This is a genomic window from Stenotrophomonas sp. Marseille-Q4652, assembly GCF_916618915.1.
Classification (GTDB): domain Bacteria; phylum Pseudomonadota; class Gammaproteobacteria; order Xanthomonadales; family Xanthomonadaceae; genus Stenotrophomonas.
Map to the genome: position 1 here is coordinate 2382361 of NZ_CAKAKE010000001.1, position 56592 is coordinate 2438952.

A 56592-nucleotide genomic window follows, 5' to 3' on the forward strand; every position below is an offset into this window, starting at 1 on the left:
CGCGATGCGCAGCTGCGCCGCGGTATTGCCGTGGATGCGCCGCTGGACAGCATGCAGGGCCCGCGCCCGGTGGTGCGGCAGTCGCGCATGATCAGCCGCGAGGCGCGGCGCACCCATCCGGGCCAGTACGTGCTGGAGCTGTATGCGAAGCAGCAGCCGTCGCGGCCGTTCTGGGTCGAGGCGGTGTCGTCCAAGCGCAAGGTGGTGGTCGCACAGCAGTGGGTGCAACCCGATGCCGATGGCCGCATCCGCATGCCGCTCGGGCTTGACCACGAGGTCGACGATCTCGAGATCCGCGCCTGGCTCAACCACGCCGAGAAGCTGGCGGTGGACGACTACGCGCTGCTGCCCTCGGACGCGGTGCCCGACCGCTCCTGATACCGCGGACGCCGGCGGTCAGCCGGCGCCGGTCCCCTGCTGCTCCAGCGCACGACCGGCGTCGGCCGGATCACGCACCAGGTGGATGTCGGTCGGAGCCACCAGCGCGATGCCGGCCTCGGCCAGGCGCTGCAGGATCACGAACAGCAGGTCGCTGCGCACCGAATACGCACTGCGCGGGCTGGAGACGTAGGCGAAGCTGTTGATCGCCACCTGGCCACCGGCAATCGAATCAATGAACACCGATGGCGCCGGGTCTTCCAGCACGCCCGGGTGTTCGGCATAGGCACGCAGCAGCTCGTCACGCAGCCGCGCCACGTCGGTGTTGAGCGGCACCGAGAACTGGATCTGCAGACGGCCCTGCGGATTGGCCATGGTCATGTTGCGGATGGTCTTGGTGATCAGCTCCGAGTTGGGAACGATCAACGTCGACTTGTCGCCGACCTGGATTTCGGTGGAGCGCACGCTGATGCGGCGGATATCGCCTTCCTGGTCACCGATCTTGACCCAGTCGCCGATCTTGACCGGCCGCTCGGCCAGCAGGATCAGGCCGGACACGAAGTTCTGCGTGATCGCCTGCAGGCCGAAGCCGATACCGACCGACAGCGCGCTGAGCACCAGCGCCAGCTTTTCCAGGCCAACATCCAGCGCGGCCAGCGTGGCCATGACCGCCAGGATGATGCCGACGTAGCGGGCGATGGTGCTGATCGAATTGCGTGCGCCCAGGTCCAGCTCGGTGCGCGGCAGGTAGGTGTCGACCAGCCAGCGCTGCACGGCCTGCATCACCGCCAGGCCAATGGCCAGCACCAGCAGCGCGCGCAGCACCGCGCCCGGGGTCAGCGAGAAGCCGCCGATACTGACGCCGCGCGCGGCGGTCTCGAACCAGCCGATCACCGAGCCGGAGCTGCCGTAGGGCATCAGCAGCGCGCCCACGGCCAGCACCACCAGCCCCAGCTGCAGCAGTGCGGCCAGCAGCACGCCGGCCTGTTCCACCCGCGCCCTGCTCAGGCCGGTGGCCATGTGGATCGCGCGGCCAAAACCCTCCTCGGGCCGGAACAGCCAGGCCATCAGGTCGCCGGTGAACTTCACCAGCAGCGCCAGGGCCGCCAGCACCACCACGCCCCAGATCAGCTGCTGGGTCACGAACATCGCGAAGTTCAGGTAGCCGGCCAGTCCGGCGATCAGCGCCGCGGCAACGGCCATATGGCCGATCACGCTGGCCAGGACGATCCAGCCGGTGTTGCGGCGCCGGGTCGCCGGCACGGCGTCCAGCTCGGCGGCATCGAGGGCTTCGAGCGCACGCCGCCCTCGCAGGCGCGAAAGCGTGACCAGGATGGCGATGATCAGCGCCATGTTGGCCAGCGCGATCACGCCGTCCACCGTCACCGTCAGCACCTCGCCGGTGCGCGCGGCGCGGTTGATCGACAGCAGCATCATGCTGGCCCAGGTCAGCGCCGCGGTGGTCCAGGTGTACTTGCGCAGGCGGACCGCGGCGGTGTCGTCGATCGACAGCAGCCGCCACGAGCCCTGGTGCGGCATCAGCAGCGCGCTGCTGAGCGCGGCGATGCAGGCGGCGATGAAGGTGGCCTCGACGAAGCGACCGGCCACCTGCTCCAGCCGCGGCGGGATCGCGTCGATGTACTGCATCGCCTCGACCAGCATCCATGCTGCCAGCCCCGGCATCAGCGTGCCGACCAGCAGCAGCCACATCGCCAGCCCGGAACGGCGCAGGCGGCTGGCCGGTGCCTCGGGCCGCATCGCGCGGCGGCGGCCGGCGCGGCGCAGCCAGATGCGCAACGGGAACACCATCACCGCCGCCAGCGCCAGGGCGGCCAGCGGCACCCACGGGCCGTCGCGCTTGATCGCCTTGGCCAGCGCGCGCTCGCCCTGCCGGTACAGCGCGAACAGGCGGTCGCGGTCCTTCTCCTGGTCGGTGATGAACTGCTTCCACAGCGTCGGCGACAGCGGCGAGGCCATGCGCCGCGACAGCTGCGCGCCAAGCTGGTTGACCCGCATCCGCTCGATGGATTCGGCCAGTTGCTGCGCCTTCAGCGCCAGCAGGTTGGCGTTCTTGATCGCGGCATCGACCTCGCTGCGCTCGGCGTTGATCTGCCGGCGCTGACGGGCGATGGCCGCATCCTCGGCGCTGCCCTCCTGCACCTCGCCCAGCTGCGCCAGGCGCGCGTCGAGCTGCTCGCGTTCCGGTTCCAGCGCACTGGCCGCGGCACTGGCGGTGCGCTGCACGTCCTTGGCCCGTTCGCTGAGCGTGGCCAGGGTGTGCGGGGTATCGGCACTGGCCAGCGCGCGCTCCACGTCGGCCAGGTCGGTGGTCGACTGGACGATGCGGGCCTGGGGCGTGGCTTCCTGCGCGGCCAGCGGCGCGGCGACGAGCAGGCACAGCCACAGCAGGAGGCAGGACAGGACGGAAGCGGGGCGTCGTTGCAGCAAGGGGAGAACCACCGTGGGGGCGCGGGCTCGCGCGGTGCGCAGACTATAAGCCAGCCACCGCACGCGCCCGGTGTGCACGGCTCAGGTGCTGTCGCGGCGCAGGCACTGCAGCAGGTCCTGCATTTCCCCGGACAGCGCGGCCGGCAGTTGTCCGCCCGGCACCGGCGGATAGCCGTCACGCAGTGCGCGCGTGGCGCTGTCCAGCGCACCGTGCAGCCGGGCCACGCCATCGCTGCCGAACATCGAGCGCGCGGCCTCGACCGCGGCTTCGCCCTCGATGCGCTCCAGCGCCCAGGCCAGCGACAGCACGCGGTAGGCCAGCCGCTGCGCGGCGGCGATCGCCGGCCACTGGCGCTCTGCCGCCTGGCGTGGCACACGGCCGGCAACCATCGCCGCGTCGTAGGCCTTGGACAGCGCGAAGCTGCGGTGCATCAGGTCACGCCGCGCCTGCCGCGCCGCACTGCTGGCCGGGGTGCCGGCCGCCAGGTGCGGCAACACCGCCGCCACCGCCGCGAACAGCCGCTGAAGTTGCCCGGGAATCAGCGCCGCTGCCGCGCGCGGGGCCATCAGCTGGTACACGACCAGCGCCACCGCACAGCCCACTACCGTATCCACGCCGCGGGCCAGCACGTAGCTGCCGAGATCGGCCGGGGGATGCCCGCCCGAGGCCAGGGTCAGCGCCGCGGCGGTGATGAACAGCACGGCGATGGCGTAGTTGCGCACCACCAGCATTTCGACGCAGAACTGCAGCGCCATCACCACCAGCGCCAGCTGCCAGCCATTGGGTCCGCTGGCCAGCACCGCGGCGGCCAGCAACAGGCCGAACCAGGTGCCGAGCAGGCGCTCGAAACTGCGCTGGAGCATGTTCGTCCAGTCCAGCCCCTGGTACAGCATCAGCACCGCGGCAGCGATCGCCCAGTAGGCGCGCTCCAGCTCCAGCCACGCGCCAATGCCGCCGGCCACCAGCGCGGCCACGCCCACCCGCGCCACCACCAGGCGCGTGGTCGAGCGCGGGCGCATGGCCTCGGCCAGCGCCTCGCGCACGCCGGGGTGGCCCAGCGGGGTGGCATCGTGCGGCCGCGCCGGCGGCGGATTGGCGGCCTGCACGGTAAGCGCGTGCGCGCGGTCACGCAGGTCATCGGGAATCGTCTGGCCGCGGCCACGCAGTTCCATCGCCTCGGCAAACAGCAGGTGCAGTTCGCGGTTGAGTCCACGCAGGCGCGCCAGCCGGCTATCCGGGCGCAACGCGGTGGGCTGGAAGCGCACCAGTGCCTGCCAGGCATCGTGCAGGGCCATCGCCGCCTGCTGCCGCGCCTTGGCCTCGATGCCGCTGTCCTGGGCCTGGATATAGCCCAGCACAGCGCGGCCGGCCGCCGTCACGGCCGCGGTTTCCGGCCCGCGCGGCGCCCACAGCGCACCGGCCATGTGCACCAGCCACGCGAAGCTGCCCGCAGCCAGTACCAGCGCACCGGCCTGCAGCGGGCCGAACAGCGGCGGCATCGCGCTGCCGGCCGCGCAAGCCAGCAGGAACAGGTAGGCCCCGGGCGGTGACACCCGCAGCGCGGTGCACAGCCAGGTCGCGACCATCGCGATGGCCGCCACGGTCGGCACGATCGCCCACGGCACCGCGGCCACCGCAATGCCGATGCCCACGGCCAGCGCGAAGCCCAGCGCCACCACGGCCAGGTGCACCGCGCGGCTGGCGTACGGGCGACCGCTGCCGTACAGCGAAGTGAAGCCACCGATGGCGGCCACCATCCCGGCTGCGACGTCCGTGGCCAGCCAGCCGACGAAGATTGGCAGGCCCATGCAGATGCCGGCGCGCAGCGCAAAGCCCAGCCGGCGTGGCGGCAGCGGCCGCAGCACGGTCAGGTTGCGCAACAGGGTCGCGGGCAGCGACGGCGGGGATGACGGGGACGCCACCGGCAAAGGATACGCCTGCCCCCTGTGGCGCCATGTCGGCACGGAGCTTTCCACCGGCATCGCAAGGCGGCCACGGTCGTTTCACCACCAGGTCCGTATACCTGTCGGCACGGACGCCGCAGCGAACCCCCACGTAGAGGAGACCACACATGAGCCAGCATCCGCCGTTGAACACGGTCGCTTCGTTGAACCTGCAGCGTTACCTCGGCACCTGGTACGAGATCGCACGCCTGCCGATGCGCCACGAGCCGGAAACCTGCACCGACGTCACCGCCACGTACTCGCTCAACGACGAGGGCAGGATCGAGGTCCGCAACCGCTGCATCGACAAGGGCAAGGTGGAGGAATCGGTGGGCGAGGCCAGCCCGATCGATGAAACCAACGCAAGGCTCGAGGTCACCTTCCTGCCCGAGGGTCTGCGCTGGATCCCGTTCACCAAGGGCGACTACTGGGTGATCCAGGTCGATCCGGCCTACACCGTGGCCCTGGTCGGCAGCCCGGACCGCAAGTTCCTGTGGCTGCTGGCACGCGAGCCGCAGCTGGACCCGATGGTGAAGCAGCACTACCTCACCCTCGCCAGCCAGCAGGGCTTCGAGCTGGGCCCGCTGATCCACACCCCGCACACCGGCAGGGCCGCGGCCTGAGCCATGTCCGGCGGCCGCGCCACGCGGTCGCCGGCTATCCACGATGAACCGTAACGCCGCCCCACGCGCCCGCGGTTGGCCAAACCGCGGCGGCGGCAGGCATGATGCAGGACTCATGCGTTGTCTGGAGTTGCCGATGATCCGTTCCCTGCTGCTGGCCTGCCTGCTGCCCGGCATCGCCATCGCGGCCGAACCGGCAACCCCGGACAAGGCGCTGGACCTGAGCGTGCCGCAGGCGCCGATCCGCTACCTGGCCGACCCTTCCGTGCAGCGCGACCCGCCGGGCACCTTCTACGGCGACCACAGCGGTCGCGGACTGGCCCGCGGCAAGCCCGCCGAAGCCAACGTCAGCGACGACGGGCTGCAGGTCAATGGCGCGGTGACGGTGGGCGTGGGCTATTCCGAGCGTTACGGCAACAGCAACTTCCAGGCGCTGGACCTGAACCTCGGCAAGGACTACACCAACGACGAAGGCCGCACCCGCCGTCTCGACCTGCACATCCACGTCAGCCAGGGCGAGGGCCCGGGTCCGTACGGCCCGCCGGGGATGCTGCCGCACCCGGGCTGGTAAGCGCGCGCCGGCCAGGCCCCGTGGGGCGGTAGAATGCGGGCCGGCCCGGACCCCACCCGGCCGCTTCCGGAGTGGCAATGATCAACAACGACGTACTGCGCAGCATCCGCTACAGCCTCGACCTGAGCGATGCCATGGTGGTGGACACCATCCTGCTGGCCGATCCGGCCTTCGAGGTCGACCAGGCCGAGGTCCATGACTACCTGCGCAGGGACGAGGAACCGCTGTTCGTGCAGTGCCCGGATGCGGTGCTGGCGCACTTCCTCGACGGCTTGATCGTGCACTTCCGTGGCCGCGATGAATCGGCGCCGCCGCGCCCGGTGGAAAAGCGCATCACCAACAACCTGGTGCTGAAGAAGCTGCGCGTGGCCTTCGAGCTGAAGGACGTGGACATGCATGCGATCTTCGAGAGCGCTGGCTTCCCGCTGTCCAAGCCGGAACTGTCGGCGCTGTTCCGCCAGCCGGGCCACAAGAACTACCGCGCCTGCGGCGACCAGCTGCTGCGTGCCTTCCTCAAGGGCCTGGCCCAGCGCCTGCGTCCCACCGCCTGAGCCACTACCGGCGGGCGCTATCATGGCGCCCTCGTTTTCCAAGGTAAGCGCAACGTGCAGACGATCCTGACCCCCGTCTCCATCGGCGAGCTGGTCGACAAGATCACCATCCTCGAGATCAAGGCCGAGCGGATCACCGATCCGGACAAGCTGGCCAACGTGCGCACCGAGCTCGACGGCCTGCTGCCGCTGTGGGAGCAGCAGTTCCAGCTGCGTCCGGCGCTTGGCCCGCTCAAGGACCAGCTCAAGGAAATCAACACCCGCATGTGGGACATCCAGGACGGCCTGCGCGCGCGCGAAGCGGCGCAGACCTTCGATGACCAGTTCATCGCCCTGGCCCGTGGCGTGTACGGCACCAACGGCGAGCGCGTGGCGGTGAAGAACGAGATCAACCGCCTGGCCGGCTCGTCGCTGGTCGAGGAAAAGCAGTACCAGGGCGAATAAGCGCCCCATCACGGCCGGCTTACATTGCCGGTCGCACCCTGCGCCGGTCCCGACCCGGGACGTCGGACAGGAGGACGCCGTGTCCTACGTCGATGGTTTCGTGCTGGCGGTGCCGCGCGCCAACCGGCAGGCCTTCATCAAGCATGCGCGCTCGCTCGACCCGATCTTCCTCGAGCTGGGCGCGCTGCGTGTGTGCGAGTGCTGGAGCGATGACGTGCCGCACGGCAAGCAGACCGATTTCTACCGCGCGGTGCAGGCCGGCGAGGACGAGGCCGTGGTGTTCTCGTGGGTCGAATGGCCGGACAAGGCCACCCGCGATACCGCGATGCAGAAGATGATGGAGGACCCGCGCATGGATCCGGCCAACATGCAGGTGCCGTTCGACGGCAAGCGCATGATCTTCGGCGGCTTCGAAGCGCTGGTCGACCTGCGCCCCTGAGCGGCCGGCGACGCAAAACAAAAAGGCCAGGCATCTGCCTGGCCCGTCGTCTGCGTTGTTTCCGTGCTCAGCCGGCGAGATTGCCGGTGGTGTGTTCGCCTGCCTGCAGCGGTACGGTCCTGATCGAAAGGCACTCCGGGCAAACCCGCTCCAGCACCTTGATGACCGGTTCATATACCGCCTTGCAGCGCATGCACTGGACCTGTCCAGTCGCGTTGGCTTCCATAAGCCATTCCTCTCCCTTTTCAATCAAGCACCGAATATCGGGGAGTGCGGGGGTGTTTTCAACCCCAAGCCTATGAAAGTCGTGGGTTTTTCCGGGAATTGCCTATTCAGGGCGGTCGGCCCCCGTCTACTTTATTCCGCTGCCGCTTCGCTGGCCGGGGCCTTGGCCGCACTTGAAGCGCCTTCGCGCAGCAGTGGCCACGGATTGAAGGCACCCGCGTCGCCGTAGATGCCGTAGTGCAGGTGCGTGGGCGTGCCACGCGCATTGCCGCTGTCGCCGACAAAGCCAAGCACGTCACCGGGGCGCACCACGTCGCCTTCGGACAGCCCCGGTGCCCAGCCTTCCAGATGCGCGTAGTAGTGGCGCTGCCGGGCCGGGCCGATCACCCACACCTGGCGTCCGCCCAGCCCGCCCTCGCGGATCGAGCTGACGATGCCCAGGGTGGTGGCCCGCACCGGCGTGCCACGCGGGGCGAAGATGTCCACGCCCTCGTGGCGGCGGTCAGTGCCGCGCGGACCGCCCCAGGTATCGGCAATCGTCGTTGCACGCACACCCTCCACCGGCACCGGCAGCGCTGTGGGTGCCGGCATCCGCACCAGCTCCCAGCCCACGCGGAAGCGCTCCGTGAAAGGCTGCTGCCACGACCACCACGCCACGCCACCGAGCAGCAGCACGGTGAACAGCCAGCCCAGCAGCGTGCGCAGCAACGGGGCGTAGTCGCGCGGCGGGGCCTTCAATGTGTCGGGGGAGACCATGGCCGCAGCTTAGGCAGCGGTCCGTCGGCAGCGCGTGGTCGGGGGTCAGTCGCGCGGGGGCTCACCATCGGCGGCGTGTGCACCCACCGCCATGCCGGCCCCCATGCCCATGCCGCCGCCCATCGCGCCCATGCCACCACCGCCAACCTTGCCGCCCTTTGCGTCGTCCTTCCCGCCCTTGCCAGCGCCGCCCGCAGGCCGCGTGGGGCCCTGCTGCGGAATGGCCAGGTCGGACGGGATCGGCGCCAGGTCCAGCGCGTGGCGGATGAAGTCACGCAGCGACACCACCAGCTCATGGGTATGCACCGGGCGGCCCTGGGCCAGCTCGATGGCGGCCCGGGCGGCCAGCCGCACCTGCTCGTCGGTGCCCAGCAGCAGGATGTCCGAAAGTGCGGCCTCCACTGCGTCGCGGATGCGGCGGGCACGATCGGAACTTTCGCTAGGGGCGTCACTGCCCTCCTGCAGCGCGCGCAGCTGGCGCAGGTGGGTGGGATTGACGTCGAGGTCGCCGGTGAACGAGCCACCCAGCGTCTTGTAGGCGGCGATCAGCGTGCGCAGGCGCTCGTTGATCTGGCGGTTCTCGCGCTCGCGGCGCTGCTGCATGGTCTGCATCACCAGCAGGCGGATGCCCACGCCCACCAGGGTGATGACGATGAGACCGGCCATGGTCGTCAGCACCGCCTGCCACGAACTGAAATCCAGACCCCGCATGCATCACCGTCGCGCTCCAAGCCGGCGCCCAATCTGGCGCGGCGACGGCAGCAGCGCAAGCGCGGGCGCGTGAACCCCGCGCCGCGGATGAATACGTCCGCAGGAACAGCGGCGTTATCGTGCGCCGCGACGGCCCGGAACCAGGAGCGCATGATGATCGCCAGGAACACCATCTGCCTGTGGTACGACAACGCGGCGCTGGAAGCGGCGGAGTTCTACGCCAGCATCTTTCCCGACAGCCACGTCGATGCGGTGATGCGCGCGCCGGCGGATTTTCCGTCCGGCAGGAAAGGCGACGTGCTGACCGTGCAGTTCACCGTGCTGGGCATTCCCTGCATCGGCCTCAATGGCGGGCCGGCGTTCCCGCAGACCGAGGCGTTCTCCTTCCAGGTGGCCACCGAGGACCAGGCCGAGACCGACCGCTTCTGGGAGGCGATCGTCGGCAATGGCGGGCGCGAGAGCGCCTGCGGCTGGTGCAAGGACCGCTGGGGTGTGAACTGGCAGATCACCCCGCGTGTGCTCAGCGAGGCTCTCGCCGTTGCCGACCCGGACGTGGCGCGGCGTGCGTTCGAGGCGATGATGACGATGACGAAGATCGACGTCGCCGCGATCGAGGCCGCGCGGCGCGGCTGACGGAAACAACGATGCCGGGCATGTGCCCGGCATCAGTCTTGCTGCACCGATGGCTCAGCGCAGGTCGACGTTGGCCTGGTGGCCGGCGTAATCCTTCTTCGGATCCACGCCCAGCATCAGCTTGATGCCGGCCAGCAGGTTGTTCTCGTTCTCCCAGATCTCGGCGTGGTCGGCGTCCATGCGCAGCAGCACAAGCTTGGGATCGTCCTTGCCGTCGAACCACGCGGCGATGAAGGGGTTCCACAGGCGGTCGATCACCTCGCGGCGGTTGTCCACGTGCAGCTGGCCGGAAATGCTGGCGAACAGGTCATGGCCCTTGGAAGAGAACGAGGCGATCACCGGGCGGCCGCTGTCGGCCATGTCCACCAGCGCGTTCGGCTTGCCGGCGAAGAACCACAGCGGGCCGTGGCCATCCTCGACAATTGCGGTCATCGGCCGGGTGTAGCCGCCTTCGGCGCCGTCGATGCCGAGCATCACGGTGCGATCCGACTCCAGTGCTTTCCAAAGTTTGGCTTCAAGTTCCTTGGGCGTGGGCATTGCGGGCTCCGCTTGGAAAAGAGGACATCCACCCTGCCGTCGCATGCGTTCAACAGCGGTGACAAACCCGCGTGATCCGCTCACCCGGCCACCACGATCCCGGCTGATTCCTCAACCGCCCAAGCGCGGCCTGGCCGCATGGCCCGTGTTCGCGCAGCCACGACAGTACGCCCGCCTCCATGCCCTTGAACTTGGGCGCATCGGCCAGGGGCGCGACCAGCAGGCGCGTGGGTTGGTACTGGCGCTTGAGCGCGTGGTACAGGCGCGAGTGGTTGCGCGTGGTGGTGCACAGGGAGGCACCCTCGCCCAGCCGCACCATGTCCTGTTCGGCCCGCTGCGACAGGTCCGCGTCTGGCTCCAGCATCACCACGTAGAGCGTTTCGTCAGCCATGGGCCCAGCTTGTCATCGGCCCGTGCCGGTCCGCGTGAATCGCCGCTCCGCGGCTCCCGGCCGGCGGCTTCGTCACGGCGTCTTGCCGGCGCGGCATTACCGTTGCCGTTGGCGCCAGCCGGCCGCCGCCCCTCCCGCGAATACCCACGAGAACCGCCATGGGCCAACTCATCATCGAGCAGATCATCAGTGTCGATGGCTATGCCGCGGACGAGCACGGCGGCATCGATTTCTTCGCCGACGCCAGCTGCCTGACCGAAGCCGATGAAGACCAGCTCGGCCAGCTGCGCGACGTGGCGGCGATCGTGCTTGGCCGCGTCACCTTCGGCATGTTCGCCGGCTACTGGCCCGACGCCGATCCGGCCATCGAACCAATAGCGCCGGTGCTCAACTCCCTTCCCAAGTACATGGTTTCCAACACGCTGGAGAGCGCACCGTGGGGCGGTGACGGGACGCAGACCGGGATCCTGCGCGGCGATGGCGTGGACGCCGTGCGGGCGCTGCGCAGCACGGTGGAAGGCGATGTCATCGTCTGGGGCAGCCTCACCCTGACCGACGCCCTGCTGCGCGCCGGCGAAGTGGACGTGCTGCGCCTGCGCATCGTGCCGGTGCTGATTGGCCGCGGGCGCCGCTTCGCCCCGGCCGATATCGCCACCACCCCATTGCAGCTGTTCTCGGCGCAGACCTACACCGGGGGCCTGGTGGTGCTGGAGTACGACTGCGGCACGGTCTAGCTGTGATCTCTCAGTAGGTTGTTCATCCGGGGTGATCCCGGAAGACTGGAGGTGCGAATCAGCCACCCCTCCAGGAGCCCCGGATGAACCTGCATAAACATGCCCGTCTTACGCCTCGCGGTCGAGCCTTGCTTGTGGAGCGAGTGATCAACCATGGTCTGCGGGTCGAGGAGGCAGCGCATGCCGCGGGCGTGAGCGTCAGAACCGCTTACAAGTGGCTGCGCCGCTTTCGCGAGGAAGGCTGGGCAGGCCTGGATGACCGGTCATCGCGCCCGCACCGCTGTCCGCATGCCACCCCACCATCGGTGGCCGCCGAGGTGACCGCGCTGCGCCGTCAACGCCAGACCTACCGCCAGATCGCATTGGCCCTGCCGGTCGGCCTGAGCACCATTGCCCGACTGATGCGCCGTGCCGGGCTGCACCGGTTGGCCGAGCTGGATCCTGCGCCCCCGGACAATCGCTACGAGTATCACCAGGCCGGGGACCTGCTGCATCTTGATATCAAGATGCTGGGTCGCTTCTGGCGCCCTGGCCATCGGGTCACGGGCGATCGCCAGGGCGCCTCCGATGGCGCAGGCTGGGAGTTCGTCCACCTCGCCATCGACGATCACTCACGAGTCGCCTTCGGCACCATCGAAGGTGATGAGCGCGGATCCAGCGCCTGCCGCGCACTGCTTCAAGCCCTGCGCTACTACCGCGGCCTGGGCGTCACCTTCACCCGGGTGATGACCGACAACGGTGCCTGCTACAAGTCCCGGCGCTTCCGCCGGCTCCTGCGCCGCTTGGGCCTGCGCCATCTGCGCACGCGACCCTACACCCCGCGTACCAACGGCAAGGCCGAACGCCTGGTCCAGACCGCTTTGCGCGAATGGGCCTATGCCCGCTCCTACGACAGCTCGGAGCAGCGTCGGCACGCTCTTCCTCGCTGGCTGCACCAGTACAACTGGCACCGGCCGCACGCCAGCCTTGGCTACCAACCCCCGATCAGCCGCATCCAGCTTCCACTGAACAACGTCCTGGGTTTACACATCTAGCCGGCGACCAGCCAGTGGGTTGCTGGGTCAGCAGCCCATCGGCGGCTGGAACGCCTGCGTACTCACCTCGACCCAGCGGCCCTGACGCAATACCTCGATCCGCACACGCACCGTGCTGATGCCGACCACCAGTGGCGAACTGCCACCTTCGCCCGGATCGCGCCGGATGACCTGCAGCCAGCGCGCGGCGTCCAGGGACGACTGCGCGCGTACCGCGGCTTCCAGCTCCTGCCGGGTGTAGGGCGGGAAGCAGTCGTGGTCCCCGGCATCCGGGGTCGGCAGTTCGAAGGCATGCGGGCCCAGCGCCACGGCGGTCTTCCACTCCGAGGTGCAGTGCTTCCAGTCGACCAGGTCCAGGTGCGCGCCGTCATCGCTGATGGCCAGGCTGGTTTCGTACTGCACGCGCACCCGCCAGCCCCCGTCCACCTGCGTGGGCTTCAGCTGCAACGTCACGCCCCAGGGCTCGTCGCCCAGTTCCAACGGCACCTCAAGCGTGCGCGGGACCGGGCCTTCGCTGCTCCAGCCGGAGAAGCGTGATTCGGCCGGCAACAGGCGCACTTCCAGCAGTTCCTGGGCCGATGCCGCGGCCACCCCTGCATACAGCAGGAAGGCGAGAAGGCACTGCCATGCGCGTGCGGCCGGACCTGCCGTCGTGTTGCTGGCAGCCATCCCCTGCCCCGCTCCCCGTGGAGTGCCAATGCTAACCGCGGCGTGATCCAGCGTTGCCCACCGCTTGCGTACCCTTGGGCCGCCCGGTTGCCGCACCCCCGCACCGGTCCACTTCACCTACAGACGAGACGCCACCATGACGCCGCTGGACAAGGAACTGCGCCGCGAACTGGTCATCGGCCAGGACACCTACACCCTCACCATCAGCCCCGACGGGCTCAAGCTGGTGCCCAAGGGCAAACGCAAGGGGCTGGAACTGGCGTGGACCGACCTAGTCAGCGGCAATGCCGCGCTGGCCACCGCGCTGCAGGCCTCGCTGGAGCGCTGAGCGGAACCACTGCGCCTCAGCGCTCGACGCAGGCATGCAGGCTCTGTCCGATCACCTGCCCATCCTCCAGCAGGTAGAACGCGGGCGTATCGCGTCGGCGGACCGCATCAGAACCCGCACCGGTCACCGAAGGCCAGGGCCAGCGCTGCGTCATCGCCGGCCAGTGCACCGCGCATCCGCATCGCGTCCAGTGGCCGCACCAGCCAGCGCACGTCCCAGGCCAGCAGACGCCGGTCGTTGTGGGCCACGGCCAGGAAGAACCGCCCGTCCGGCGCCTTGCAGTACCAGAACGATTCGGCCTCGCGGGCACCGCCCAGCAGCCACCACGGATGCCTGCGAGGGCTGCGCTGCACCACGGTGACCTGCGCCCCGGTCAGCGGCTGCCCGGCCAGCGGCCCCTCGACAGCTACCGGGAACGGCAGCGCGGCGAAGCTGCGTTCCTGCACCGTGCCCAGGTCCCACGATGGATTCACCACACCCAGTGCAGCCAGCAGCCGTGCCAGCAGCACAGCGATGGCCACCGCACCGACCGTCCACGCAACCCACGCCATCAACACGTCCCACATTCCCTGATCCCCCGTGATCCCGCACCCATCCCGGTGCACCGCCTAGAATCACCGCAGCCACCGATCTCGGGATGCAAGTCGATGGGGATGTTCTCCTGGACCGAACGGTCCTCCAGTGCGTTGCGCGATGGCGGGGTGATCGGGCCGGATGAGCGCCTGCCCTGGGGCCAGACCGGGCTGATGGGCGTGCAGCACGTCATCGCCATGTTCGGCTCCACCGTGCTGGCCCCGATCCTGATGGGCTTCGATCCCAACCTGGCAGTGCTGATGAGCGGCATCGGCACGCTGATCTTCTTCCTGATCACCGGCGGCAAGGTGCCCAGCTACCTCGGCTCTTCGTTCGCCTTCATCGGCGTGGTCAACGTTGCCACCGGCTACGTGGCCAGCCAGGGCGCCAACGCCAACATCGGCCTTGCGCTGGGTGGGATCATCGCCTGCGGCCTGGTCTACGCACTGGTCGGCGTGCTGGTGCATGTCATCGGCACCGGCTGGATCGAGCGGCTGATGCCGCCGGTGGTGACCGGTGCGGTGGTCGCGGTGATCGGCCTCAACCTGGCCTCCATTCCGATCAGGAACATGGCCGCCAGCAACTTCGACGCGTGGATGCAGGCGGTCACCTTCCTCTCGGTGGCGCTGGTGGCAGTGTTCACCCGCGGCATGCTGCAGCGGCTGCTGATCCTGGTCGGGCTGATCCTGGCCAGCCTCATCTACGTGGTGCTGACCAACGGGCTGGGACTGGGCACGCCGGTGGACGTCAGCGGAATGGCAGCCGCGCCGTGGTTCGGCCTGCCCACGCTGCACGCGCCGATGTTCAACAGCCGTGCGATGCTGCTGATCGTGCCGGTGGTGATCATCCTGGTGGCCGAGAACCTGGGCCACATCAAGGCGGTGACGGCGATGACCGGCCGCAACCTGGACCGCTACATGGGCCGTGCCTTCATCGGCGACGGCGTGGCGACGATGGTCTCCGGCGCGGCCGGCGGCACCGGCGTGACCACCTATGCCGAGAACATCGGCGTCATGGCCGCCACCCGCATCTTCTCCACTGCGGTGTTCGTCTGCGCGGCAGTGATCGCGGTGCTGCTGGGCTTCTCGCCCAAGTTCGGCGCGCTGATCCAGGCCATCCCGCTGCCGGTGATGGGCGGCGTGTCGATCGTGGTCTTCGGCCTGATCGCCATTGCCGGCGCCAAGATCTGGGTCGACAACCGCGTGGACTTCTCCGACATCCGCAACCTGATCGTCGCGGCCATCACCCTGATCCTGGGCACCGGCGAGTTCACCCTGAAGGTCGGCGAGTTCGCACTCGGCGGCATTGGCACCGCGACCTTCGGTGCCATCGGCCTGTACGCGTTGCTGTCGCGGGGCAAAAGGACCTGACAGCAGCCGCACGGTTGCGGAAAACCCGGACCCGGCACACAACGTGCCGGCCACTGGCCGCTAAGGTAGGGCCGTTCCCGACGAGGACACGTCCATGCGGTCTTTCCGGATTCTTGCTGCCGCGCTTTCCCTGTTCGCGCTTGTACCTGCACTCGCTGCCGAGCCCGTGGCCTCCAGCCGCGAGCAGGCCGTCGGCGTGATCCGCGAGCTTCGCCGCATCGTCGCGCCCGAAGGCGTGGAGCGTTACGAGTACGTGCCGGTGGGCGGCATCCAGCAGTTCGTCAGCATCCGCGGCCAGGACCGCGCCAACCCGGTGCTGCTGGTCGTGCACGGCGGACCGGGTTTCCCGACCTCCGGCATTGCCTGGTGGGCCACGCGCGGGCTGGAGGAATATTTCACCGTCGTGCACTGGGACCAGCGCGCCGCCGGCAAGACCCATCTGGCCAACGATCCGGCCAAGGTCGCCGCGACCATGAAGCCGGAGCGCTTCGTCGACGACACCGAGGAACTGGTGGCCTGGCTGCGCCGCGAGTTCGCCCAGGACAAGGTATTCCTGCTGGGCACGTCGTGGGGCAGCTACGTGGGACTGAAGTTCGCGCAGCGCCGGCCCGAATGGCTGCATGCCTACATCGGCATGGGCCAGGCCATCGACAGCCCGGAGAGCGAGCGCCGCGGCTATGCCTACGCACTCGAGCACGCACGTCGCACCGGCAACCGCGAGGCCATCGCCGAACTGGAGTCCATCGCCCCGTATGCGCAGGACGGCGAGCCGATCCCGCTGGAGAAGATCGCGCTGGAGCGCAAATGGTCCGACCGCTTCGGTGGCGTGATGGCCTATCGCCAAGGCCAGGTCGACGGCATCGCCGTGCGACTGTCGCCCGAATACAGCGACGACGAAGCCAGGCGAGCCTACGACGGCAACGGCTGGTCACAGGACTTCCTGCTCAGCGACGTGCTCGGCGTGCAGATGGCCGGGGAAACACGCCTGGGCTGCCCGCTGATCGTGCTTGCCGGCCGCCACGACCGCAGCGTCAATTCGCAGGTCGCACGCGAATGGTTCGACCGCGTGCAGGCACCGTCCAAGCACTTCGAATGGTTCGAGAACTCCGCGCACGAGATCCTCGCTGAGGAACCGGGCAAGCTGCTGCTGACCCTGGTGCAGCACGCGCGGCCGTTGGCGGTGGGCAAGTAGCCCGCGGCAAGCAGCCGGAGGACCGATGAACGCACCACATTCGCGCCTGCATCGGGAACTGGGCCTTGCCGGCGCAGTGCTGCTGGGGCTCGGGGCGATGGTCGGCACCGGCGTGTTCGTCAGCATCGGCATCGCCGCCGGCCACGCGGGCGCGTCGGTCGTCTTCGCCATCGTCCTCGCCGCCGCCCTGGCCGCCTGCAACGCACTCTCCAGCGCCCAGCTGGCCGCCAGCCATCCGGTGAGCGGAGGCACCTACGAATACGGCTACCGTTACCTGAGCCCGTGGATGGGCTTCACCGCCGGCTGGATGTTCCTGTGCGCAAAGAGCGCATCGGCCGCCGCTGCCGCCCTCGGCTTTGCGGGCTACCTGCTGGCCTTCATCGGCGATGGCGTGCATTCGCCGACGCCACTGGCGTTATTCGCCATCGTGCTGCTGACCGTGTTCGTGCTTGGTGGCCTGCGCCACACCAGCCGGATCAACGCGGCCATCGTCTCGACCAGCGTGCTGGCGCTGGCCGTCTTCGTCGTCGTTGGCCTGTCGACGCTGGGCTCGCGTGGCGCCAATCCGCAGGGTTTGGCTCTTGCGGGTACGCAGGGCACCGAGGCGCGTGGTTTCCTTTACGCCACCGCGCTGATGTTCGTCGCGTTCACCGGATACGGACGCATCGCCACGCTGGGTGAGGAAGTCCGCGACCCCAGACGGACCATTCCGCGCGCCATCATTGCCACGGTCGCGATCGCGACCCTGTTGTACGTGCTGGTCGCGGTGGTGATCGTTGGTGCCGGCGGCAATGACATGTCCGCCAACGGCAGGGACATCACGCCCCTCGATTCGGTTGCCGTGCGACTGGGTGCTCCGTGGCTGCCGGCGGTGGTATCCATCGGTGCGATCAGCGCCATGCTCGGGGTACTGCTCAACCTGGTACTTGGGCTGTCACGCGTCGTCCTGGCGATGGGACGACGCGGCGACCTGCCCCCTGCATTCGCCCGACTGCATGGCCGCGCCCGCGTCCCCGTCGCCGCGGTGATCGGCGTTGCCTTGGCAATCGCCGCGCTGGCGCTCACCGGCAGCGTGGAAACCACCTGGGCATTCAGTGCCTTCACCGTGCTCGTCTACTACGTGATCACCAACCTGGCGGCGTTGCGCTTGCCCGTGGCGGACCGACTCTATCCACGCGTGTTCGCGGTGGCCGGCCTGCTGGCCTGCGTGTTCCTCGCGTTCCAGCTGCCGGTCGCGATCTGGACCAGTGGCCTGGCCCTGATCGGCATTGGACTGGCGTGGCATTGGATAGCGATGCGGCGGGTGGCGCAATAGTTGCCGCTGCGCAGTCACGGCCTGCCACTCTCCAATGGTCGTCCCCCCCCGTCTCTGCACAACCCACTACCAACTGCGCAGTGGGAAAGCCAACCGAAGGGGAAAAAAAGGGACCAGAGCATGCTCCGGTCCCTTCTTCCTTTTCCCGGCGTCAACCATTCGGGATATCCCGGTGGCTACCCGCTCAAATCACCCGACCAACCGGATCGGTTTCGAGCTTTGGCTGCTCCGGACAGGCGTCGGGCAGGCTGTCGCGGGTGATCACCTGCTTCGGCAGCGGGGCGCGCTCGACCTGGAAGGTCACCGGGTGCACGAACACGCAATCGACCTGTTGGCCATCCACCCACATCCGCGTCAACGGCACATTGAAGCTGGCGCGGGTCGGCTCTTCGAACATCTTTGTCCATTTCTCTGCCAGCCGCTGAGGGCTGTTCGGCACCAGGTTGGCCTCCACCCTCTGGACATCAGTGGGATACCCGTCCGGCCCGCGGCGGAAGGTGTAGACAAGGCGCGCACTGACTCCGGCCAGAAAGGCCTCGCGTGGGTAGCGCGGGACACCCCAGCCCGTGGGCGGTACGAGCTCGACCTTCTTGATGCGGAACACCACCCCGCCTTCCGGCAGGTTTTCCATGGCCAGGGCGACGCGGTGGCGTACATCGTAGGCCGCCGGCTTTCCCTGGAAGCTGACCGGCGTGTGCCGCCAGGTGGCCGCCTGCCTGCGCATCGCCGCCCGCAGCCAGTCCGGCAACCCCGCGTCCAGCTCGATGTCACCGGTACTTCCATCCGGCAGCACCTGCATCGACACGACCAACTGCAGATCGCTGGCAGGTGCTTCCTTGCAATGGCCCACGGCAGATACCGCCAGCAGGCCCGCCATCACGCGCGACTCGACAAAACGACGCATCCCTTCTCACCGGTTGTCCCTGATCATCCATGCGATGCGCATGGAGCATGCCCCCATTCCCGCTACCGGCCAGCCGGCAGCAGGAACGCCGACTTTACCCGACGCTCAATCCCCGGTGGGCCAGGACGGCAACGACACGCCGCGCGCCTGCATCACCCCGTCGCGGACGATGCGGTACGCATCGGCGATGCGCACGCCGCGCAGGCAGTACACCTTTCCGCGGGAAACGCGGTACGTGTCCGGTGCGTCCCGGGCCGCGTCGCGCATCAGCTCGCGCTCGAACTCGGGCAGATCGCGCAGCCGCGCCCACGGCTCGGGGAATGTCATCGGCTCGGCCGCGGCGAGCAGGGTCCCGCTTTGCGCTTCGTACTTCTGGTCGCCGCAGGCTGCCCACTCGCCGGACGCAGTGCGCTGCACCGGGATGGCCTGGTACTTGTGCAGCCAGTTGCCGTTCCGCGTGTCAGTGCCGACAAAGAGCAGCGCGTGGCGGAAGCGGGCAAAGCGCGGGAAGCCGTAATGGTCAGCCACCGTGAATTGGACCTCTTCGTCGGCGACGCCGCCGATGACCGACTGCACGACACGGTAGGTGGCGCGGAACAACGAATCAAGGCTGATGCAGGAAAGCTCGCCCGTGCGCTTTGCCTCCGCCGCACAGTGATCGGGAATCGGCTCGACGAAGATCCGCTCGGCCACGAACACGCGGGTCGTCGGCTCAGCTTCGGCCGCCACGGCTGGCTCGGCTGGATTTGCAAACGCCGAGGCGAACATCAAGCCGGCCATCGCGGATGAAGCAAGGCAACGGTTCATTCGCACCTACTCCTTCCGTTGAATGGATCAGAGCGGCACTCCGCCCCGACCGGTCACGAGTGCGTTTGTCAGCCCTTCAACCGGGCGGCAATTTCTTCTGCATGCTTCTGATGCAGACCGCCCGTCGTACCCCACGCAGTGCTGTTCGTCGATTCCACCTCAAAAGCGGTCAATGAAGCGCCGGAGGCCTCGAGAACACGTACGTGGCTCACGATCTTGTCCCTGCCGGCCATGATGCCGACGAGTGCCCGGGCCGCACCATGACGCATGTAGTAGTGGGTCAGCGTGATCTCGATCCTGCCCGATGCCGCGCCGTTATTGACCCAGCCTTCGGTCTGCAACTTGTTCTGGATCACGCGCTTCAACTCGGCAATGCCTTCTGCGTTATCGCCGCCGCGGTTGGTGAACTGGTATTCGAACGACCGGCCATGCAGGCCAGAGTGGGACTGCTGCACGCGACTCGTCGTTGAGCAGGCGGAAAGAAAGACAAGCACCAACAACAGCGCAATACGTGTGATCACGGCCATTCCCCCTTGGTTGGAGCACCGATTATGCCCGCTGTTGCCGCTACACCATCAACTGGTCGATCTTCACGTCGCCGAAGGCAAGCCGCGGTGCTTCGGTCGCCTATCGAGGCATCGCGCATACACTCGAGGAGGAACCGGTGCTCGGCGCCACCGCGCCCAAGGTGTGTTCCGCTTACCCGGGCTGCGTGGCGGCTTCGAAGACGGCGCGTTGCGCAGCGAAGGCGCGCTGGTAGGCGGGCGCGCTTCGCCGCGGGCCATGTAGCCGAGCAGGTTGGGATGGGCATCGAGCAGGCCGGACCCACGCAGGCGACGTCCTCCCATCTTTGAGTAGCAGGTCGATTTGGAGTCCAAACCCCAACGAGACGGAGATTGGACGTGAAGAAGCGCTTTTCCGAAGAGCAGATCATCGGCTTCCTGCGTGAAGCCGAAGCTGGCCTACCGGTCAAGGAGCTGTGCCGCAGGCACGGCTTTAGCGAGGCCTCCTACTACCTGTGGCGCAGCAAGTTTGGCGGCATGAGCGTGCCAGAGGCCAAGCGGCTCAAGGAGCTGGAGTCCGAGAACACGCGGTTGAAGAAGCTGCTGGCCGAGCAGCTGTTCGAGAACGACGTCATCAAGGACGCCCTGCGAAAAAAGTGGTGACCGCACCGGTGCGCAGGACGCTGGTGCGGCATCTGGTGGATCGGGGACTGAGTGAGCGACGGGCGCTGGCCATGGTACGGATGAGCGCCAGCGCGCTGCGCTACGTCCCGCGTCCGGATGGCAACGTCGAGCTGCGCGAGCGGATCCTGGCGCTGGCGCAGCGACACAAGCGCTATGGCGTCGGGATGATCTATCTGAAGCTGCGGCAGGAGCAGTGGCCGGTGAACTACAAGCGGGTGGAACGGCTGTATCAGGAGGCCAGGTTGCAAGTGCGCCGGCGCAAGCGGAAGAAGGTGCTGCTGGGCGAGCGCCAACCGTTGCTGCGGCCGGAAGCCGCCAACCAGGTCTGGTCGATGGACTTCGTGTTCGACCGCACCGCCGAGGGGCGTGTGCTCAAGGCGTTGACCATCGTCGACGATGCCACGCACGAGGCGGTGGCGATCGAGGTGGAGCGGGCCATCTCCGGCCACGGCGTGGCCCGGGTGCTGGATCGGCTGGCGCTGACCCGCGGCCTGCCGCAGGTGATCCGCACCGACAACGGCAAGGAGTTCTGCGGCAAGACTATGGTGACGTGGGCCCACGAGCGCGGTGTGCAGTTGCGCCTGATCCAGCCAGGCAAGCCGAACCAGAACGCCTACATCGAGAGCTTCAACGGCCGCCTACGGGACGAATGCCTCAACGAGCACTGGTTCCCGACGCTGCTGCACGCCCGCACCGAGATCGAAACCTGGCGCCGGGAGTACAACGAGGAACGACCGAAGAAGACCTTGGGCGGTCTGACGCCGGCCGCTTATGCCGAACAGTTGGCGGCCAAAGCCGCTACGATGAAACCCGGACTCTAAAGAGCCCCGCTACTGAAAGCGGGGGGACGTCGCCTCGGTGCCAACCCTGATCTGCTCCCTGTTTGATGTCTTGACAGGGTTTTCCAGAGGCGAAATGGGGTTCCAGCCCATTTCGCCTCTTTTGTTTTAGCCGGAAGTAGTCGCAACAGCCGCGACTACTCCGGCCGAGACATCATCTCAACCGCATTTCTTACGTGTGGCCATAAAGTGGATACATTGACGTAGAACCGGCAAATTCATTGACTCAGGCGCATGATCAGCTACTCGTATTGGATACATAAAGCCCATAACCAAGTGGATACTTTGCCATGCTTTCGACCAGTCATAGGAACTCGGCTGCTAACCGACGACAACAACTTGCCCACGCTCGCCACCGGAACTGACCAGCCTTGCCACTCGAATTGACAGACTCGGTGGCCGAACGGCCGACGCGGATCGGCCAAAAGCGGTCCTTACCGAGCTGGCGGTTAAAGGGACTGAGTGCGGCATGCAGTCCGCGATTGAGGACATGGGTGGAGCACCGGCAGGTAAGCCGCCTATGGACATGTCCCGAAAGTCTTGTCTGGCGCGGTTTCAAAGCCGGAACAAGACCGTTTCTATGTCCATGGTCGATATTAGTGCTCCGTGCGAAACCGACCCGCATCCCCCACTCTGGACAGGACTATTCCAAGTGCTCGGCGTGTTCTTCCGCCAACTCGGTGCGCAGAATTTCGACCAAATCGATGTAGTCCTGGTCCGGTGCCAAGCCGCGCAAGGTCAGTAGCTGTCCATGGAGGATGCTCATCCTAATCCTGCTTAGAGACATTGCCTCCAGCTCAGTCGGTTGCGGCAAGGTCGTCCAGAATGCCCGATCGAGGCGGGCCACGCTGTCATTCCGAATGATCCCACCGGTACGAGGCAGAAACACGAGCTGCGGGTAAACCAAGCACTCTGCACGGGCTGCGATTGTCGGTGTCACCGATCTGGGTTCGTTTGGTGTGCCAACAGAGAAGAGCGGCGCTACCAGATACGACGGTCGCATGAAGGCCTGCCTGGCGATGTTTCGCTGGGGCTGTGGAAGTCGCAGGTCGGGAATGTCATCTGCCGTTGCAAGCACGATGCAAGGACGTAGCTTCGAATTCAGCGCGAGGAGTTCGGTGGACTCGCCAACACCGAGCCGGAATATTGGGAGCCGATTCGGTTTAGGCCTCCAATCATGCTGAGGATTAGCCCCCCTGATCGTACCTGACGCCGAGTTGTGTGAAGTCTGGTCTGATCGAGTTGCATCGAAGACCTTCCATGCCATACCCAATTCGGGAACGACGGTGCGAACGATCTGGCCGATCTTCGGTTGTCCGCATGTAGGCGGCACGTCTTGATCGTAAGGCGGCAGCGCCTCGCTTACCAGTGTTCCATTACCGAACGCCATCCTCGATTTCCTTTAGGACAAGAGTGCGGTGAATTGGATGTCAGGTTCATTCTGCAACTCTGCGTCCATTGCAGTCATTCCATCGCTGTAGGCTCGGTCATAGATCGGACGATGTGCAGCCATCGCCCTGGCGTTGCCTTCCAAGTCAGCGTACTTACGCTCCAGATTCGCGCCAAGCTGCAGAATTCTCATCAGTCTTGTCTGATCCGTGATTCCAACCTGATGATGTGGCTTTACCTCGCCAACTCCCCTCAACACCGAGAAGTCGATGTTCTGGCCAGGAGTTGCTAACTGCATCGGTAGCGTCTTGAAGTAAGTGTGGTCGAGAAGCCCGCTTAGATCTTGACGGAACTTTCGAATCAAGGATCCGAAGCGCGCAGCTTGTGCTGGAGCCAATCCCACATCGCTCAGCGTAGGGCCGAGCGGGAACTCGCCGAGCCAATACTGCGTGTACTCCTGATCCCCATACTCCGCGCTGTAGTCGTGGATTATTCCACGACTCGCCATTTCGCTAACCGCACCGACCAAGTCTGTTGCGAACGGTCCGTAGGAATAGAAATACCAAGCAGAACCGCTGGCAGTTTCCCCTTCATGGGTTTCGGCATGCAGACAATCAAGCAGGTAGATCAGCTTGATAAGCGTCGTTCGATTGATTCGACCCAAGCCGGCTTCGCGCACAACGCGAAGCACGGCCAGGATGACATCCTGCATTGGCGCGGGGACTGGTGGCATGGGTAACGTCAGGTGAATCGCAGAATTATAGCCGCAACGCTGCGAACCGAACTCGAACAGGCCGCCTATGGCGCTTAATTGACGCCTGGCAGTGACTGTACGACAGCAGCCTTCCCTATATCCTGCACTGGCATTTCAATGCTCCATGGATGCTCGACCGCTCGTCCCTTCTGATATTGGTAAACGAGAATCCGAGGCAAATTCCGCTTGTCGTAAACGCGCCCAAGCCGGAACACCACGCTGTTCTGTGCCGCCAGAAATAGGTGGATCGTAGCCACACCGGAATCTGCGATTCGGATCATTGTTTCAAGAAACTGTTTTGCCAGCCTTTGCTGCTTGGTCTCTGACCAGTGATTGTCTGGGAATCGCCGCGGAAGCTTCAATTCAACGATCGGAGATGATGGACGTGACTTCGAGATTGCCCCCGGATCCACGAGATACGACACCGAGACCGCAACGACCACTTCCGTTGTTCCTAGAGGAATTTGTTCGATTCCAGTCACCTCAAAGGAATCTCCATCGTCATCGGCATTCAGCTGGCGCCAAGCCTCAGATGTCCTGTCCCAATCAAGGGCGACGATCTGACTTTCGTCATCGAGTAGCACACCCGCCAGAAAGGTAAATGGCACTGGAGATAGGCCACCATAAGCGACAACCATGTCGGACGAGCCTTTCCCGTTCCTATACGGCTCAATCATCCGCGGCAATGCAGATACGCGATCCAGTGCAGTCTCCGGATCTGTGACCACGCCATCCTTGATGCGATCGCGAATATCGACGGTGAGGGCCTGCCTCCTCCCCTTGACGGATCGCGGAACTGCTCCGACGAGTGGCGTGTCAGTTGTATCCCTTAGACCCCGTTGCTCAATGACTAGGACAGCTTTGCTGTCATGATCAGCACGGTCGTGGAAATAGCGCCTGACTCCGATCAGAATCCCCGCCAAAATTGCGGTTGAACCCACGACCACAAGGATCCAGCTCAGAATTTCAGGCATTTGCGGAAATGGACTGAACTTCACGTGGCGACCAAGGATCGTCGTTTCCACCGTCCATCCGGAGCCCGCTCCAGCTGTTGCCAGGCAAAGAAATCCAGCTCCCAAGAGCTTCCTTTCAATCGGCCTCTCCCGAGTTATCCACTCGGAAACACGATCCACGACGCGCATCAATCCATTCTTCATTTCGCCTTAGCCTTTTTCCGATTGCGCTTCTGATTCGTTTCGGGGCGCTCTGGCAGCGGATGTTCTCCTCCCCCATTCCATTCACCGGTTGCGAGCCATATCTCAAAGTAAAACAACCAGTCGATCGACCATGGAACGATCGTCTGCGCCAAAGACATCTCCGGCCCCCACTCGCGAGCACGCGGAAGGTATAGACACAACCTTACGGGATGGCTGTGTTCGTATAGATGCGGAACCCGCCCATGCCCTGCCGCCAACTCCGGAATGTTCGGTGCAAGCACCCGCACCTCAGGCCGATCACCACGCCCATACGTTAACCGCAATGAGTATTCCCGACTGATCGAGGTTGGTTGTGCGATGTACTCGAAAGTCAGCAATCCTGCTCGCAACTGCCCATGTGCGCCGGGAAGCTTCATGGCGCGTAAGTGCAGAAGCTGCGTGCCAAGATCTAGCTTGTGGATTCTCGTATAGCCGATGCTAGTCACCGAAGAACGTATGTCGGGTTACGGGCATCCCGGCGACCGCACTGGAGACCGTGAGTCCCCCGGCAGCGGGAGCAAAACGAAGAGCGCCACTGTCGCGTGCAGTCCGCACTCGCTGGGAATACGAGTTGATCGCCTTGGCCGCCATCGACGCACCGAAGGCGCTGTCGAGCACCGGCCGTGCGCCATCAAGTCCCGTGACGGACACGAGTTCGTGCACACTCGCAAGCGCCACTGTGTGCCACTCCCTGAAGGCTATGGCCCAACGCTGATCCTGGTTCCAGCGGTTGGCGAAATTCTCGGCAGCCACCGGGCTCTGGATCCACCATTCGACCCGACCGGCGATGATCCGCTGTTCGATGAATGCCGGCATGCCGGCGATGACTCGCTGAATCAGGTTATAGGGATTGGAAAATTGGCGCCCGGAACGAAATTCCCGCTCGAACGACATTGCTGCCAAGGTCGTGATGATGATCGAGATCGGAGCAAATTCCGCCTGCCAGCCGCCCACACGAAAACCCCATGTGCCGCGGTGTCGCTTCAACAACTGGACAATCCGGCGGAGCCAACCCTTGTATGCATTTTCTTCCGGAAATGGAGCCACTTCCGCTTTCAGGACGGCAGAGTCCAGCAACAGGCGGGTACGGGCTTGGTCAGCACGCTCGTTGAACCATTTCGTGTACTCTTCGGGATGCGTGAGAATCCACATCGCCAGATCCTTGTCGGGGATGGCGTCCGAGGTAGTGGCATGGACCAGAGGGCAAATGTCGAGGTGGAACTCGCCGGCATAGTTCACGCGCCAGCAGCGCGTTTTTTCTTCGATCTTGTCCGCGTAGCGTCCGTCTGCCTTCAGGGGAGCGCCAACCAGAGCTTTCGCCATTGTCGGAGCAAGTGAGGTATTTGCCGCCAGTCGGCACGCCAAGTCGACGTCGAATTCGCTCTCAGCGTCGTTAAGCGGGCGGACAACCGTTCCGATAGCGAACGATCCCTGGGGGAAAACCTTCGCTGTCGCCAACCGAGGGTCGGCACTCGAAGTGACGACGTCGCTGATGGTCTCGTAGGCCAGCTTGGCACGCTGGAACTGGGTGGGCGTGATGTCGAGTGAATCGGCAACCCGGCCTAGCAGTTGGGCCGTCAGGGCTTCGCGGAGAACCCGATTGTCGGAAGGGGCAAAGCTATCCACTTTGAAATATCTCCTCGTTCTTGGAATCCGCCCAACTACAGGCGAGCTCAACTTCTTATGGATCAGGTCCGGTAGTGCCGCTCGTTTACGTTCCGGCCGCACGCGAGGCATCGTCGATACAAGCCGTAGCGCCCATCGATCTCGTGCCCCAACAATCCGCCGCAGTCGCAAAGCAGGCCTTCGCCGCGTTGCCACCGCCACAGGCGATACATGGCGTGTGCGGTAAGTAACAAGCCGACGCCAAACACTGCTGCTGGGACCCACCTAAGGGTGTCCCACAATCCCGCTGTGTACGGGCTGCCTTGGAGGCCGGAAAGCAGCCAGATAGCCGCCAGCGATGCCAGCATGCAAAGCGCGCCGGGCATGATGGCCTTAACTCCCATCCACTCGAACCTGTCCATCCTTTACCCCTTAAGTTCTCAAGACTTCTGACTACGCCCCTCCCGTCTCATTGCGTGCGACTGGTCGACGGCTTAGACAGCACAGCCTGCTTCGGACAAATCCTGAGGCCGTGGCTTAGGTGGGTGAGAGGAGGTGAGGCGGAGTGCCGCGCTGGCAGCAAGCTCCAAGCGGTTACCGAATAGGGGATCCTAGGGATCTCCTGCTACCGATTTGGACCAATTCCAGGCAACACATGCCAAGCTGCCATGTGTTGCGAGCGGCAATGGCGCCCGCGATAGCTGAAGCAGCCAGCGGCACGGCCCTCCCCGCAGATCGCCCGAGCAAGCGGACAGCTCCGGCATCTGCGGCCCGTTCAAGCCCTAGTACGGCCAGCTTTCGAGTCATCTGAGCAGCAACTCGTCGCTGCGGGGAACTCGAACCCTGTCTTTCCAGCTTTCTCCTGATCCAGGTCTTATCGACCCCCGGCATGATCGCAAAGGGCGTTGACTAAGCGCTTCTGTATCGGGTTGACCAGATCGAGTCCGATCATGTCCGGCTGCGCCGAGCGGGAGCGGAATTACCACAAAGGCAGCAGCCGCAGTGCTCGCCTGAAGGGCATAGCGCCGAATAAGCCGGCGACATTCAATGACGTCGTACTGAATGGGCAAGGAAGCTGCTCTTCAAGGTCGGTTGGCCAGCTTGAAGAATTCATCCATTTAGACGGGAGGAATTGAGGCGGACACGCACTACCTATCGCATCGCTTGAAACTTGTCCAGGAAGCGTGGAATCACCAGATCTCCAGACGCTCATTCATCTGCAAGTCGTCCAGCCACTTCCCATAGAACTCAGTAGATTCCCACGTCTTAAGGCTTGCGTTGTGCTTCTTGGTCACAATCGCGGCGTCGAAGACCTCCAACACATGCCCAATTTCCCACACGTACGTTTCACCGAACATGATGAAGCGTTCACGAGGGAATTGTTCTGCGTTATTTCCCAAGACCACGGAAAGCTTTGAAACCAATTCGAGATCATTGCCGACTCTCATTGCCCTCAGGGACTCGATAATCAATTCACGGGGAACACGCCGATTTTCCCTATAGGGCCACTTGGCATAAACCGTTACGTTCTTGCGGGATTGAGCCGTTTCCGACAAAAGTGAAAGAAATCGAACCAATCCTTCCTTGCCTTCGGCGATATATCGCTCGACGGAATAAGGATCAGAAACATAAATATTCTTAAGCTTGTCCGTGCGAGCCGCGGCCAGAGGCGCGAAACGCTCCAACCATACACTCCTCACCGACTCGCCTTGATCTATGCCAGTTCCGGCCTTCTGCTCGCCGACTGCAAAGCCGCGGCATCCCCCTGCTCCCGCAATGGTAAGGAGCTCAAGATCGACCGCACGAGCCGCATCCTCAAACTGATCAATGACAGCGTCCTTCGTGAAGCAGACTCGAGCCACCTCGGCGAGGCCAGGAATCCCAACTTCATTCATCGTGCCGGGCCACTTGTCGCCGCCAGGAACCGAAGGTGCGCGCTCGACAAACCCACGCCACAATCCATGCATCACGCTTCCTTCGAGGGAGGCGTCAATGACCTGCTTGAGAGCTGAGTTGCTTAAATGTTGCCCATCAAACACGAAGAGGCCAATTCGTTTCCATGCACGCAATAAAGCCTCATGATGTCCACGCAGCTCGCGGGCGGTCCAACGTTCCTCGCCCGCCAAAGCATCAGTTTCGATGACGAATGGCACCAGCATGAATCAGCGCCCCGCCTCGCGCTCACGGAAGGACTCCTCGAAGAAGCCGCCAGGCCACCGGTCAATAAAGTCACCATCCTCATCGACACGAATCTCAAGAACTTTGCTTTCAGTTCCTGTCGGCTGCACGTACAGAACAGCAATTTTCTCTGGCGAGAGCGCGCCTTCGCGAACTCGCCGCAGCAGGCGAAGGATCAGATGCTCGCTGTGGGTTTCCAAGATAAAGGTGTTTTCGTTCTCACTTAGTGCCGATTCGATGAAGACATCACCAAGCTCTGCCTGCAACGCGGGGTGCAAGTGAATCTCGGGCTGTTCAATGGCAACCAGTTGCCGTTTAGAGCCATAGGCCAAGGCCAATACCGGAAGCACTTGGGAAATGCCAACACCCACGTCACGCAGCGAGACTGGTGTGCGCTTGTTTACGTCCATCAATCGCAGTTCGGAAATGGCGATGTCTCCCTCCTGTTCCAGCGATTTCACGAACTCCCAAGATTTCCCCAATGCCTCCTCGTACGCATCGACGGCCCGGTCTGCCTGAGCCTCCTGGTAGTTGATCTCCTGCTGATACGACACTTCCCGCAATGCTTCGGTGATGACTGCCTCGCGCTCTTCATTGGATCGCGCAGCTTCAATCTTGTCGCGCCACGGCCGCAGCTTGGTCAACTCCTCCTCTGCCTGGGCCTGGTCAAGCTCGTACTGGTACTGAAGCAAATGCTCGACCTCAGACAGTTCCCCGGTAAGCAATTCCCGTCGCTGCTCCAAAGTCAGCGGCGTCTTCATGAAGGCACGGACCAGAGGATCTTTCAGATCTCCAGCACTATAGAAACGAGCGATCTCGAGTCGGTAAGGCGTCTTCATCCACGTCTTGGCCGGAGCTTCCTTCTCCATGGCGTCAAGCGCGGTATTCCAATTGGACCTTCCAGGATGTCCAGCTAACCATTGGTTCACCTTTTCACGCAGCGCCTCGTCCTTGCGCAACAGCTCCCAGGCAAACTTGCCGCCGGACACCCAGTTTTCATCCTGATGCTGCTGGAAGGCCACGTGGCGTGGCGGCACATCACGGAGCGGACCAAGGTACTTAAAGCCATGGAGCTCGCCGGCCAGAACTTCGGCAATGCCCTTGACCAGATCGTTCAAACTACGTGGCATCTGGAAGCGGATCGCCTGTGCAATGTCTTCAGCACGATTCCCCTTGCTGACGGGAAAAAACATCTGCGCCGCAGGCGAATCTGCAGTCTCGACCTGCGGCAAATCCACGCCCGTTGGAAGGAATGCTCCCATGCGCACTACCAGTTCCGGCAAAAGACCAGAGATGGCTTCATCGGCCGGAGAAAAATCCTCGTCACGCATTTCCGTCGTGGTGGTATACCCCTCGACGATGGCCCTAATCAACTGCCGAAACACCGGATTTTTTCCAGCGAACCGGAGAATTCGCAGTGTGCCGCCGGCTTCGTCACGACGAGCCATGTACAGGAGGTCTTCGTCATTAGCTCGAAACTCGATCGAATCCACGCGAGGCACGGACTCGCTGGTCGGCCTATCGAACTTGTTCAGCTTGATGCCGAGATGGATGAAGACCTGCAGGGTGTCCACTGGCGAGAGCAGGCCGGCCAGATGACGTAAGTTCGGGTCGTCCTTTAATCCCGCAGTCTTGATCTCAGCGCCCCACACCACACTGTTGCGGAGCTGACCGCGATGTACGAACTGGCGATAGCCACCCAGGTCTATGGCGCTGCCACCGACCTCGGTGTGGTGCACATCTAACCGCGCACGACCTTGCTTGTCGCGACCAAACTGAGCTTCATGCGCCAGGGCAAGACTATGGATGAAGCTAGACTTTCCAGAGCTGTTCGGACCGAACACTAGGGTTATGGGTTTGAGCGGTATGCGCTGGGTATCGGCGAAGGCCTTGAAGTTGCCCACGTGCAGGGCGTGCAGGCGGCGGCTCATGCTTCCGGCTCCTCGTCGATGTTTTCCAGCTCGCGCTCGATTTCCTCGATGCTGGGCAGATCGGTTTTCAGCTTTTCCGGCAACTGCCGGACCAGTTCGTACTCGGCCACGCCGATGGGCTTCTCGATGCCGGACAACGCGTATTCGGCCACCACATGATTCTTGCTCTTGCACAACAACAGGCCAATGGTTGGCTGGTCGTCGACATGCTTGACCTGCCTGTCCACAGCGGTCATGTAGAAACTCAACTGCCCGGCATCTTCCGGCTCGAATTTTCCGGATTTCAGCTCTACCACGACGTAGCAGCGCAACTTCAGGTGATAGAACAGCAAGTCGATGTAGAAGTCATCACCAGCGACTTCCACATGCACTTGTCGTCCCACATAGGCAAAGCCTGCGCCAAGCTCGACCAGGAAGCGGGCGACGTGCTGCACCAACGCAGATTCGATGGCACGCTCTTCGGCCTCCTTGCCCAGCCCGAGGAAGTCCAGCTTGTACGGATCCTTCAGTGATTCGCGGGCAAGGTCGGATTGCGGTTTGGGCAACTGCACTTCAAAGTTGGTTATGGCATTGCCACTTCGCTCGCGCAGGCCGGATTCGATCTGCATGGCCAGCACGTTACGCGACCAGCCGTGCTCAGCCGCCTTGAGGGCATACCACTGGCGTTCTTCGGCCGTTTTCAGCTTGTCTAGCAGAGCGAGCTGGTGATACCACGGCAATTGTGCAAGCACTGCTTGCACAAATCCGGCATCCGGCCAGGCCTCGGCGAAGGCGCGCATGTATTTGAGGTTTCGCGGGGAGAATCCGTGCATGTCCGGAAAGGCGTTGCGCAGGTCGCGCGCCAGCCGGTCAATGACCTTGCTGCCCCAGCCTTGTTCGGCTTGCCGTTGCAGAATGTCACGGCCAATTTGCCAATACAGCAGCACCAGTTCGCGGTTTACCGCTTGCGCGGCGCGTTGTTGTGCGGCGTGGATGCGGGTTTTCAGTTCGCCCAGCCAATCGACATAGCCGCTGGGCAGCGCGCCGGCTGCCTTCACCGCCGTTTTCTGCGAAGTTGGCTTCTTGGTGCTCATGCCACGCTACCCGGCAGGGGCAGGTTCAGGGCTTGCGCTTGTTGCTGCATCTCCTGCAACAACTCGGCCATGTGCGCCTGTCGCCACTTGGCGGTAAGTTCGCCCGCGAAGGCTTTTTGCAGCAGCAACGCAAAAGTCCTTTCGACTTGCTCACCGGCAGAAACCGTTTTCCCCAACATTTGCTTGATGGTTCTCGCTTGTTCGGAAAATTCTTCCACAAGTGGAAACGGTGGAACAAACACGTTCACCTTCTGAAGATTCTGACGCGTTATCTGCGGTTGTGCAGCACCTGTGATCGCGTCATCCAAACCACGCACGTTAAGATACGTTTCGAGAAATTCGATGGTCGTTTTATTGGGATCAGGGTCGTCCAGCGCCATCGCGTTGCCGGTGACGTAGCTCTTCGGTTCGCAGACGTTGATCGTTCCGCAAGTCGCGCCACGACAAGTAATCAGCACTGTTGGATGTTCATGGTTGTAGCTCGAATAGAAGCCAATTTTTCCATTCGCGCCGTAAACCGGAAACCCCGATTCGGTCAGTTCCTTCCCGGATATCGTCGGCCATTGGCGCGGGCTGGAAATTTCATTCAGCGGTTCAACAGCCCACCCCTTCGGATTCGCCGCCGGGTCACCGAACATCCTTAAGAACAGCGCGGGCAGGATGCGTGCAGCTTTGGCGTCGGCGGCGCGGCGCAGACGGCGCAAGGCGTCAGCTTGACCGAGCAGTTCGACGATGCGGTGCTGTTCGCTCAACGGGGGCAGTGGCGCCTCGTGTTCCCAAAACCAATCCATCACCACCCGTGGCATTTTTGCGCCCGCCACATGATGCGAGGCCTGATTCACGAAAGCGGGCGAACGCAGGTAATATGCCAAGAACTTTGCATCCAGCGCTTCTGCAATGGGTCGAAGTGGAATCAACTCCGTCGTGGCAATGCCTGGCTCATCAGGCAGCGTGACCTTGTTGAGATACGGGCGCAGCTTGGAATAAAGCACATTGCCCGTATCGAAATTGAACGTGGACGAGCCCGCCTCATCGGCTTGAGTGAATCGCTTTTCGACAATCTCGCCCGTATCGCTCTCAATCTGATCTAGCGAAAGATTCCAGACTTTCTGATCCGGCTTGAATGTTATTCGTGCTGAAGATGGCGGGGCAATCCGGCGCAAGCTCGCAGTCAGCCAAGTCATTTCGCCAACTCCGCCAACAATTTCTCGAGTCCGGAAACCACGTCGCGGTAATCGCCCAACACATCAGCAATCAAATCGCGTGGATCTTCGTCGGATACCGCTTCGGCACGGCGCGGCTTCCATTGTCCCGCGCCCAGGTTGTAATCGATTTCGGCCAAACGCGCGCGCGTTGTGAACCAACACGTCGGCTCGTCAGTATCGTGCGGCAACAGCGCATTGGCCTCCAAACCAGGCGGCTGGGCATAGCCGCTGGCCTTGTATGCCTTCCATTGCGCTAGCAAATCCGGGATGTCGTTCTTCTCCGGCGTTTCCACCCGACCACCACCGGACACCTTATCCGGATCGTAACCATCGTTGCGAATCTCGTAGAACCATACTTTGTCCAGCCGTTTCGCCGTGTCCGATGCCGGCTTGCGGAATACCAGCACTGACGTCTTAACACCCGCATAAGGCTTGAATACACCAGCAGGCAGGCTCACGACCGCAAGCAGATCGAACTCGCTCACCAATTTCTTTCGCAATTCCACGTGTGCGCCCGTGGAACCGAACAACAAACCCTCCGGCACGACGACCGCGCAGCGACCACCGGGAGCCAGGTGCTGCATCATCAGGCTGAGGAACAGTAGTTCGCTCTTTTTGCTGTTGGTCGGTAAATCCGCGCGAATGGAATCCTTAGGCAACTGTCCGGCAAACGGTGGATTGGCGAGGATGACCTTGTACTTGCGGCGCAGGTCATCCTCGTTCAAGCCACCCATATCGCTGAGCGAGTTGGCACGCTTGAGCCTCGCATGACGAATACCGTGCAGCACCAGGTTCATCATGGCGATGCGCACCATCTGCCTCGACACATCTATGCCGTAGACGCTGGCCTCCAATACATCCCAGTCTGGAATCTTTTCGCCCGCACCTTTGCGATAGGTCTGAAGGCGGGGTATTTCGGTTTTCAGCTCCGCCAGCGACTTACCTTTCCTTTCCAGCCATTCTTCGCCGTAGATCGGGTATTCGCTGACGTGGTCGGAATACTTAACCAGCAAGTGATCTACCGCATCGATCAGGAAACCCGCGGTGCCGCAGGCCGGGTCGAACAAGGTGTCGCCGATGTCCGGGTCGACCATTTCGACCATGAAGGAACGAATCTGACGTGGCGTTCGAAACTGACCGTTGAGCGAACTGCTACCCAGGTGTACCAGCAGGTATTCGAAGATGTCGCCCTTCACGTCCGGGCCAAGCTTGGTGAACTCGAATCCGTCCAGTTCGTCCACCACTTGCTTCAACACGCTGGGGTCAACGATCTCAAGCACTGCGTCGCGGAAGTAGTCGGCCACCTCCGGCTCGTCCTTGGCCAGCGACGCCATGTATGGAAACACCTCGTCCCGGATGTAGTCGCGCAGCTCATTTCCGCTCTTGAAGCGCCACTTCTGCCAGCGATAACGCTCGGACTGTGCGGGGAAAAGCAATTTGGCGTTGCCGCCAGTCGCACCAAGGCGGGCACGCTGCTCGCGCAGTGTTTCTTCCTCGTCCAGCAGCTTGAGGAAGATCAGATAGGAAATTTGCTCGATATACGTCACTGGATTGGTGACGCCACCGGCCCAGAGTACGTCGGTAATCTTGTCGAGCTTGCGGCGCAGTTCGTTGTTCATTGCTTCTCTTGGATGTTGTGGCGTACGGCGCTCAGGCGGCCAGCACGGTCTGGTTGATTTCTTCCAATACGGCGTTCAGTCCCTTTTCGCCGAACATCTCGATGCCGATGCCGGCGGCATTGAGCAGGGACAACGGCGGACTAAACAAGTCGTCGATGCTGACCTTGCCCTTCACCAAACCACGGTTCTTGAGGAGGGAAAGGTATTGGGCTTGTTCCGGAGTGAAGCTCTTACTGACCAACCAGGCCCGGAAGTTTTCTTCGACAATTTCCGGCCGGCTTTTGGTCTTGATCAAACCCAAGGCTTCGCGGATGAAATCCACGAGGTTGCCACCAGGCTTACGGTACGCGCGGCGCAGGTTGTCTTCGTTAAAGTACTTCTGTGGCTGGTTGAGGCGATGGGCCAGCTCGGTCTCTTCCTGTTCGCTCAGCTCTGCACCCGCTTTGACCTTGGCGATCACCGGGTCGTTGTCCGCACCTTGCTGCACGGCCTTTTCCCACTCGGTGACGTATTCCCGCTTGTCCACGCGCTCGCCATCCGGCCCGACTTCGATGTAGCTGACCGCATGCAGCCATTCATCATCCAGCCCCAGTTCGACCAGCTCGCGCCCCCCCGGACCGGGCGGACGCGGACGGCCGCCGCTGCCACCTCCACCAGCGCCGGTGAACGCGTCAGTGTCAGAGTCATTGAAGTACTCATGGTTGCCGAAGAAGTCGTAGATCACGAACTTCTGCTTGTCGATGTGCGGTGCGGTACGGGTACCACGTCCACGCATCTGCTGGTAAAGAATGGGGCTACGCACACGGCGGCACATGACCAGGTGCAGCACTTCGCGGCAGTCGAAGCCGGTGTCCAACATGCCTACGCTCACCGCCACCATCGGCAGCTTGTCCTGCTTGAAGCGGCGGATTGCGTCATCGGCATCTGCGATGTCCGAGGTTATAACTTCGGCGTACTTGCCCTTGAATTCTGGGTGAAGTTCATTGAGGTACTGCGCCAGTCGTGCAGCATGGTGCTTGGTGATAGCGAACACCACGGCCTTGCCGGGCCCATCCTTTTGGCCGGGCGCAAGCTCCTTGTAGTTCGCCCAGGCGAGCTTGTCGAACTCGACCATCATCAGCTTATTGCTGGCCTCGTTTGTCCACTTGCGCTCGAACTCTGCCGGGTCGTACTCGACGCCCTCGACCTCCGCACCTTCGCTCATCAGCGTGGTTATGCCGGTAGCGAATCTGTAAGGCGTCAGATGGCCGTTCTTGAACGCCTCCTGGATCGAATACGAGTAATCGGGCGCGTTGTCCTTACACTGGTAGAAGCTGAAGGTATTGCGCTCGATGTACATGGCCGGCGTCGCAGTCAGGCCAATGTGCAAGGCATCGAAGTGCGACAGCGCGGTTTGCCACGAACCGTAGATGGAGCGATGGCATTCGTCCATCACCAGCAAATCGAAATAGCCGCTGGAAAATTCCTCATGGCGGCCAATCATGGTTTGCAGCAGACAGACCGTGATCTGCTTTTCCTGTCGCGCGACGCCCGGCTTGAGCCAGTAGCTGGAATAGTTGGGCAGCAAGTCCTGGATGGCCTCGATCGCCTGCTTGGCCAACTGGTCGCGGTCAACCAAAAACAGGATGCGCTCAGCATGGCCGGCCTGGATCAGGCGCTTCAGGTACAGGCCGATCAGGTCGGTCTTGCCGCAGCCCGTAGGCAGCTCGATCAGGAAACGCCGCTTGCCCAGCTCGACGGCGTGGTCGAGGGCCTTCATCGCCTCCTGCTGGTAGGGACGCAGGCTGCGGGTTTCGCCGGTACGGACATAGGTGTCCGGGATGGCAACCTCGGCCAGTGGCTTACGCTCGGTGCGCAGATGGACAAGGCGCTCCAGATCGCGGCGCGAGTAAAACGAGGCGACCGGGCGGGCGTCGTCGTTCAGGTAGTCCCAAAAATAGGTCAGCTCGCCATTAGTAAGGAAAATGAAGGGAGCACCGATCTTCTTGGCGTAGGGCAGCGCCTGTTGCTTGGCGGTGTAGGGGTTGATTGCCTGCTTCTTGGCCTCGACAACTGCCAAGGGGCGGCCACGCTGGTCGAGCAGGACGTAGTCCGCGAAACCCAGCGAGCCGACATCGACTGTGCGGATCGCACCACCACCCGTAGCGGTCTCGGCGACATGGAAGGTCTCGCTCAGCGGCACCTCGGTACGTACCTGCGACTTGTCAGCCGGGTTCCAGCCGGCAACCCGGAGCAGGTCGTCGATCAGGATGCGGGCGTCGGCTTCAGAGGTAAGAGCTGTCACGGGAACCTTGGAGTGGCTGGGTTGGCGGTCGGCCTCGGTTTGGCGCCGTGGCGCCTAAACCTTGATACTTTAACGGGCCGTCCCCGCCAAGTCGCTCAGTTTGTCGCCAGCCCCTTCCAGCCGGGAGGAGCCGAGGCGGAGGACCGCCTTTGGTGCACCGCGGGCTAGTGCGGTCACAATAGGCCCATGCACTCTTCGAATGAACTACTGGCCGAGGTCTCCCGAATCCTCCCCCGGATCGCCGAGGAGAGCAGTGACCGGGAAGAGATCCCCGAGACCGACCTCATCGGGCGCCTAATCCACGCCACGGGCGTCGGGGCGGAGGAGGCCGGCTCGGTACTCAGCGTCGTCCGACGCCTGCTCCAGGCCCTGTCTGTGCTCGATGAGGCGCGTTTGGGTGCCGGGGTATGGGCCTTCGTTTCCTTCCCGGCCTCTCTCCTGGCCCGCAGCGTGCTGGGTGGCTTGGGCGAAGCAGAGTTCCGGCTGCTGGAACCCGGCTTTTGGAATGCCAGTGAGTACCTCGTCGACCGGCAGCGGGCGCTCATCAAACGATCAGAGGAGCTCCGAGCAGTATTGCCGTCCGGGTTGGTACCGATCCGCCGGGTCTGGGTTTCCTGGGCGTGGATCGCAATGGACGGAAAATTTCTGATGGTGCGTCGGGAGGATCCGGCACTCCATCGGGATGGGAGCCGAGGCCAATTTGTGTTCCCGGGGGGCAGAGTTTCCAACGAGGATCTGCCGGAGTTGGTGTATCTGACCGCCTCCCAGTGTCTGGATTTTTTCGATCCCAGCATGGAGATCGACCCCAGTCACATCCGCTATGCCTTCTCCCAGGCCGCAAGGCGGGAGCTGCGGGAAGAACTCGAGATTCCTAGCAATGCTTTCGAGGCAGTCACTCCCGTGGATGAGCCCCTCCACTACACGGCCTTGGAGGGTGCCAAGAGCGCCTACTCCGCTACTGAGTATCACATCCAGCCTTTCAAGGTTGCCCTGAAGGATACGGGCAAGACTGACCTACTGCGCTGTCTGGCTGCACATCCCGAGCGTTTCGCGTGGTTCACGGCGAAAGAGTTAGCCGGTGGTTCCAATGCTGCAGGCGCCAAAGCCTTCGTCGATGCCATTCGACAGGGCGGTCCAGCACTCGACGCGGATACCTTCACGATTCCCATCGGCCACACCGCCCCCTTCAAGGATCCCGTCGATATTCCTGGCAAGCCTTCAGAACCATTTGCTGTCGGCATCGCGGGCCGAGAGCGGCAAGTCCATGTCGATCTGGGCACAGACCAGATCGAACTACTGAACTGGCTTGCAGCCGTGCGCCGCGGGGAAGACATTGAAGAGTTAGCCGTTGGCGTGTCTATAGCCAGAGGCACCGGCTGGGTTCTCATCGACGACGATCACGCTCTCACAGGACTGAGGGCGCTTGCCGCCAAGTTGGACGCAGCGGGGCTGCCGCTACTGGATTTCCACGACCGAGCCGTTCGCTTGAATGCGGTGACCCCGTACTTCTCGCCTTCGTCAATTTCGATGGAAATTCAGGATGAACGACGCGGGAAGTCGTACCGCCTGAACCTGTCGCGTCGTCGAATACAGTCGATCCTTGGAGTCGCCGTAGCCAAGGAAGCCTCGATATCCTTGCCTGAAATCCTGGGCAATGCGGTTTATTCGCTTGATCAAGGCGACCCTCAACCCGCCTTGGACGGCATCGAAACCGTCAAGCGAATGCAGCGCGAGATCCGGGGGTTTCTGGATACGATTGGAGCACGACTGCTGGTTCGCCAGGTTGATGGAGTTCCTGAGCTTGCAGTGGGCCGTTAAGTCACTCGGATCCGCACATTCGGCGACTCACTTCTTCTCGCTTGGTATGTTGAGGAAAGTGACTTCCCCGTTACGACGCTCATCGGATCAGCCTTTCCTCTGGGTCAGGCGCGACTTGGTCGATGCGCCCGCAGCCAGCTGGATAGCCATCTCGGGAGACAGGCCAAGGGCTCCCGTAAGGTGCAGGAACTCCATGATGTCCAACCGGCGGGCACCGGCTTCCACGGCTGAAAGCCGTTGCTGCGGCCACCCCAGCGTCGCCGCGAGGGCAGATTGGGAAATACCTGCGGCTTCTCGAAGTTCCCGCAGCCGGGTAACCAGTCGCCGGTAAGCCGTTGAATAAATGGTCTTGGCAGCCATGATCGCACCGAAATGGGCGATCAAGAAATTTATGGCACGACTACCGATTACATGAAATTTATGTGAAATCAGCTAAGATAGGCTTCCTCCTTGCCCGTTCCTCCTGCCGCAACCGAGACATGGCCCTCTACCTCGTCAACCCTGGTGTGGATCTCACTCTCGAGCTCTGCATAGCTCCCGCTATGGAGGAGGCCATTTGCGTCCAATGGGAACGGGTTAAGGATAGGGCGATCAGGCAAACCTTCGTCCGCAAGCTCGAGAAGCAGCTTGAGCGCCTGGTAGCCGAATGCATGGACTGGGACTTGAAGGAACCCACCCCTGCACAGGCATCCTACGCCGCGCTCATCAGCAGGAAACTGGACGTACCAATACCGTCAGAGGCCGTGAAGTATCGATTCCACATGGCACTGTTCATCGATACCTACAACGAGCAATACCGGACGGAGATCTCCAAGCTTCCCACGCCGAACTCCGTGGAAATCGAGAAAGCACAAGCGCTTGTTGCCGAGAAACTGAAATCTATCCCCACCAGCGACTAAGTCGTTCCATCAGCCTGGTTGATGCAACCAGTTGGTCTAGGGGTCGCTTCCCGCCGGTCAAGCCACTGCCGGCTGTCGGTATCTTGAGCGCCGCAGCTGGCCAGTTTGCTTGGCAAGAGCTGGTCAACTGGTGGCAATACGCATTCGGTCGCTTACTCATGGGCTTTGAGCTTCGTGTTTGCACTCTGCTACTCACTTGGAAGCAGCTACCGACTTGCGCTGTTGCAGTTGGATCACATTGCTCTTGTGCCTCGACTTCGCTGAGGGGTCCGCCTTGACCCCACACAAGATGCACCCACCTGCCTCTTCGCTTTCCTTGTGCAGAATCGGTCGAATCAGCAACTCGGCGTCCAGCGAATGCTCGTGAAATCGCTTGTAGATGTCGATGTGGTGCGCCCTAAGGGCAGCAATTATCTTGTCGCGGCCTGCGATCTTCTCCTTGAGGTAAGCGACCTGATCGCGCAGATGCTCTGCCGTGGCTTCGCCAGTCGCCATGCGCCGGCGAGCATCAAGGTCCAGGAGAATGAAGGCAACTAACTCCCCGTGCTTTGCCAAGGACTTGCGAGTGGTGGGTACCATTCTGGCAATCTCACTGGCGTTGTATTCGTACTGCACGCCAGCCTTCCGGGCCTTTGCGGCCAACCCACGGATCACCGCCTCAATCCTCTCCCGAAGCGCCTCACCGCGAAGTTGCTGACTCGTCTTGGAAGGCGATGACTCTTTCTTTGACTTAGCCATCTGGCTTCTCCTTACTGCGAACCGCATGTACGTCCTCAAGCGTAATGGCGATGTTTCGCCTAATTCGCTTGAAGTGGTCCATCGTGGGTGACTCATCCACGCCCTGCAATTCGAGGGCAGCGATGATCAACTGTGCCTCGCGCTTTATCCGTTCCAGTTCCTCAACCGTCGCGTCGTGCGAGGGCTCGATGACGAGGTGCTCACAGGGCTCTTCTTCGTCCCCGCTAAAGCAGCTCAGGTGATGTGGACAGGGCGTCGTGGCCCAATCCAAGGTGCAGACACCGTGTGGCATCGGGTTGACCATTCTGAGCACGGCATGGAGGTAGTCCTCAGCGTCTTCGCGCGAGTAATCCGCGATCCGGCTGTAGGTCTCTGCGACCTGTCCGACGGCGATCCTGTCGCGGACAGCCTGTTTTAGTCGTTCCGTCCGCACCTTGCTGCTGGTTTGGTCGTAGGTGGCATTCTGCTTCTGATACCTGCGGTTGAAGATCAGGGCGATCTGGTCTTCCGTCAGGCCGCCGTTCTGATAGAGCGTGTTGAGCCAGTGCCGAATATCGTGGGTGGTGAACTTGGCGACCTCACCACTACGCGGGTCCATGATGCGCAGGCGATTAAAGACGCTGTCCTCGGAATTTCCGGTGCCCGCCGAGCGCGCCTCACCGCACAGCCAGCGACTAATATGGGAGTCTGTGAGGGATGTGAAATCCGCTTCCTTCGTGCCTCGATGCTCGGAGAGGGCGTACTTTTTGACGATCAGCAGGGCCTCGTCCTGGTACAGCACGGAGTTGCCTTTCTTGTCCCTTAGCAGAGGTTGTACCTGTCTCTGGAAGCGAGCCTCCAAGGGTGCATCAATCGGCGGCGCTGGATAAACCTTACCCTGGAGTTGCAGAGCCTGCGCCTCATCGAGAATACCCCTGACAAGAACGCATTTTGATTGCTTCAACATCGTGCCGCAGTGTGCTTGTAGCTTTAGTATTGAGATCACGCGCAGATCGGTGTCCCAGCTGCTGCGTGCCTGACCACGAGATTTCCCGTTGCGCACTTGCGGCAGCTCACCACGGCGCGCAGCTTCCTGCACATCGAGCAGATCGGAGAACGTTAGTCGGCACACCCCGAGATTCTTGGCAGCCTGAGACTTGTTTCGTCCGGCTGCTTCATACAGGCCGATGGCATCGATGAAGCAGTTGCCTTTGTTGTACCAAGCTCCAGCCGGATTGATCATCAGGTGATCGGGATTGGCGGTCCATTCATGGGCCCACTTCGCCGTGAAATACCGAAACGCCTCGCGATCGGCCAGGATGCTGGACCAGTCGAGCTGGGGACAGGTGCGCAGCTGCTTTGCGAGCTCACGCGCTTCCTTGGTCTGCTCAAGAAGCCTGCCAACGGCATCTTCGACCGCCTCGGCCAGGAGCGGGTGAATGGGACGCGGGATGGCCTTTCCACCCTTCTCGGGATGGTGCAGCAGATGAAGCTTGCCGTCGATCTTCAACAGACACTGGGCCGGGAGCATCGCCAGCTCGCCCACGCGGAAACCTGCGCCGACCGTGATTACCAGGACCGAGAGGAAGAACCGATCCTTCGCAATCAAGTCCTCGCGGTGTTGCGACTGAAAAAGGTCACGAATGATTTCGCTTGGAACGAGCTTGCCTTCCCGCCCCTCGTCGGACCCGTAGCGACCATGGACGGTTGGGTTCGACAGTCGGTTGTTGTAGTCCAACCTGAGGTTGAAGTTAAGAGACAACCAGGCTGATGCTTGCTGAAGATGGCCGGCAACGCGATAGGCAGACTGATAGTGCTTGGCCAACCAATCCTCCGCCGCATGGAAGTCATCGGTCTTCAGGGTCTTGAACGCCCTCGCCCCGATCACCTGCGACAGCGCTTCAAATGCCAATATGCGCTGATCGGCGCCCGCCTTCGAGTTGAGTGACCCGGTCAGACGGGCGTAGAGCACCCACAGCTTGCATAGGCGCTTCAGGTTCTCGTGCTTGATCCTACTGAAGCGAGCGTTCCTCTCCGTCGCGGTGCCAACCTTCGTGATCCACGTAATGACGTTCCAATCATCCTCGTGAAACTTCAGCCCGTCCGGAAGTCGCCCGAGCATGTCGTCGAGGATGTCCCGTAATGCGCTGTTGGCTCCTTGCTCTTCCAGCCAGGTTGCAAGCTCAGAGGCACGCATCACTCGCTCCTGTTTTCCTGCGCTTGCTTGATCTGGCCAATGACCTCATGGATGGCCGCACCAACCCGGTCGAAGTCCTTACCCAGCTTGCTCCGCTCCTTTCCGCCCTCCACATCGCTCCAACACTTCAATTCGGACTCAACGAACTCGAGCGACTTCTCGTGTGGACCTTGTCGCCACGCTAGAAACATTGGACAACCGTTGTAGCAGGCCCAGAAGGGATGCTTCTTGCAGGCGCAGCTCTTCCCGCAAGAGCCCACGACGGCCGGCTGAGCGACGCCCTCGACGACGACTGGGATATGGATGGGCCGGCGCCCGACCGTGTCGACGATTGAGCCCTTGAAGAAGTAGATGTGATGCAGTTCAGAGAAGACTTGGCCGACGCCTCGATCGGTGGCCCGCTCCAAGGCGGGCATGAGGTCTGAGCCCACTGCCTGGATGTACGCATCCGCCGAGTAGGGCGAGTCGTGCTCCAGGATCTCCTGAATCTCGTCCCGCGGCACACCCTGAATCGCCATCGCGGTCCCGCCTGTGTGACGAATTCGATACTGCGATAAATGCACTTTCTTATTGGTTCTCGGGCTGATGATGCCTTGTCTCTTGGCCCACGCTTGCAGGCGAGCCTTCGCGAGCCAGACGGGAACCTGCCCATGCTCCATCCACTCCAACGATTCGCCGCAGGACGACGGCATAACGATCAAACGATCAAACCGCTGCTGTAGTGCGTGAATCTCAGGTCGCCGGGAGTACGCCAGGATGGCGTCCGCCAGCTCGCTCGTAATTTGCCATGATTCGGGCCTCTCACCTACCTGCCCCTTTGCCTTCGGGATACGGAGAAAGAACTCGCGTCCTGAGGGGGCGTCCCAGAGGGCATCGTGCTTCATGGACAACACTTGGATCGGCCGTTTGAGAGTCTCATTGAGCACACGCCCATAGATCCTCGTCGCGCAATCGGCGTCGTCTTCTGCTGGGTCGGCACGATTGAGCCCTCCCCGTATCAGCTCCCATTCCATGGAAGTAAAGGCACCCGCCTGCGCGTCCCATTCCATGACGCGGCGCAGGGTCTGGAGGTCGTTCCTGGCCTTCCAGGAAACCATTTGCATCGCGATGTGGAGGTCAGCCCCCGCCGCTCCAGTTTCCGCAAGTTCTGTGTAAAGGCTCCGGAAGAGAGATCGCGCGTGTGAATGCATGCGGCCCCACACACCGAGCCAGATAGAGGCACTGATCCCCGTTAGTCCACTGTGCAAGCTGACATTGTTTGCGTCTAGCGCTTTGCGCAGACTCGATAAGTCATTGTGGACAGTTCCAAGGTAACTGGGAGATCTACTCTTCAGGCGCCCCTGAATCGCCCGCTGGAGATGAACTGCGACAGCGTCCGAAAGCCCAAGCTTCGCCCAATCCAGCGTGTACTCGGTGCCAGCGTACGGAGCGCTCCACGAAGAGCCGGTTACATCAATCCATACCAGCTCATCCAGATTGAATTCGCAGCGCACGAAGCGCCGGCCATCGGCACTTTCCCAGAGTCCGGTCTCGAAGTTCTCGGTCAGGCCAGTGCGGTCCACTGGTTACCTCCCTGTTGCCAGACCATCAAAGCCTGACGCGCCCTCTGCGCCCTGGCTCTTTTCGTGTAAATCTCAAGGCTTCTGGGGTTCTCCCAACCGCCCCAGTGCACGAGGTCCTCGATCTTGGCCTCTCGCACCTCCTTGTTGGCCTCGCTGGTCACACCCTCATAGGCGCGATTGAAGAAGGCATGCCGTGCCAGATGCCAATTGAAGTCGACGCCCGTGCACTTTTTGATCGCTCTGGCTACGTCATCGGCCGCTCGTAGCGACAGGGGCTCACCGCTCGCAGCGATGATCAGGAAGTCGTGCGACAGCAGGAATTTTTTCTGTCGACGACCGTTGATCTTGACCGTCCTGTATCGGCAGGCCGACACGTAGTCAGCGACCACCTTCGGAAAGACGGTGTGATCGAACAGCAATCCTAGGTCTCGAGAGAGTGTTTTTGGGCGAGGCGGATTGGATCGAGGATCGACGTATCTGTCGCCCCGCTCTTCTATCCGCACGATCTTGAAGTAAGGCGCCGACCGCGTGGGGCAATCAGACAGGCGCATGGCAAGAATCTCGCTCTTGCGCATGCCGAACTCAATGGCCATTCGCCACATCAGATAGTCCCGCCAAGCGATCGACTCGCCGACGTCCTTGGAGCGATTCTCTGGCTTCAGAAACTGTTCAATCGCTGCAATCTCCTGATCCGTTAGGTCGGGGGCAACCGAGCGCTTACGCACCTTGATCAATACGTCTTTCCAAGCGCTCTTCTGGGCTGCCAGCAGCATTTCGATTTCGATGGCACGCCGTGTCTGGTTGCCGCTTGGCGGGCTGGCGAATTGTTTGATGAACCAACGGCAGATGACTGAGGCAGAGCGAAATACGCCGTTGATCGATTGTCGCTTGCCGAGTGGAACCACACCGCTGGCAAGCTCGAGTGGCTTACGCAGCCATGCCGCGAAGGCCCGGACCTGAGGCGCTGTTAGGCCTTGACCCGTCAATAGCTCCCGATCTAGATCGACCTTCGCTTCCCCAGCCCAGGTATACAGGGAAGCAAAAGTGGCCAACTCCTTGACCCGGGTGTTGTGTGAATCCGTCTTCAGCGCCAAGTGCGCTTCGTAGAGCGACGCAGCCGGCTTTGGCAAATGCGTCTCGCGTTCGGATAGCACGTGCCTGACGCCAGCGCCCGGAACCACGACCACGCTTACCTGAAACAGCGATACGGGGGCCTTCGAATCGCCGATTCGGCTACTTTTTTCTGCTGATCGAGCGGCGTTTGGCAAGGCATTAAACCAAATGAAATCAAGTACTTGCAAATTTGCTACTCATGTAAACACAACTATACCGCACTTTATATGCAATTACTAGCACCAACATGATTGGCTGATTGAAGGCCCCGAGAGCAAAAAAACCCCAAGAAACAAAGCCTTGGGGTTCTAGTACAGATAACTCTGGAAGCTATCTATGTATACACTTCAAACCGCTAGTTGCACTTGCTGTAACCGCAGTTGAGGCAAGTCGCACACCCATCCATCACCACCAGCGCCTTGGTGCTGCACTTGTGGCACATGGTGGCGCTGGGCGGGAAGCTGGTGCCCTCGCCGGTAACTTCGACGTCTTCCTCGCGCTTCTCGACGGCAGCGGCCGGGGCGTCCCTCTTCTTGGAGCGGTCCTCGTACTGCTTGCGCTTTTCGGCGATCAGCGCCTTCTGGTGCGCGCTCATTTCCGGGTCGTGCAGCAGGCCGATCGACTTCATGTGCTCCTCGACGATGGAGCCCAGCTCGGCGACCAGGGACGGCATGTACACGCCGCCGGCCTTGAAGTAGCCACCGCGCGGATCGAACACGGCCTTCATTTCCTCAACGATGAAGGTGACGTCGCCGCCCTTGCGGAACACGGCCGACATGATGCGGGTCAACGCGACGATCCACTGGAAGTGCTCCATCGACTTGGAGTTGATGAAGATCTCGAACGGACGACGCAGCTCGTGCTCGGTGTTGGCGTTGAGGACGATGTCGTTGATGGTCACGTAGAAGGCGTGCTCCACCAGCGGCGACTTGATCTTGTAGGTACTTCCAATCAGCACTTCCGGGCGCTCGATGCGTTCGTGCATCTGCACGATGTTGTCCTTGGGAGCTTCGGCGACGGGTGCGGGCGCTGCGGCCGTTGCTGCGGGGGCGGCGGCGGCTTCGCGCGCCTTGTCCTCGTTGGAGAGGACGCTGTATCCGGTGATCTTGCTTTCGATCTTGACGGCCATGACGCTTACCTGTGGTTCGTGTTGCTGGTAACGGAGTGCGCTGCGTGCCCGATGGGCGCGGCGCGGTTATGGGGTGGCGCGCTTGCCGGCCTTCTTCGCCGGGGTCGCCTTTTTGGCCACGGTCTTGCGGGCGGCCTGGGTGCTGGTCCTGCTGGTGGCCTTGGTCTCGGTGGAGCCGGCTGCCGCCTTGGTCACCCTGGTGGCCTTGGCGACTTTCGCCACCTTGGCAACCTTTGCGACCTTGGCCGGACGCGCCGGCGCCGCCTTCTTCGTTGCCGCCTTGGCGGGCGTGGCGGCCTTGGTGGCGGCGGCACGCTTGCCCACGCCCTTGGCCTTGAGGGCAGCGGCTTCGGCCTGGGCATTGGCCTTGGCGGCCTCGAGCTTCTGGCGGGCGGTGGCGACGGTCTTGCTCACCGCCTTCTTCGCACTGGCGGTCTTGCTGGCCACGGTGTCCCTGGCGGTCTTGACCGCCTTGCTGACCTTGGCCACCTGCTTCTTGGCCCCGTCCTGCACGCGACGGGCGCGCTGCTGGACGGTGGTGACGGTGCCCGTGGCCGTGGTGGCCACGCTGTCGCCCAGCTGCAACGCCTGCTCCTTCAAGTTGCCGGCCACCTGCGAGACGGTTGCCGTCACACCATTCCCGTTGCTCATAGTGCCCTCCCGGGGCTATCAGTCCGTAACGTTGGGTGATGCTGCATCGACACGGTGAAGCGAGGAACCAACCACATGCGGCAGGGGCGTTATTCCCCAACCGGTGAGCCGGCGGCCGCGGTTGCCCGCGGCGCAGCCATCAGCAAAAGTCGTCAGAACTTGCCGTAATACCCTTCCTTGAGCGCATCGAACAGGTTGGCGGCGGTGTGCAGCTCGCCGTCGTATTCGATCTGCTCGTTGCCCTTGACCTCGATGGTCTGGCCGTCTTCCAGCTCGAAGCGGTAGGTGGTGTTCTCCAGGTCCGCTTCCTTGACCAGCACGCCCTGGAAGGCAGCCGGGTTGAAGCGGAACGTGGTGCACCCCTTCAGGCCCTGCTGGTGGGCGTAACGGTAGATGTCCTTGAAGTCTTCGTACGGATAGTCGGTGGGGACGTTGGCGGTCTTGGAGATCGAGCTGTCCACCCACTTCTGCGCGGCGGCCTGCACGTCCACGTGTTCCTTGGGCGAGATGTCGTCGGCGCTGATGAAGTAGTCCGGCAGCTGCGCGGCCGGGTCCTCGGCAAACGGCATCGCCTTGGCGTTGACCAGGTGGCGGTAGGCCAGCAGCTCGAAGGAGAACACGTCCACCTTCTCCTTGGACTTCTTGCCTTCGCGGATCACGTTGCGGCTGTAGTGGTGCGCGAACGACGGCTCGATGCCGTTGGAGGCGTTGTTGGCCAGCGACAGCGAGATGGTGCCGGTCGGGGCGATGGAGCTGTGGTGGGTGAAACGCGAACCGACGGCGGCCAGTTCATCCACCAGCTCCGGGGCCACGCTGGCCACGCGCTGCATGTAGCGGCTGTACTTTGCGTGCAGCACCTTGCCTTCGATCTTCTGGCCGACCTTCCAGCCGTCCTTCTTCATCTCCGGGCGCTTGCGCAGCATCTCGGCGGTGACCTCGAAGGCCTCGTCCATGATCGGCGCGGCGCCCTTTTCCTTGGCCAGGGCCAGGCCGGTTTCCCAGCCGGCAATCGCCATGTCGCGGGCGATGGCTTCGGTGAACTCGCACGATTCCTTGGAGCCGTACTTCATCTTGAGCATGGTCAGGGTCGAGCCCAGGCCCAGGAAGCCCATGCCGTGGCGGCGCTTGCGCATGATCTCGTTGCGCTGCTGCTCCAGCGGCAGGCCGTTGACCTCGACCACGTTGTCGAGCATGCGGGTGAACACGCGCACGACTTCCTTGTACTCGTCCCAGTCGAAGGAGGCCTTGTCGGTGAACGGGTCGCGCACGAACTTGGTCAGGTTGACCGAGCCCAGCAGGCAGGCGCCGTACGGCGGCAGCGGCTGCTCGCCGCACGGGTTGGTGGCGCGGATGGTCTCGCACCACCAGTTGTTGTTCATCTCGTTGACGCGGTCGATCAGGATGAAGCCCGGCTCGGCGTAGTCATAGGTGGACACCATGATCATGTCCCACAGGTGACGCGCCTTGATGTGCCCGTAAATCTTGCAGGCCACCAGGCCGTCGTCGCGCACGATGTAACCCTCGTGCGTCGGCCAGTCGCGCCACACCACCTTGCTGGCGTCGGCGACGTCGATGTCGCCTTCTTCCTTGCGGTTGACCGGGAACACCAGCGGCCACTCGGCATCGTTCTCCACGGCCTGCATGAAGCCGTCGGTGATCAGCAGCGAGAGGTTGAACTGGCGCAGGCGGCCGTCCTCGCGCTTGGCGCGGATGAAGTCGCGCACGTCCGGGTGGGAGACGTCGAAGGTGCCCATCTGCGCGCCGCGACGGCCACCGGCCGAGGACACGGTGAAGCACATCTTGTCGTAGATATCCATGAAGGACATCGGGCCGGAGGTGTAGGCGCCGGCGCCGGCGACGAACGCTCCGCGCGGACGCAGCGTGGAGAACTCATAGCCGATGCCGCAGCCGGCCTTCAGGGTCAGGCCCGCTTCGTGGACCTTCTCCAGGATGCCGTCCATCGAGTCGCCGATGGTGCCGGAGACGGTGCAGTTGATGGTGCTGGTGGCCGGCTTGTGTTTCTGGGCACCGGCGTTGGAGGTGATGCGGCCGGCCGGGATCGCCCCGCGGCGCAGCGCCCACACGAAGCGCTCGTACCAGTGGGCACGCAGCTCGTCGGTCGCCTCGGCATCGGCCAGGGCGCGGGCCACGCGCTGGTAGGTGGCGTCGATGTCGGCGTCCAGCGCCTCGCCCTGCTTGGTCTTGAGACGGTACTTCTTGTCCCAGATGTCCAGCGAGGCCGGCTGCAGGGGAACGAGATCCGATCGGTTGGGATTGCTGACCACTTCCAGACGCACCGTGCTCATGATTGTGGAATTCTCCTTGGGCACCTTGCGGTGCGGGTTAACGTGGTCCCCGACGGGCTGGAAGCAGCAACGACGGGCGATCAACGCATGGCAGGCGCCGCCGGTAAAAAACCGGCAGGCGGCCGGCCTGCGCCGGTGGTCTGCATCGCTTGATTCGTCATTGCACGCCTTCCGAACGGGGGGTGCTGGCACCCCGGGGTTCAACCCTACTTCTTGGGGACGCTCTACGCATCAACCCAACATCTAGTGGCTGATGGCGGACCCAAGCTTACCCAGCCCAAGGGTGATGTCAAACGGAAAATTGTGCGTCGGGGGGCTTGCAATCTGTGAACCCCGCACGGTTCCTGCGATTGCGGGCGATGGCCGATTTTCATTGTCGATTTAGCCGGCTGTGGCCAAACTCCCGTTCAGCATCTTCGTCCCCGTGGCCGCCTCCGGCGGCCCCCTGCCCTGGACCCCTACAGCCCCATGCGACCGTTCCCGACCCTGCTGACCCTCGCCCTGGCCGCTGCCTTCGGTGGTTTCACCGCCACCGCGATCAACGAACACCTGGACAACCGCGCCCGGGCCGCCACCCCGTCCGCGGCACTGCCCGCCACCACCTCGCTGCCGGCCAGCGTGGCCGGCCAGCCGCTGCCCTCGCTGGCGCCGATGCTGGAGAAAACCCTGCCGGCGGTGGTCAGCGTCAATACCAAGCAGGTGGTGCGGGTGCGCAACCCGTTCTTCGACGACCCGTTCTTCCGCCGCCTGTTCCCGCAGGTGCCGCAGGAGCGGATCAACGAGTCGCTGGGTTCGGGCGTGATCATCGATGCGCGCCAGGGCTACGTGCTGACCAACCACCACGTGATCGAGAACGCCGACGACGTGCAGGTGACCCTGGCCGACGGGCGAACGGTCAAGGCCGAGTTCATCGGCTCGGACGCCGATACCGACGTGGCGCTGATCCGCATCCCGGCCCAGGGCCTGACCGAGATCCGGCTGGGCGACAGCGACCAGCTGCGGGTCGGTGACTTCGTGGTCGCCATCGGCAACCCGTTCGGCTTCAGCCAGACGGTGACCAGCGGCATCGTCTCGGCGGTGGGCCGCAGCGGCATCCGCGGCCTGGGCTACCAGAACTTCATCCAGACCGATGCCTCGATCAACCCGGGCAACTCCGGTGGCGCGCTGGTGAACCTGGCCGGGCAGCTGGTCGGCATCAACACCGCCAGCTTCAACCCGCAGGGCTCGATGGCCGGCAACATCGGCCTGGGCCTGGCGATCCCGTCCAACCTGGCGCGCGACGTGGTCGAGCAGCTGATCAAGAACGGCGTGGTGGTGCGCGGCACGATGGGCGTGGAAACCCAGAACCTGACCGCGGCCATCGCCCAGGGCCTGGGACTGGCCGATTCGACCCGCGGCGCGCTGGTCACCCGCGTGCATGCCGGTTCCGGCGGCGCGGCGGCCGGGCTGAAACCGGGCGACGTGATCGTGGCGGTCAACGGCCAGCGCGTGGACAGTGCGCAGGCGCTGCACAACTACGAGGGCCTGCAGCCGGTGGGCAGCGTGCTGACCCTGGACGTGCGCCGTGACGGCAAGTCGCTGCAGCTCAAGGCCGCGCTGAAGGAACAGCCGCGCGCGGTGGTCGGCGACACGCTGGACCCGCGCCTGTCCGGTGCGACCTTCGCCGACCTGCCCGAGTCACTGCGCCAGAGCGGGCTGACCGGCGTGCTGGTCAGCGAGGTGGCGCGCAACAGCCGGGCGGCGAGCTCGGGCCTGGCGGCCGGCGACATCATCCAGGCCGCCACCAGCGGCGAGTTCGTCGACCTGGCCAGCTGGCGCGCGAGCTTCGAGCAGCGCCCGGCGCAGCTGGTCGTCCGCATCCGCCGCGGCAACGTGCGTGGCGAGCTGGTGATGCGATGATCCCTTCGCCATGACGCGACCTGCACCGGTGCGGTGCTATCCCTGTTGGCCGTGATTCTTCCCTGCCCGCCGCGGCACCTGAAAAAGGAGAGTGCAATGACCCCGACCAACACTGAAAGCATGAAGGAACGCCTGGGCGAAGCCGGGACCCACCTGAAGGCCGCTGCCAGCGCCGCCGGCGAGGCGGTCAAGGGCGCCGCCGGTGCTGCCGGCGAGGAACTGCGCCTGGGCACGGCCAACCTGAAGGCCGAGCTGTCCGACACCGCGCTGTCGGGCATGGCCGCCGCCGAGATGGGTGGCGTGGCCGCCAAGGAACAGGTCGATGCGCTGATGGACAAGGGCAAGGACCTGATCGAAAGCGCCGCCGAGCTGATCCGCGAGCGTCCGCTGGCCTCGTTCGGCGTGGCCTTCGCCGCCGGCTGGATCATTGCCAAACTCGGCCGCAGCAGCGACAACTAAGCGGTGAGCGAGCAGCCGCAGCCAACGCCGGCCACGCCCGGCGAAGAAGCGCCCCGCCCCGGTTCGCCGGGGCTGGAGGAAAGCCTGCGTGAGGTGCGGGATTCCGCACGCGGGGCCGCCTCCTCGGCCAGGCTGACCGCCAAGGCGATGCGGCGGCTTATTGCCGCCGACTTCGCGCTGGCGCGCAGTGCCTTTGGCCGTGCCCTGGCCTGGGCCGGGGCGGCAATCGTGTTCGGCGCCTCGGCCTGGTTCCTGATTGCCGGCACCATCATCGCGTTGCTGCAGCGCTCGGGGTTTTCCTGGTTCCAGTCGCTGCTGTTCACCGCGCTGGGCAGCCTGGTGATCACCGCCTTCGCCGCGTGGCGTGTTTCCCACTATTTCGATTACACCGGCATGCACGCCACCCGCCGGCAGCTGTCGCGCTTCGGTCTGTTCGACGAGGACGGCGATGACGACGAGGACGGGGTGGCACCGGTAGCCAAGGAGCCTGCGCCATGAACTTCGAGGCATTGCGGCGCCGCGTCGAGCGTGCCGAGACCCTGGTGCAGGATCGCGCCGGGGAAACCGGCCAGCAGGTGGATTCGTTCAAGCGTGCATGGCGCGAGGGCTGGACCCCGGGCCGGATCATCGTTGCCGGCCTGGCCGGGGGCTTCCTTGCCGGCCGCATGGAACCCAGCGCCAAGCTCACTGCCAGCCTGCGCGGCAGCCTGACCGGGGCACGCTGGCTGCAGATGATCGGCACGGTGTCCAACCTGGTTGCTGCCGCCCAGGCCAGCGCCGCGTCCGAAGAAGCCGGCCGTGCCGCCGACAACGCCGACGTGGCTGCCACCGAAGCGAGCCAGGCCGCTGGCTCCACCGGCCCGGCCGCCTACGCGGCCGGCACCGCGGCCGCCGCCACTGCCGGTACCGCCAGCGCCGCAACGACACCGGCGGTTCCCACGCCGCTACGTCCGGCGACGTCGGCTGATACCCAGCCGCGTCCGGCCGAAGCAGCCACCGAACTGTCCGAAAACTGAGGCGGGGACGGCCGTTTCCGTCCCCCACCGTCCGACCCGCAGGCCGTCCCCATGAGTACCGTCCCCGAACCCGTTGCCGTCGACGGCGAGCCCACTGCGGCCGTACCGCGCCCGCGTGGTCCGACCTCGCTGGTGGTGCTGGCCACGCTGGCGGTGGGTTTCACCCTGTGGGCGGCGCAGGAGGTGATCCTGCTGGTGCTGCTGGCGATGTTCTTCGCCCTGGTCGGCAACCCGATCCTTCGGCTGCTGCAGAAGCTGTGGATCCCGCGCTTCCTCGGCGCACTGATGGTGCTGGGCCTGGGCCTGGGCGTGACCGGCGTGCTGGCGGTACAGCTGGTGCGTCCGGCCATGGTGTGGGCGCAGGAAGCGCCGCAGCAGTTGCGCAAGATCGGCCGCGAGCTGCAGAACCTGACCAAGCCGGTGCAGCAGGCCAACCAGGCCGCCGAGAGCTTTGCCCGCGCCGCCGGCGGCAATGCCAACCAGAAGGTGCAGGTGGTCCGCACCCAGTCCGACAGCCCGTTCAAGCTGCTGGCCAGCGCGCCCAAGCTGGCCGCCTCGGTGCTGGCGGTGGTGCTGCTGACGCTGTTCTTCATGATCTACGGGCAGACCCTGCAGCGGCATGCGATCTCGCTGCTGCCCACGCGCCACCAGCAACGCTTCACCACAGACATCCTGCGCTCGATCGAGCGCGAGGTGTCGCGCTACGTGCTGACCATCAGCGTGATCAACACCCTGGTCGGCGCGGCCTTCGCCGGCATCCTCGTGGCACTGGGCGTGCCGCTGCCCGAAGCGGCGCTGTGGGGCACGGTGGCCGCGGTGCTGAACTTCGCCCCGTACGTGGGTCCGTTGATCGGCATCACGCTGATGCTGCTGATGGGGTTCGTGCGCTTCCCCGACCCGCTGGACGCGATCCTGCCGGCGGCGCTCTACCTGGGCCTGCACACGCTGGAGGGGCAGATCATCACCCCGATCGTGCTGGGCCGGAGCATGGCGATCTCGCCGCTGGTACTGGTGCTGGCGCTGCTGCTGTTCGGCTGGCTGTGGGGAATCATCGGCCTGCTGCTGGCGGTGCCGCTGCTGGTCTGCGTCAAGCTGGTGCTCAGCCGCCTGGACGGCATGCACGGCTGGGCGCGACTTCTTGAGTGACGCCGGCCGGACGCTGCATTGCGCGGACGGCACCCGGCGGTGCCGTAAAATGGCGCGGTGACTTTCCAAGTCCTCGCCATCACCCTCGATCTGGACGACACCCTGTGGCCGTTCGCGCCCATCGGTGCGCGCATCGACCAGGTACTGCACGACTGGCTGCTCGAGCACAGCCCGGCCACCGCGGCGATGTACCCGGTGGAGAAGATGCGCGAACTGCGCGAGCGCTCGTTCCGCGACAACCCGCAGCTGCACCATGACCTGAGCGCGTTGCGCCGGCTGACCCTGCGCGAGGCGCTGGAGGCCAGCGGCGCGGACATGGCCCTGCTGGAGCCGGCCTACGAGGCGTTCTACGCGGCCCGCAACCAGGTGGAGTTCTACCCGGATGCGGAGCAGGCACTGGCGCGCATTGCCGCGCGGGTGCCGGTGGCGGCGCTGAGCAACGGCAACGCCGACCTGTGGCGGATCGGCATCGACCACCATTTCGCCTTCCAGCTGGGCGCACGCGAACACGGCGCGGCCAAGCCGGCGGCCAGCATCTTCCACGCCGCCTGCCAGCGGCTGGCAGTCGAGCCGGCCCATGTGCTGCACGTGGGCGACCACATCGAGATGGACGTGCTCGGTGCGATGCATGCCGGGCTGCGCAGCTGCTGGATCAACCGCGAGGCGCAGGCGTGGCAGCACGACAGCCTGCGTCCCGACCTGCAATTCGACACCCTGACCGGACTGGCCGATTGGCTGGATGCGCACGCATCCGCGCCCGCCCGCTGATCGCCGCCGGTCCCAAACCAAGGAACTCCCATGTCGCTCCCCAATGGCTTCACCACCGACAGCAGCAAGGCCCTGCCCTTGTACGTGCTGGATTCCGAACAGTTTGGCGCCTGGGCCGCCGCCCAGCCGGCCGCGGTCAGCGCCTGGCTCCAGGCGCAGGGCTTCAAGGCCGCCGCCGGCAGCGTGGCCCTGCTGCCGGGCAATGACGGCATCGCCGGTGCGGTGCTGGGCGTGGGCGACCGCGGCGATGCCTACAGCTACGCGCACGCGCCGTTCGCCCTGCCCGAGGGCAGCGCCTGGCAGCTGGCCGGCGACAACACCGACGCCGACCTGCTGGCGCTGGGCTGGGGCCTGGGCAGCTACCGCTTCGACCGCTACCGCAAGCCGGCGCGGCAGCCGGCCCAGCTGGTGGCCACGCCGTCGGCCGAGGTCGCCGACCTGATCGCCGCCTGCTGCCAGGTGCGCGACCTGGTGCACACCCCGACCGAGGACATGGGCCCGCAGCAGCTGGAGGACGCCGTGCGCGCGCTGGCCAGCCAGCATGGCGGCAGCGTGCAGGTGTTCGTCGGCGAGGAGCTGCTGGCCAACAACTTCCCGACCATCCACGCCGTGGGCCGCGCCTCGCACCGTGCACCGCGCCTGGTCGAACTGCGCTGGGGCAAGCCCGGCGCACCCAGGCTGGCCCTGGTCGGCAAGGGCGTGTGCTTTGACACCGGCGGCCTGGACCTGAAGCCGGCCGACGGCATGCGCAACATGAAGAAGGACATGGGTGGCGCCGCCCACGCCATCGCCCTGGCCTCGCTGGTGATGGCGCGGCAGTTGCCGGTGCAGCTGACCCTGCTGGTGGCCGCGGTCGAGAACGCGATCGGTCCGGACGCAATGCGCCCGGGCGAGGTGGTGGTGACCCGCAAGGGCATCAGCGTGGAGATCGACAACACCGACGCCGAGGGCCGGCTGATCCTGTGCGACGCGCTGGCCTACGCGGCCGAGGACCAGCCCGAGGCGATCATCGACTTCGCCACCCTGACCGGCGCGGCGCGCATCGCGCTGGGCCCGGACCTGCCGGCGCTGTTCGCCAACGACGACACCCTGGCCAATCAGTGGATCCAGGCCGGCCTGGAGACCCGCGACCCGGTGTGGCGCATGCCGCTGCACCGCCCGTACCTGCGCTACCTGCGCAGCGGCGTGGCCGACATGGCCAACGCCGGCTCACGCATGGCCGGCGCGGTCACCGCCGCGCTGTACCTGGAGCGCTTCATCCCCGAAGGCCAGCGCTGGGCGCACCTGGACGTGTACGCCTGGAACGACGCCGACCGCCCGGGCCGCCCGGCTGGTGGCGAGGCACTGGCGCTGCGCAGCGCCTGGGCGATGCTCAAGGCGCGCTACGCCTGAGCCAGCCGCCACAGTGAAAACAAAAAAACGAGCGGAGTGATCCGCTCGTTTTTTTTGTGCCTGCGTGGGTGAGCGGGGCTAGCGCAGCCAGCCCCGGCGTGCGGCATGGCGGGCGTACAGCCACAACGCGGCGGCGATGATCCACAGCACCAGCGGGAAGATCGCGCCGGACACACCGGTCAGCGCCCACACCGGGGTGACGAGGTAGATCGCGCTGAACTGCGCCACCAGGGCAATCAGCGACAGCAACAGCACCAGCACCGCGGCTCGGCGGCGGAGCAGCACGAGCAGCATCCCGACCACGCCGCCACCGGTGGCGATGGCGAACGGCACCAGCGTCCAGCGCGGATTGGCCTGACTGATCTGGCGCTGTGCATCGGGCAGCGCGGCAATCGCCTCGGGCGTCATCATCAGGTTCTGCCAGAACATCATCAGGCCGAACAGGTTCCACAGCAGGCCGGCAATGGCCACCACCCAGAACATCGTGGGCACCCTGGCAAGGTTCATCGCTGCGCTCCCGGTTGAAAGGAGCGCCAGTCTAGGGCGGCGTTGCGGCCCTCGCCCGCCGCACTGCGGCAGGGGCTGATCAGCCCAGCGGCGGCAGGTCGAACACCAGCACTTCGGCCGTCTCGCCCTTGTCCAGCAACACCTGGGATTCGCCTTCGAGCTTGAGCGCATCGCCG

General features: G+C 63.8%; 56 protein-coding genes (2 of these 56 cut by a window edge). 23 read left to right on the plus strand and 33 right to left on the minus strand.

Features of this window, described 5'->3' with window-relative positions; genetic code table 11:
• On the plus strand, positions 1 to 378 hold the end of the coding sequence (locus LG380_RS11330) for a phosphoglycerol transferase I (protein WP_225765223.1). It extends 1728 nt beyond the left edge of the window; the window shows 378 of its 2106 coding nt (coding positions 1729-2106); the start codon falls outside the window, past its left edge; it ends in the stop codon at positions 376 to 378.
• Between the two features lie 18 nt (positions 379 to 396).
• On the opposite strand, the gene LG380_RS11335 is transcribed toward LG380_RS11330, so the two are convergent.
• Positions 397 to 2826, minus strand: a complete 2430-nt coding sequence (locus LG380_RS11335) for a DUF3772 domain-containing protein (RefSeq protein ID WP_225765224.1) — start codon at positions 2824 to 2826, stop codon at positions 397 to 399.
• Between the two features lie 81 nt (positions 2827 to 2907).
• A complete protein-coding gene (locus tag LG380_RS11340; RefSeq protein ID WP_225765225.1) occupies positions 2908 to 4749 on the minus strand; it encodes an FUSC family protein in 1842 nt (613 codons plus the stop codon).
• A 149-nt stretch (positions 4750 to 4898) separates the two neighbouring features.
• On the opposite strand from LG380_RS11340, the gene LG380_RS11345 reads away from it, so the two are divergent.
• The 5 genes from LG380_RS11345 to LG380_RS11365 all read left to right on the plus strand — a co-directional run bounded on the left by LG380_RS11345 (position 4899) and on the right by LG380_RS11365 (position 7398).
• Positions 4899 to 5393 carry a lipocalin family protein gene (locus LG380_RS11345; RefSeq protein ID WP_225765227.1) on the plus strand — a complete coding sequence of 165 codons (495 nt, stop codon included), beginning with the start codon at positions 4899 to 4901 and terminating at the stop codon, positions 5391 to 5393.
• Positions 5394 to 5529: 136 nt separating this feature from the next.
• The gene (locus tag LG380_RS11350; protein ID WP_225765228.1) at positions 5530 to 5964 is read left to right on the plus strand and encodes a hypothetical protein; all 435 of its coding nucleotides are present in this window, start codon (positions 5530 to 5532) and stop codon (positions 5962 to 5964) included.
• Positions 5965 to 6041: 77 nt separating this feature from the next.
• On the plus strand, positions 6042 to 6515 hold the full coding sequence (locus tag LG380_RS11355) for a DUF1456 family protein (RefSeq protein WP_225765229.1): 474 nt from the start codon (positions 6042 to 6044) through the stop codon (positions 6513 to 6515).
• Between the two features lie 54 nt (positions 6516 to 6569).
• On the plus strand, positions 6570 to 6959 hold the full coding sequence (locus LG380_RS11360) for a DUF6165 family protein (RefSeq protein ID WP_225765230.1): 390 nt from the start codon (positions 6570 to 6572) through the stop codon (positions 6957 to 6959).
• Between the two features lie 79 nt (positions 6960 to 7038).
• Positions 7039 to 7398 (plus strand): DUF1428 domain-containing protein, encoded by a 360-nt coding sequence (locus tag LG380_RS11365; protein WP_225765231.1) that lies wholly within the window; start codon positions 7039 to 7041, stop codon positions 7396 to 7398.
• 67 nt (positions 7399 to 7465) lie between these two features.
• Here LG380_RS11365 and LG380_RS11370 read toward each other — a convergent pair whose 3' ends face one another.
• The 3 genes from LG380_RS11370 to LG380_RS11380 form a co-directional block, all read right to left on the minus strand.
• Positions 7466 to 7624: a hypothetical protein gene (locus LG380_RS11370; protein WP_225765232.1), complete on the minus strand. Its 159-nt coding sequence runs from the start codon at positions 7622 to 7624 to the stop codon at positions 7466 to 7468.
• Positions 7625 to 7755: 131 nt separating this feature from the next.
• A complete protein-coding gene (locus tag LG380_RS11375) occupies positions 7756 to 8379 on the minus strand; it encodes a M23 family metallopeptidase (RefSeq protein ID WP_225765233.1) in 624 nt (207 codons plus the stop codon).
• Positions 8380 to 8424: 45 nt separating this feature from the next.
• A complete protein-coding gene (locus tag LG380_RS11380; RefSeq protein WP_225765234.1) occupies positions 8425 to 9090 on the minus strand; it encodes a hypothetical protein in 666 nt (221 codons plus the stop codon).
• A 153-nt stretch (positions 9091 to 9243) separates the two neighbouring features.
• On the opposite strand from LG380_RS11380, the gene LG380_RS11385 reads away from it, so the two are divergent.
• Positions 9244 to 9723: a VOC family protein gene (locus LG380_RS11385; RefSeq protein ID WP_225765235.1), complete on the plus strand. Its 480-nt coding sequence runs from the start codon at positions 9244 to 9246 to the stop codon at positions 9721 to 9723.
• Between the two features lie 54 nt (positions 9724 to 9777).
• Here LG380_RS11385 and LG380_RS11390 read toward each other — a convergent pair whose 3' ends face one another.
• Positions 9778 to 10260: a pyridoxamine 5'-phosphate oxidase family protein gene (locus tag LG380_RS11390; protein WP_225765236.1), complete on the minus strand. Its 483-nt coding sequence runs from the start codon at positions 10258 to 10260 to the stop codon at positions 9778 to 9780.
• Positions 10261 to 10309: 49 nt separating this feature from the next.
• Complete coding sequence (locus tag LG380_RS11395; RefSeq protein ID WP_225765237.1) at positions 10310 to 10651, minus strand: hypothetical protein; 342 nt, start codon at positions 10649 to 10651, stop codon at positions 10310 to 10312.
• A 158-nt stretch (positions 10652 to 10809) separates the two neighbouring features.
• On the opposite strand from LG380_RS11395, the gene LG380_RS11400 reads away from it, so the two are divergent.
• The gene (locus tag LG380_RS11400; RefSeq protein WP_225765238.1) at positions 10810 to 11385 is read left to right on the plus strand and encodes a dihydrofolate reductase family protein; all 576 of its coding nucleotides are present in this window, start codon (positions 10810 to 10812) and stop codon (positions 11383 to 11385) included.
• 83 nt (positions 11386 to 11468) lie between these two features.
• Positions 11469 to 12419, plus strand: coding sequence for an IS481 family transposase (locus LG380_RS11405; protein ID WP_225765239.1), 951 nt, complete (start codon positions 11469 to 11471; stop codon positions 12417 to 12419).
• A gap of 27 nt (positions 12420 to 12446) precedes the next feature.
• Here LG380_RS11405 and LG380_RS11410 read toward each other — a convergent pair whose 3' ends face one another.
• A complete protein-coding gene (locus LG380_RS11410; protein WP_225765240.1) occupies positions 12447 to 13088 on the minus strand; it encodes a hypothetical protein in 642 nt (213 codons plus the stop codon).
• A 136-nt stretch (positions 13089 to 13224) separates the two neighbouring features.
• On the opposite strand from LG380_RS11410, the gene LG380_RS11415 reads away from it, so the two are divergent.
• Complete coding sequence (locus LG380_RS11415; protein ID WP_225765241.1) at positions 13225 to 13416, plus strand: hypothetical protein; 192 nt, start codon at positions 13225 to 13227, stop codon at positions 13414 to 13416.
• Positions 13417 to 13523: 107 nt separating this feature from the next.
• Here the strand turns inward: LG380_RS11415 and LG380_RS11420 are convergent, their stop codons facing one another.
• On the minus strand, positions 13524 to 13982 hold the full coding sequence (locus tag LG380_RS11420) for a hypothetical protein (RefSeq protein ID WP_225765242.1): 459 nt from the start codon (positions 13980 to 13982) through the stop codon (positions 13524 to 13526).
• 87 nt (positions 13983 to 14069) lie between these two features.
• Between LG380_RS11420 and LG380_RS11425 the strand changes: the two genes are divergently transcribed.
• The 3 genes from LG380_RS11425 to LG380_RS11435 all read left to right on the plus strand — a co-directional run bounded on the left by LG380_RS11425 (position 14070) and on the right by LG380_RS11435 (position 17866).
• On the plus strand, positions 14070 to 15359 hold the full coding sequence (locus tag LG380_RS11425; protein ID WP_343237798.1) for a solute carrier family 23 protein: 1290 nt from the start codon (positions 14070 to 14072) through the stop codon (positions 15357 to 15359).
• Positions 15360 to 15453: 94 nt separating this feature from the next.
• On the plus strand, positions 15454 to 16551 hold the full coding sequence (locus LG380_RS11430) for an alpha/beta hydrolase (protein ID WP_225765244.1): 1098 nt from the start codon (positions 15454 to 15456) through the stop codon (positions 16549 to 16551).
• 25 nt (positions 16552 to 16576) lie between these two features.
• A complete protein-coding gene (locus LG380_RS11435) occupies positions 16577 to 17866 on the plus strand; it encodes an APC family permease (RefSeq protein ID WP_225765245.1) in 1290 nt (429 codons plus the stop codon).
• A gap of 184 nt (positions 17867 to 18050) precedes the next feature.
• Here LG380_RS11435 and LG380_RS11440 read toward each other — a convergent pair whose 3' ends face one another.
• From LG380_RS11440 to LG380_RS11450, 3 genes are all read right to left on the minus strand, one after another.
• Positions 18051 to 18770: a hypothetical protein gene (locus LG380_RS11440; protein ID WP_225765247.1), complete on the minus strand. Its 720-nt coding sequence runs from the start codon at positions 18768 to 18770 to the stop codon at positions 18051 to 18053.
• A 105-nt stretch (positions 18771 to 18875) separates the two neighbouring features.
• Positions 18876 to 19577, minus strand: coding sequence for a hypothetical protein (locus tag LG380_RS11445; RefSeq protein WP_225765249.1), 702 nt, complete (start codon positions 19575 to 19577; stop codon positions 18876 to 18878).
• Between the two features lie 68 nt (positions 19578 to 19645).
• Complete coding sequence (locus LG380_RS11450) at positions 19646 to 20104, minus strand: DUF4410 domain-containing protein (RefSeq protein ID WP_225765251.1); 459 nt, start codon at positions 20102 to 20104, stop codon at positions 19646 to 19648.
• Positions 20105 to 20479: 375 nt separating this feature from the next.
• Between LG380_RS11450 and LG380_RS11455 the strand changes: the two genes are divergently transcribed.
• Positions 20480 to 21585, plus strand: a protein-coding gene (locus LG380_RS11455) for an IS3 family transposase (protein WP_225765014.1) whose coding sequence is annotated in 2 segments (ribosomal slippage) — positions 20480 to 20738 and positions 20738 to 21585 — 1107 coding nt in all. Because the reading frame shifts where the segments join, the coding sequence is not laid out codon by codon here.
• Positions 21586 to 22246: 661 nt separating this feature from the next.
• On the opposite strand, the gene LG380_RS11460 is transcribed toward LG380_RS11455, so the two are convergent.
• From LG380_RS11460 to LG380_RS11510, 11 genes are all read right to left on the minus strand, one after another.
• Positions 22247 to 22993 carry a hypothetical protein gene (locus LG380_RS11460; protein WP_225765253.1) on the minus strand — a complete coding sequence of 249 codons (747 nt, stop codon included), beginning with the start codon at positions 22991 to 22993 and terminating at the stop codon, positions 22247 to 22249.
• A 12-nt stretch (positions 22994 to 23005) separates the two neighbouring features.
• Positions 23006 to 23704, minus strand: a complete 699-nt coding sequence (locus tag LG380_RS11465; RefSeq protein ID WP_225765255.1) for a hypothetical protein — start codon at positions 23702 to 23704, stop codon at positions 23006 to 23008.
• Positions 23705 to 23799: 95 nt separating this feature from the next.
• Positions 23800 to 24888, minus strand: a complete 1089-nt coding sequence (locus LG380_RS11470; protein WP_263973781.1) for an SAVED domain-containing protein — start codon at positions 24886 to 24888, stop codon at positions 23800 to 23802.
• A gap of 492 nt (positions 24889 to 25380) precedes the next feature.
• Entirely contained in the window at positions 25381 to 26568 is a 1188-nt protein-coding gene (locus LG380_RS11475) for a nucleotidyltransferase (protein WP_225765258.1), read from the minus strand.
• 62 nt (positions 26569 to 26630) lie between these two features.
• Complete coding sequence (locus tag LG380_RS11480) at positions 26631 to 26969, minus strand: hypothetical protein (RefSeq protein WP_225765259.1); 339 nt, start codon at positions 26967 to 26969, stop codon at positions 26631 to 26633.
• Positions 26970 to 27737: 768 nt separating this feature from the next.
• Positions 27738 to 28706 carry a hypothetical protein gene (locus LG380_RS11485; protein WP_225765260.1) on the minus strand — a complete coding sequence of 323 codons (969 nt, stop codon included), beginning with the start codon at positions 28704 to 28706 and terminating at the stop codon, positions 27738 to 27740.
• A gap of 3 nt (positions 28707 to 28709) precedes the next feature.
• Positions 28710 to 30656 carry a DUF3696 domain-containing protein gene (locus LG380_RS11490; RefSeq protein WP_225765261.1) on the minus strand — a complete coding sequence of 649 codons (1947 nt, stop codon included), beginning with the start codon at positions 30654 to 30656 and terminating at the stop codon, positions 28710 to 28712.
• The gene (locus LG380_RS11495; protein ID WP_225765262.1) at positions 30653 to 31729 is read right to left on the minus strand and encodes a PDDEXK nuclease domain-containing protein; all 1077 of its coding nucleotides are present in this window, start codon (positions 31727 to 31729) and stop codon (positions 30653 to 30655) included. The genes LG380_RS11490 and LG380_RS11495 overlap by 4 nt, the downstream gene beginning before the upstream one ends.
• Positions 31726 to 32913 carry a restriction endonuclease subunit S gene (locus tag LG380_RS11500; protein ID WP_225765263.1) on the minus strand — a complete coding sequence of 396 codons (1188 nt, stop codon included), beginning with the start codon at positions 32911 to 32913 and terminating at the stop codon, positions 31726 to 31728. The genes LG380_RS11495 and LG380_RS11500 overlap by 4 nt, the downstream gene beginning before the upstream one ends.
• The gene (locus LG380_RS11505) at positions 32910 to 34553 is read right to left on the minus strand and encodes a class I SAM-dependent DNA methyltransferase (protein ID WP_225765264.1); all 1644 of its coding nucleotides are present in this window, start codon (positions 34551 to 34553) and stop codon (positions 32910 to 32912) included. Before LG380_RS11505 ends, LG380_RS11500 begins: the two co-directional genes overlap by 4 nt.
• Positions 34554 to 34584: 31 nt before the next feature.
• The gene (locus tag LG380_RS11510; protein WP_225765265.1) at positions 34585 to 36837 is read right to left on the minus strand and encodes a type I restriction endonuclease subunit R; all 2253 of its coding nucleotides are present in this window, start codon (positions 36835 to 36837) and stop codon (positions 34585 to 34587) included.
• 186 nt (positions 36838 to 37023) lie between these two features.
• Between LG380_RS11510 and LG380_RS11515 the strand changes: the two genes are divergently transcribed.
• A complete protein-coding gene (locus LG380_RS11515) occupies positions 37024 to 38655 on the plus strand; it encodes an NUDIX domain-containing protein (RefSeq protein ID WP_225765267.1) in 1632 nt (543 codons plus the stop codon).
• A gap of 87 nt (positions 38656 to 38742) precedes the next feature.
• Here LG380_RS11515 and LG380_RS11520 read toward each other — a convergent pair whose 3' ends face one another.
• On the minus strand, positions 38743 to 39039 hold the full coding sequence (locus LG380_RS11520) for a helix-turn-helix transcriptional regulator (protein ID WP_225765268.1): 297 nt from the start codon (positions 39037 to 39039) through the stop codon (positions 38743 to 38745).
• 95 nt (positions 39040 to 39134) lie between these two features.
• Here LG380_RS11520 and LG380_RS11525 point away from each other — a divergent pair, with 95 nt between their 5' ends.
• A complete protein-coding gene (locus tag LG380_RS11525; RefSeq protein WP_225765269.1) occupies positions 39135 to 39554 on the plus strand; it encodes a hypothetical protein in 420 nt (139 codons plus the stop codon).
• Between the two features lie 192 nt (positions 39555 to 39746).
• Here the strand turns inward: LG380_RS11525 and LG380_RS11530 are convergent, their stop codons facing one another.
• The 7 genes from LG380_RS11530 to LG380_RS11560 form a co-directional block, all read right to left on the minus strand.
• Positions 39747 to 40292, minus strand: coding sequence for a hypothetical protein (locus LG380_RS11530; protein WP_225765270.1), 546 nt, complete (start codon positions 40290 to 40292; stop codon positions 39747 to 39749).
• On the minus strand, positions 40285 to 42468 hold the full coding sequence (locus LG380_RS11535; RefSeq protein ID WP_225765271.1) for a hypothetical protein: 2184 nt from the start codon (positions 42466 to 42468) through the stop codon (positions 40285 to 40287). Before LG380_RS11535 ends, LG380_RS11530 begins: the two co-directional genes overlap by 8 nt.
• A complete protein-coding gene (locus LG380_RS11540) occupies positions 42468 to 44030 on the minus strand; it encodes a hypothetical protein (RefSeq protein WP_225765272.1) in 1563 nt (520 codons plus the stop codon). Before LG380_RS11540 ends, LG380_RS11535 begins: the two co-directional genes overlap by 1 nt.
• Positions 44012 to 45331 carry a site-specific integrase gene (locus tag LG380_RS11545; protein WP_225765273.1) on the minus strand — a complete coding sequence of 440 codons (1320 nt, stop codon included), beginning with the start codon at positions 45329 to 45331 and terminating at the stop codon, positions 44012 to 44014. Before LG380_RS11545 ends, LG380_RS11540 begins: the two co-directional genes overlap by 19 nt.
• Positions 45332 to 45498: 167 nt before the next feature.
• A complete protein-coding gene (locus LG380_RS11550) occupies positions 45499 to 46272 on the minus strand; it encodes an NrdJb (protein ID WP_225765274.1) in 774 nt (257 codons plus the stop codon).
• 66 nt (positions 46273 to 46338) lie between these two features.
• Positions 46339 to 46923 carry a hypothetical protein gene (locus LG380_RS11555; protein WP_225765275.1) on the minus strand — a complete coding sequence of 195 codons (585 nt, stop codon included), beginning with the start codon at positions 46921 to 46923 and terminating at the stop codon, positions 46339 to 46341.
• A gap of 152 nt (positions 46924 to 47075) precedes the next feature.
• Positions 47076 to 49229, minus strand: a complete 2154-nt coding sequence (locus LG380_RS11560) for an adenosylcobalamin-dependent ribonucleoside-diphosphate reductase (protein WP_225765277.1) — start codon at positions 49227 to 49229, stop codon at positions 47076 to 47078.
• A 468-nt stretch (positions 49230 to 49697) separates the two neighbouring features.
• Here LG380_RS11560 and LG380_RS11565 point away from each other — a divergent pair, with 468 nt between their 5' ends.
• The 7 genes from LG380_RS11565 (at position 49698) to LG380_RS11595 (ending at position 55909) form a co-directional block, all read left to right on the plus strand.
• On the plus strand, positions 49698 to 51128 hold the full coding sequence (locus LG380_RS11565; protein WP_225765279.1) for a Do family serine endopeptidase: 1431 nt from the start codon (positions 49698 to 49700) through the stop codon (positions 51126 to 51128).
• Positions 51129 to 51224: 96 nt separating this feature from the next.
• Positions 51225 to 51587, plus strand: a complete 363-nt coding sequence (locus LG380_RS11570; protein WP_225765281.1) for a hypothetical protein — start codon at positions 51225 to 51227, stop codon at positions 51585 to 51587.
• 3 nt (positions 51588 to 51590) lie between these two features.
• Positions 51591 to 52085 (plus strand): phage holin family protein, encoded by a 495-nt coding sequence (locus tag LG380_RS11575; RefSeq protein ID WP_225765283.1) that lies wholly within the window; start codon positions 51591 to 51593, stop codon positions 52083 to 52085.
• Positions 52082 to 52603 (plus strand): protein sip-5, encoded by a 522-nt coding sequence (locus LG380_RS11580; protein ID WP_225765285.1) that lies wholly within the window; start codon positions 52082 to 52084, stop codon positions 52601 to 52603. Before LG380_RS11575 ends, LG380_RS11580 begins: the two co-directional genes overlap by 4 nt.
• Positions 52604 to 52654: 51 nt before the next feature.
• Positions 52655 to 53749 carry an AI-2E family transporter gene (locus LG380_RS11585; protein WP_225765287.1) on the plus strand — a complete coding sequence of 365 codons (1095 nt, stop codon included), beginning with the start codon at positions 52655 to 52657 and terminating at the stop codon, positions 53747 to 53749.
• Between the two features lie 57 nt (positions 53750 to 53806).
• Positions 53807 to 54517: an HAD-IA family hydrolase gene (locus LG380_RS11590; RefSeq protein WP_225765289.1), complete on the plus strand. Its 711-nt coding sequence runs from the start codon at positions 53807 to 53809 to the stop codon at positions 54515 to 54517.
• A gap of 30 nt (positions 54518 to 54547) precedes the next feature.
• A complete protein-coding gene (locus LG380_RS11595) occupies positions 54548 to 55909 on the plus strand; it encodes a leucyl aminopeptidase family protein (protein WP_225765290.1) in 1362 nt (453 codons plus the stop codon).
• Between the two features lie 78 nt (positions 55910 to 55987).
• Here LG380_RS11595 and LG380_RS11600 read toward each other — a convergent pair whose 3' ends face one another.
• Positions 55988 to 56416 (minus strand): hypothetical protein, encoded by a 429-nt coding sequence (locus tag LG380_RS11600; protein ID WP_225765291.1) that lies wholly within the window; start codon positions 56414 to 56416, stop codon positions 55988 to 55990.
• Positions 56417 to 56495: 79 nt separating this feature from the next.
• Positions 56496 to 56592, minus strand: partial view of a pirin family protein gene (locus tag LG380_RS11605; RefSeq protein WP_225765292.1) — the 3' portion only. It continues 608 nt past the right edge of the window; the window shows 97 of its 705 coding nt (coding positions 609-705); the start codon falls outside the window, past its right edge — the gene reads right to left on this strand; its stop codon occupies positions 56496 to 56498.

Bases quoted from the DNA above. Each gene is read 5' to 3' on its own strand.
- LG380_RS11440 (WP_225765247.1), bottom strand. From the start codon at position 18,770: ATGCGTCGTTTTGTCGAGTCGCGCGTGATGGCGGGCCTGCTGGCGGTA.
- LG380_RS11600 (WP_225765291.1), bottom strand. From the start codon at position 56,416: ATGAACCTTGCCAGGGTGCCCACGATGTTCTGGGTGGTGGCCATTGCC.
- LG380_RS11490 (WP_225765261.1), bottom strand. From the start codon at position 30,656: ATGAGCCGCCGCCTGCACGCCCTGCACGTGGGCAACTTCAAGGCCTTC.
- LG380_RS11505 (WP_225765264.1), bottom strand. From the start codon at position 34,553: ATGAACAACGAACTGCGCCGCAAGCTCGACAAGATTACCGACGTACTC.
- LG380_RS11535 (WP_225765271.1), bottom strand. From the start codon at position 42,468: ATGCGTGCCTCTGAGCTTGCAACCTGGCTGGAAGAGCAAGGAGCCAAC.
- LG380_RS11400 (WP_225765238.1), top strand. From the start codon at position 10,810: ATGGGCCAACTCATCATCGAGCAGATCATCAGTGTCGATGGCTATGCC.
- LG380_RS11350 (WP_225765228.1), top strand. From the start codon at position 5,530: ATGATCCGTTCCCTGCTGCTGGCCTGCCTGCTGCCCGGCATCGCCATC.
- LG380_RS11480 (WP_225765259.1), bottom strand. From the start codon at position 26,969: ATGGACAGGTTCGAGTGGATGGGAGTTAAGGCCATCATGCCCGGCGCG.
- LG380_RS11495 (WP_225765262.1), bottom strand. From the start codon at position 31,729: ATGAGCACCAAGAAGCCAACTTCGCAGAAAACGGCGGTGAAGGCAGCC.
- LG380_RS11415 (WP_225765241.1), top strand. From the start codon at position 13,225: ATGACGCCGCTGGACAAGGAACTGCGCCGCGAACTGGTCATCGGCCAG.
- LG380_RS11420 (WP_225765242.1), bottom strand. From the start codon at position 13,982: ATGTGGGACGTGTTGATGGCGTGGGTTGCGTGGACGGTCGGTGCGGTG.
- LG380_RS11555 (WP_225765275.1), bottom strand. From the start codon at position 46,923: ATGAGCAACGGGAATGGTGTGACGGCAACCGTCTCGCAGGTGGCCGGC.
- LG380_RS11565 (WP_225765279.1), top strand. From the start codon at position 49,698: ATGCGACCGTTCCCGACCCTGCTGACCCTCGCCCTGGCCGCTGCCTTC.
- LG380_RS11380 (WP_225765234.1), bottom strand. From the start codon at position 9,090: ATGCGGGGTCTGGATTTCAGTTCGTGGCAGGCGGTGCTGACGACCATG.
- LG380_RS11345 (WP_225765227.1), top strand. From the start codon at position 4,899: ATGAGCCAGCATCCGCCGTTGAACACGGTCGCTTCGTTGAACCTGCAG.
- LG380_RS11580 (WP_225765285.1), top strand. From the start codon at position 52,082: ATGAACTTCGAGGCATTGCGGCGCCGCGTCGAGCGTGCCGAGACCCTG.
- LG380_RS11405 (WP_225765239.1), top strand. From the start codon at position 11,469: ATGAACCTGCATAAACATGCCCGTCTTACGCCTCGCGGTCGAGCCTTG.
- LG380_RS11595 (WP_225765290.1), top strand. From the start codon at position 54,548: ATGTCGCTCCCCAATGGCTTCACCACCGACAGCAGCAAGGCCCTGCCC.
- LG380_RS11550 (WP_225765274.1), bottom strand. From the start codon at position 46,272: ATGGCCGTCAAGATCGAAAGCAAGATCACCGGATACAGCGTCCTCTCC.
- LG380_RS11515 (WP_225765267.1), top strand. From the start codon at position 37,024: ATGCACTCTTCGAATGAACTACTGGCCGAGGTCTCCCGAATCCTCCCC.
- LG380_RS11560 (WP_225765277.1), bottom strand. From the start codon at position 49,229: ATGAGCACGGTGCGTCTGGAAGTGGTCAGCAATCCCAACCGATCGGAT.
- LG380_RS11395 (WP_225765237.1), bottom strand. From the start codon at position 10,651: ATGGCTGACGAAACGCTCTACGTGGTGATGCTGGAGCCAGACGCGGAC.
- LG380_RS11530 (WP_225765270.1), bottom strand. From the start codon at position 40,292: ATGGCTAAGTCAAAGAAAGAGTCATCGCCTTCCAAGACGAGTCAGCAA.
- LG380_RS11585 (WP_225765287.1), top strand. From the start codon at position 52,655: ATGAGTACCGTCCCCGAACCCGTTGCCGTCGACGGCGAGCCCACTGCG.
- LG380_RS11570 (WP_225765281.1), top strand. From the start codon at position 51,225: ATGACCCCGACCAACACTGAAAGCATGAAGGAACGCCTGGGCGAAGCC.
- LG380_RS11525 (WP_225765269.1), top strand. From the start codon at position 39,135: ATGGCCCTCTACCTCGTCAACCCTGGTGTGGATCTCACTCTCGAGCTC.
- LG380_RS11425 (WP_343237798.1), top strand. From the start codon at position 14,070: ATGTTCTCCTGGACCGAACGGTCCTCCAGTGCGTTGCGCGATGGCGGG.
- LG380_RS11375 (WP_225765233.1), bottom strand. From the start codon at position 8,379: ATGGTCTCCCCCGACACATTGAAGGCCCCGCCGCGCGACTACGCCCCG.
- LG380_RS11470 (WP_263973781.1), bottom strand. From the start codon at position 24,888: ATGCGCGTCGTGGATCGTGTTTCCGAGTGGATAACTCGGGAGAGGCCG.
- LG380_RS11460 (WP_225765253.1), bottom strand. From the start codon at position 22,993: ATGGCGTTCGGTAATGGAACACTGGTAAGCGAGGCGCTGCCGCCTTAC.
- LG380_RS11450 (WP_225765251.1), bottom strand. From the start codon at position 20,104: ATGGCCGTGATCACACGTATTGCGCTGTTGTTGGTGCTTGTCTTTCTT.
- LG380_RS11500 (WP_225765263.1), bottom strand. From the start codon at position 32,913: ATGACTTGGCTGACTGCGAGCTTGCGCCGGATTGCCCCGCCATCTTCA.
- LG380_RS11410 (WP_225765240.1), bottom strand. From the start codon at position 13,088: ATGGCTGCCAGCAACACGACGGCAGGTCCGGCCGCACGCGCATGGCAG.
- LG380_RS11355 (WP_225765229.1), top strand. From the start codon at position 6,042: ATGATCAACAACGACGTACTGCGCAGCATCCGCTACAGCCTCGACCTG.
- LG380_RS11435 (WP_225765245.1), top strand. From the start codon at position 16,577: ATGAACGCACCACATTCGCGCCTGCATCGGGAACTGGGCCTTGCCGGC.
- LG380_RS11465 (WP_225765255.1), bottom strand. From the start codon at position 23,704: ATGCAGGATGTCATCCTGGCCGTGCTTCGCGTTGTGCGCGAAGCCGGC.
- LG380_RS11430 (WP_225765244.1), top strand. From the start codon at position 15,454: ATGCGGTCTTTCCGGATTCTTGCTGCCGCGCTTTCCCTGTTCGCGCTT.
- LG380_RS11385 (WP_225765235.1), top strand. From the start codon at position 9,244: ATGATCGCCAGGAACACCATCTGCCTGTGGTACGACAACGCGGCGCTG.
- LG380_RS11370 (WP_225765232.1), bottom strand. From the start codon at position 7,624: ATGGAAGCCAACGCGACTGGACAGGTCCAGTGCATGCGCTGCAAGGCG.
- LG380_RS11445 (WP_225765249.1), bottom strand. From the start codon at position 19,577: ATGAACCGTTGCCTTGCTTCATCCGCGATGGCCGGCTTGATGTTCGCC.
- LG380_RS11390 (WP_225765236.1), bottom strand. From the start codon at position 10,260: ATGCCCACGCCCAAGGAACTTGAAGCCAAACTTTGGAAAGCACTGGAG.
- LG380_RS11485 (WP_225765260.1), bottom strand. From the start codon at position 28,706: ATGCTGGTGCCATTCGTCATCGAAACTGATGCTTTGGCGGGCGAGGAA.